The following is a 57,671-nucleotide window of genomic DNA, read 5'->3' as shown; positions in this document are numbered from 1 at the left end:
CACCTGTTAATTTTACGATACCAAGTGCATTACCGAATGGCATAACTGTCATAACTTCGCCAACAGTGATATCTCCTGCGTCAATACCAGCGCGAATACCACCACCATTTTGGAAGGCAAATTGTACTTCTGGATCGATTTTTTTAGCACCAGCAAGCATACCATCAGTAATTAAGTTACCAAGGTTTGTTTCTCCAGCACGTACGCCCCAAAGACCACGACCGCCATTTAGTGGTGACACAGCTGTATTGCCTGTTGATTGATTTAACATTTTTGAAATTTTCTCTTTATATGGAGCTAAAAGTGCTTCAGCCTCAGCGTCAGCTTTGACATCCTTTAAAGGATGTAATTGACCAAGGTAGTCAACAATGGCACCGTTATCGTCGAATGTTAGGTCTAATTCACCTAAATTTTCGCTATATTGACCTGTTTGAACAATAATTGTTGGGTTCTTAAATGGTGTTTCAGCTTTCACAGGTTTGTTTAATGGTGTATGTGTGTGGCCACCAACGATCACATCAATACCCTCTACAGCTTTCGCTAGTAATTGGTCATTATCCCAATCTGCTGAGTCATCGAAGCCTATATGAGTAACTGCGATAATTTTGTTCACACCTTGCTTTTCAAATTCTGCTACTGCTTTTTTCGCAGAATCGATATAGTTAGCAAATTGAACGTTAACAACGCTTGAAATCGTAGGTGTTTCTTCTGTTGTTAAGCCGAAAATACCTACTTGTTCTCCGTCAATTTCTTTAATAATACCGTTATAAATTTTACCGTCTTCAAAGTCTTTTGTGATTGTTTTAAATTGTAAGCCATCAAATAAAGAATCTTTTGAAAAATCTAGGTTGGCCCCTAGTAATGGGAACTCTGCGCCCTTAACGAATTTTGCAAGTGCAGCATGTCCTTCTGGACTAGCCCCTAAATCGAACTCATGATTACCAAATGCCATTGCATCGTAACCCATTAAGTTCATTAACTTCATATCAGCTTCTCCAGCAAATTCGTTAAAGTATAAAGTACCAGAGAAAACATCACCAGCATCTAAAAGAAGTGAATTTGCATTTGCAGCACGAAGTTCTTTTACTTTTGTTGCGCGCTTTGGAGCATCCTCAACGTGTGCATGCGTGTCATTTGAGTGTAGAATTGTTAAATTAAAACCATCTTTCTTAGCTGTTGGTGTTGTTTCCGCTGCATGTGCGGCAAAACCTGGTGTAGCTAGTAAACTCGCAACTAGAGTTGTTGCTGCAATACTTTTAACCCATTTCATCAATGAATTCCTCCTCATAATATGTCAGATGACTGACAATTTACTCTATTCTATCATGAAAAAAAACCTCCGTCATTACCAATAATGGAAATGTATAATAAATTTACTGTAAATAATAGATGAAAGAAATGTAAAATAATATATTTATACTTTTTTAGAATTATAAGGATCATAACCAAAAATTGGGTATGACATTTATTGAAACGTATACTATGTATATAAGTTGATTGGAGTGGAGACTGAGCGACTCCTTGGGGATCAGCGATAGGGGAACGAAGGCTAAAACCATCACGTCCTGTGATAACATTCGTGACCAACATCCTGTTGCCCCGACGCCCCCAGGAGGCTCTGCTCTGTGCGAAAGCGAAGCGACAGCAACAATGTTTTATCTGTGCGAAAGCGAAGCGACAGCAACAAAGCGCCCAGTCGGAACGGAAATCAACCCCACGTTATGGTGAGAACCAATTATAAGTAAAAGAAACTACTTTTCTCGATAGATACAATGTCTTCAATGTAAATTTGAGCATAAAAAAACTACACCTCGAATTGTTAGCTTATGCGCAACAATTCAAGGTGCAGTACGATAATTATTGCTGATCTTTTACAACGATTTGTTTATTTAAAAATGGATGCTCGAATTCTAATTGAATAGCATGGAGCTCATAATCATCACTTGCTGTTTCTCTTGCGCCATACATTGTATCTCCAATAATCGGATGACCGATATGTGCTAAATGTACGCGAATTTGATGTGTTCTTCCTGTTTCAAGAATTAGGTGGACAACACAAGAGCTTTTATAGCGCGCTACAACTTCATAGTGTGTAACTGCGTGCTGTCCAGTTTTTGAAACGACACGTCTTGTTGCATGATGTCGGTCTTTTCCGATTCCTTCAGAAATCGTGCCAGATGTAGAGCGTAAATTCCCTTGCACTTCTGCAGCGTATGTTCGAATAATAGATTTTTCCTCAATCATACGGTCAAAGATTGACTTTGCTAAAGGATGCTTTGCTACAAGTAACAAACCTTGTGTCCCTTTATCTAAACGATGGACATGCTCCGCATAAATGCCACCTTGCTCTTTAATATGAGCCATAACATGATTCATACAAGTGTGGGTATCACGTGCATCATTTGGATGTGTCGACATGCCTTTTGGTTTAGAAACGATCAAACAATGGTCATCCTCATAGACGACATCAATTGCACAAACTGGTGTCGGTTGATAATTAGATGCCGGAATAGGGAATGTAAATTTTATTGTTGTGCCTACTTGGAGTGGATCATTCCACTGAATAGGCTCTCCGTCCATTGATGTGATAGCCTTCGCCATTCGTAATTCATGGACTAGCTTTTTACCGAGTCTCCAATGATTGCGTAATAGATCCTCGACTGTCAAATTATTCGTATTTATTTCATATTGAAACATAAATCTTCCTCCGTAGAAAAGACCGTATTCCCAAATGTAGAACACGGTCTCATAATTATTTTGCTGTTTTAGCAGCCTTCATTACATAAAAGCTTGCCCCTGCAATTAAAATAAATGCAGTTAGCGCTAAAAATGGGATTGTGATAAAACCTAACCAGTTAATATATTGACCAGTACATGAAACAAGACCACAAGATGGTGCAGTATCAGCTAAAAAACTAAGCTTTTGAATACCATAATGGTAAAGTGATATACTGCCTCCCATAATGGCAAAAACAGCAGTTGTTACAGCAATACGTGCGTTTTTTTGAATAAAGGCAATAGTCGTCATAATGACAATTGGATACATGAAAATTCGTTGGTACCAACACATTTTACAAGGTTCATAATGACGAATTTCAGAAAAGTATAAGGAACCCAGTGTTGCAACGACAGAGACAATCCAAATAAATAATAAGCCATTTTCCACTTTTTTAGACATATAAATTCTCTCCTTAGTATAACCATGTACTTGTTCGATTATAGTTGTTCTAGTTTTATATGTAAATTAACTTACCCAAAATAAGGTATATTTTTATCAATTATGCCGAGGCCTAATTGCGTCCGTAAAGAAGCTAAAAAATTTCAGTCTAAAGTATGAACGGCTGAGGCAGACGTTCCAGACTTTGAAATGTTATCATTAAAATTAGTAATGCCAAAGAAGAGGTGTTTTTGTGAGGGACAATGATCATTCCAATATTGGTATTTTAAAAGAGATTGCAGAGTTATTAAACGAAGAAACTGAAATTGTGTCGATGTTAAAAGGAGCACTTGTGAAATTTTTAAATGGCACTAATTTTGAAACAGGCTGGATTTTTTTTATCGATGAAAAAGGACGGTCAGAGCTAGTGGTTCATGTCAATTTACCAGAAGCATTGGAGTATAAAAATTGCCATTATTTAGAAAAGGGAGGCTGTTGGTGTGTTTCCCGCTATCGTAATGAGGAATTAAAAAAAGCCTCAAATATTATTGAATGTCAACGTATTGAAAGTGCAATTGCAGCAAATGTTGGCGATCACGAAGGCATTACACATCATGCAACAGTGCCTCTTCAATCTGGACAAGAGCGTTTTGGTGTCTTAAATGTTGCATCGAAGGATACCGTGCGGTTTTCAGAGGAAGAGCTAGCATTACTTGAATCGGTTGCATTTCAGATGGGATCAGCCATTAAGCGTATTTTACTGACAAAGCAGGAGCAGGAAATGGCGCTTGTGAAGGAGCGCAATCGTCTAGCCCGAGATTTACACGATTCCGTGAATCAGCTACTTTTTTCAGTTACATTAACGGCGAGAGCTGGTATTGAAATGACAAACGATAGTGATGTGAAGGAAACGTTTAAGGAGATTCAACACTTAACACAGGATGCCTTAACAGAAATGCGTGCTCTCATTTGGCAGCTCCGTCCAAAAGGATTAGAAAATGGTTTACTTGAAGCGATAAAAGTGTATGCTGAAATGCTTGGCTTAAAGCTTCATGTAACGGTCTCAGGTGTACTGCAATTCCCTTCACGTATCGAAGAAACATTATTTCGGGTAGCCCAGGAAGCACTTAATAATGTTCGTCGTCATGCTGGTGTGCTAGAGGCTGCACTTTATATTACGGTCACTTCTACAGATATTTTACTTGTTATTCGTGATGAGGGACGAGGCTTCGTCATCGATCATAACACGAAGCTACTTTCGATAGGCTTGCAGTCCATAAAGGATCGTGCAAAATCAGTTGGTGGCAAAGCTGACTGGGTTAGTGAAATGGGCAAAGGAACAGAGCTATTAATCCGCTTGCCATATTAGGGGGGAAGAGTATGATACGTGTTTTAATTGCAGATGATCATCATGTCGTGCGTCGTGGATTATTATTTTTCTTAAAAACACAGAAAGATATTGAAGTTGTTGGAGAAGCGAAAAATGGATTAGAGGCAGTAGCTTTAGCAGAAAGTATACAGCCAGATATTATACTCATGGACTTGGTCATGCCTGAGATGGATGGGATTCAGGCAACGAAGCGCATTAAAGCAAAGTTTCCGCAAATAGAAATTTTAATGCTGACAAGCTTTTCAGACCGTGATCATGTGGTGCCAGCTATGGAGGCAGGGGCTGCAGGCTATCAGTTGAAAGATATTGAACCTGATGAGTTGGTATTGTCCATTCACCGTATTATGCGAGGCGAAAATACATTACATCCAGAAGCAACAACGACTCTTGAAATGGACCGTCAAGAATCTAAAAATGCACCTCATGTTTTAAACCCACTAACACCTCGTGAACAGGATGTGCTTGCAGAGCTTACAAAAGGGAAAAGTAATCGAGAAATTGCGTCCTCTTTATTCGTTACAGAAAAAACAGTGAAAACTCATATTTCTAATATTTTCACGAAGCTACAAGTGCAGGATCGTACGCAGGCGGCTCTTTATGCTGTGAAGCACGGACTGACAGAGGGTAGTGGTGTATAAAAGTTAATTGATTTCTCATCGGACGCCCCCAGGAGTCGGAACGGAAATCAACCTCACGTTATGATGAGACTGGATTATTAAAAAAAGACGAGTTCCTATGAACTCGTCTTTTTTGAAACCTTTATTTATTTTTGAACAAAATATTTGTTAGAAATAGCTATTAATGTAGAGCTTGGCGAAATCGATAGGTCATCTTTTAGCTTCTGTTCATAAGCGAGAAATACTTTGTATGCCTGTTCATGAAACCCCGCATTTATTAAAATGTGTAAATAGTGCTCAATTTTTTGTTCATTATATGGATCAAACTCTACTAGACTGTTTAAAAAATTTAATGCCTTATTAATATCCGTTAGTACGGTTGCTTGAAAACCTTTTTCTAATAAATCTATGTATGATTTCGTCAGCTTATCTTTAGAGGCAGTAGCCCACTCATAATCATCATAAATGAGTAGTCCATTTTTATAAATTGAGAGACATTGATTGATCAATGAAATTGGTGGGAATTCTAACTTCGATAAATCCTCATAATATCTTTGAAAGTCATATAAATCACAATGGATGTTCGGTTTTTCGAAGATATAGTATTTGTTTGAAAAGATAATACAGTTTGCATAACCTATATTATTTAAGGTTTTTCTTAAATAAGAAAGAGCGGTATGTAGATTCGATTTTGCTCGTACATAATCTAAATCAGGCCATAGAAATTCAATTAAATAATCACGATGAATAGGAATGTTTGGATGTAATATGAAATATACAAATAACTCCTTTGTTTTCTCGGTTTTGAAGGCAATTAAGCTGTTGTTGCTATATGCGGCAAATTGATTAAAGCATTGAACGTTTAACATAGTTTTCGAAGCTTTTTTAATCATTTGCTGAATGGAATATTCATGCTCGATACGAGAAATAGTTTTTTCTAAGCGAGCATGACTAATTGGTTTAAGTACGTAGTCAAGACCTCCGATTTCATAGGCTTGTAAAGCAAATTCTTTATATGAAGTGATAAAAATAACACTAACATGTGGACGATCAGTTTTGATAATATCAGCTAATTCAAGTCCAGTTAGTTCATTCAGCCTTGCCTCTAAAAAAATGACGTCAAATTCTATTATTGGCAGCTCATTTAAAAATACTTCTACACTTGTAAACGTTTGAATTACCTGTATTTGCTGAAATGCTTGTAGTTTATTTTGAAAATAGTGTAAAGCTAAAGGTTCATTGTCTATTAAAACTGCTCGAATCACATCAAAATCTCCTTTTTACAATTAAATTGTGAAAACCATTAAACTCTAGTTCGTTGTCTTTGAAAATGCTTTTCGAATATAGGGTTGGCATTAAAAAGTAAATTCTACATAAAATTAAAAATTTGACACCAAAATTTAGCTCTTTGTATTCCGTTTTCCATCAGTTATTGTCGGGTTTCCTCATACGCTATCTTTTCGTACAGGATTTATCTGTTTAGCTTTTTCCCGATGATGGCTCGTGCTCCATGCTAAACTTTTTTACATAGAAACTTGGACTTCCACAAATAGTTACTATAAAATTTTTCTACTTCATAGTTTTCAGCGTCCTTATATAGAGGATAGAAGTTTTATAAGTTGTGTTAAGAGAATTGAAATAATTAAGCGTTTATTGTTAAAAATAACGTAGTTATAGTAGAGATTATAAGTATCTAAGTTGTTTTTTCTTATATTGTAAATAAAGTATAATGAATGTAATAATTTGTTAGGCGCTATTATAGTACATTTGACTTAAATAAAACTCAAAAAGTACTTAAAAAATACTTAAATTAAATAGGGGATTAGTAAGTAAAACGACGTAATTAGCAAAGGGGAAAATAAGGTTTAAAGGAAAGGAGTCCAAATATGAAATTAGAGCGTCTTTTAACGATGACAATGATTTTAATAAATCGTAAAAAGGTGACAGCCCAAGAGCTTGCTGATTTATTTAATGTGTCAGTTCGTACTATTTATCGAGATATTGAAACATTGAGCTGTGCGGGGGTTCCTGTTATTAGCCAGCAGGGGGTTAATGGTGGGATTAGTTTAATTGAAGGCTATCGTGTGGATAAACAGGTGTTGACGAAGGAAGAGCTTACCTCACTTTCTATTGCCATTAAAAGTGCACTAACAACGTACGAGGATTCACATGCTGAAGCAGTACTTGAAAAATTAACAGGTGTTGCGGATGAGAAAGTAAAACGATTTATCGATCAACTATTTATTGACCTTAGTCCTTGGGGGCCAAATGTTATTTTTAAGGAACAAATTACTCTATTAAAAAAGTCAATTGAACACGAGCATTGTATAAGCTTTACGTATTCTACTACACATGGTCGTATAACAAGACGATTATTAGAGCCACACACTTTAGTACAAAAGGGAAAAGTTTGGTATGTTTATGGCTATTGTACATTGAGAGAAGATTTTCGCTTATTTAAAATTTCAAGAATGAAGGATATAAAAGAAGAGAAGTCGACATTCCAGCGCAAAGAAGTCAACTTATCTGAACTCCCATGGGATAAAGAATGGCATCACCCTCAAAATATAGTAAACCTTACGTTATCTTTCGATTCTGCAATAACGACATTAGTAGAAGAATCATTTGGAGCTGAGCATGTAGATAATGAGAGTTCAACTATTAAAATTCCTTTGCCAGAGGATGAATGGCTATATGGCTTTCTTCTTAGCTTTGGTCATCGCCTAAAAGTTTTAGAACCACCTCATATAAGTGAGATTGTGCTAAAACGAGCACAGGAAATTGTTGAGTTGTATAAAGAAATTTAATTGATGACATACAGATGTCAGGTTTCCTTTGTTATAGTCATAACAAATAGAACGAAGGGTGGATTAAATGATGCAAAGTTATTGTCAAAGCTGTGGAATGCCATTAGTGGATGAGGCATTACTTGCTACAGAAAAAGAAGGACACAAAAGTCAGGATTATTGCACATATTGTTATGAATTAGGAGAGTTCAAGCAGCCAAATCTAACAGTTCAAGAAATGATTGAAATTTGTGTACCGCACTTAAAAGAAGATGGTATGGCGGAAGAGGAAGCACGCCAAATGATGACCTCTTTTTTACCAAGCTTAAAGAGATGGAGAAAACATGACATAAAAGAACCGGTCGAGATGAATAAAGAATCATTTCAAATCATAGGAATTTCAGCACGAACGAGCAATGCGAATGAAATTACCACTCAAGCAAAAATCCCGCAATTATGGTCGGATTTTTATCAGCAAGATGTTGTAGGACAAATAGTTAATGCAATAAATCAAGTAACATATGGGCTGTATTCTGATTACGAAACGGATGTTAATGGAGAGTATTCAATTACACTTGGGGTGGAAGTAGTAGCTACCGATGAAATTCCTGAAGGTATGGTCGTAAAAACAGTACCAGCTGCAAAATATTTAGTTTTTACTTCTGACAAAGGTCCATTTGTAGAAGTTGTCGTAAAAGCTTGGCAGGATGTCTGGGCGTGGTTCGCAAGTTCAGGTGTAGAGCGAACATATACAGGTGACTTTGAAATATACGATGAACGATGTGCCAACCCACAAGAAGCTCAGGTCGATATTTATATTGCAATCAAATAATATAAACAAATTAAGCCCCTTATCTATGATTGATAGGGGGCTTATTTGGTCACAAACAAGCAAAAAGCATGAGAAGAAGCATTATGACAATATGGTGATAGGTCGTTTGTTGCTGTAAGAATGGGATAAAGTTAATTGAGGGATGTTTTAGAAAGTACACCATTTTGTTTCCTCCTAGCAAAACTTTCGGGCATTATAAAACGACCCCCTTCTCGTGTAAGGGAGTCGTTTTTGCGTATATATTCATTTTTTCATTAGAAGCTCTTGCCATTATAGGTTATGAGCAAAATACTATTTTTATCGCCCGGATCGTACAAGCGCGATGTTTAACTTACGTAGCAAATACGATAAGGCAATTTATCTTCTTTCATTGCTTGTCCAAATATCCGCTGAAATAGTGCATGTATAAAGCCGAAATCGGACGCAATGCAATTATGCCGAGGCATAATTGATTTTTAGTCGTTTACTTCATCGTTATCATTTGATAAATCACGTTCAGGTATTTTCAGAACTTCTAAGTATAAAATATGGTGACCATCTAATTCTTTTGCGATAAATTCATAACCTTGTTCTTCAATACTGTCTCCTTCGACCGCATCAAAGCGCTTCGTCATGAACCAACCACCGATTGTATCAATATCATCATCTTCTATGTCAGTACCTAGCATATCATTAACGCTTTCAACTAGCATCTTCGCATCTAAAATAAAGTGATCTTCTGCAATTTCCTGAACCTCTGGAATTTCATCTTCATCGAATTCATCTTGAATGTCGCCGACAATTTCTTCAATAATATCCTCAATCGTAACTAGACCAGATGTTCCGCCGTATTCATCCATTAAAATGGCCATATGAATGCGTTCACGCTGTATTTTTAGTAATAAATCGTTAATTTGCGTTGTTTCCATTACGCGAATAATTGGCTGCATATAGTCAATCACTAGCTTATCGCCATTTGCTGGGTCTTTAATGTAAGCAGTTAATAAGTGCTTCATATTGACTAAGCCGATAATATGGTCTTTGTCACCATCGATAATTGGGTAACGGGTATATTGCTCAACGCCCATTAAATCGAAAACTTCTCTAATCGTTAGTTCTTTTTCAATACCGACGATTTCAGTACGTGGGACCATGATTTCTTTTGCAAGACGATCAGAGAACTCAAAAATACTGTTCACATATTCATATTCTGAAGTATTAATTTCTCCACCTTTTAAACTATCCGACAAAATCATACGTAACTCTTCTTCGGTATGGGCTACTTCTGATTCTGACATCATTTTTAAGCCGAAAAGACCAGTTAAGCCACGTGCAGATCCATTCAACAGCTTAATGATTGGATAAGTAACATTGTGGAATAAAATTAATGGGCCAGAAAGATTTAATGTGACAAGTTCTGCTTTTTGGATGGCTAATGTTTTTGGCGCCAATTCTCCCATAACTACATGCATAAACGTTACAATTGAGAATGCAAGTATAAATGAAAGGACAGTAGTAAAATTCTCACTCAAATTTAGAAATTCAAACACTGGATTCAAGATAATCTTAAATGTAGGCTCACCAAGCCAACCTAGACCTAAGGCAGTGATTGTAATACCTAACTGACATGCAGATAAGTATTCATCTAAATCTGAAAGAACACGTTTTGCATTTTTTGCTTTTTTATTTCCTTCCGCAAGCAATTGATCAATGCGTGTAGATCTTACTTTAACGATTGCAAATTCGGTTGCAACGAAAAATCCTGTCATTATTATTAGTAGGGCGAATGCCGCCAACCTTATGGTTATTTCCAATATGTCTCCGTCCAAATAATTCCTTTGTCCCCGCCCGAATGAGGGAGGTAAACAAAGTGTACACCTCCTATGATTTAAAAAAATTGTTGAATGATTTAATCATAAAATATTTACATGCAAAACACAAATATTGACAACAATTTTTTTAACTTCTTTCAGCGGATGTCCAAACAATATCCGCTGAAAGAATTGAAGAAATTAAATAATTTCAAACACCAAAAGATTGAAAATAAAAATCTGATATGCTAACTTTAAATGTAGCAAAGAAGATAGTTTGTTTGAAGAAAGAAGCATTTACATCTCATATAAAACGACACGTCAAAAATCTCAAGAGAGCTTTACGTGCAGATTTTTTTAAATGAATTATTTTAATAGCACAACAAAGGAGCCGTCTCATTCATATGAGGTGGCTCCTTTGTTTTGTAGAAAAATAAAAATAGATGGTGTCATAGTATCGCTCTTCGGCAAATCAACCATTCTACATAAAATATATTTTCTGCCATGTCGCTCTTATTTATAGTGATAAAACGAAACTTCAGCAACAGATGTTTTATGCGTGAAAGCGAAGCGTCAGCAACAGATGTTTTTAAAGCGACTGCTAATTTCAAAATAGTTTTTAACAAAAAAAGGAGCCGATTTCATTCGTATGAGACGGCTCCTTCTGCATTAATTATTATTGTTGAAAACGTAATTTCAAGCACGCTTTTTCCACATCGTGTAGCGTTTCTTTTAACGGTATTTCACCTGAGTAAAGTGAAATCGTAACGGGTGCTTTTTCTGTAATACCTTGTTGTGTAAAAATATAATTTTTGCCGTTATACGTTAAATACATATTTTTTACAGATCTTTTTCCGAAGGCACTAGTAGATGAATCGAAAAATCCTTTTAATTGACTGCAGTATTCATTGTAGAAATCACTTTTAAAGCCAGAAAGAGCTTCAAATTTTTTACTATCAATAGCTTCAGCCTCATTCGCTAACTCAAAAATTTTAGCCGAAAATTCGGAAAAAACTTCTTTTACTTTAGCACGAATTAATGCTTTTGAATTATAACTGTTTAAGTCATCAGAAAGAGTGACTTTACTCATTGAAATAGCCTCCTGCATAAAAAACCTTTAGTACTTAATAACATAAATGTATAAGAAAAATAAGGGAATTTCAATATACTTAAACACTTTTAAGATAATAGCAGTGCTAGAATCAGAAAAAAATAGGTGTTTTTATGCAGTTGAGAACGGGAAAATACTACTTGTATTTTCATTCAGCAATTTTCTGTGCGACAGCAACAATGTTTTATCTGTGCGAAAGCGAAGCGACAGCAACAATGTTTTATCTGTGCGAAAGCGAAGCGACAGCAACAACAATTACGCCAAGGTGCAATTAATCAGTCGTAAACATGGTACAACATAAGCTCATGAATCATTTTTTTAACTTCCTCTTCGTTTGGAGGGATAGATCCCTTCCATTGTATAACGCCATCTTTTAAGTACTCCGCTGTATAACGTTCACGTTGATAAAAGAACGAAATAGACCAACCTGGAAGCTGTGAATTTTCAAATAAAGGCTTAAAGCTAAAATGCTGAATCATAACCAAACCCCATTTCTTATATATGTAGTTAATATTATTCAAGGATAGTGGTAATTTTGCAACTACAAATGTCAATCCTATCGTAATGAGCTGAAAAAGGATTTTTTGTTGATATTACTTATGTACATCCATTTTTACTCGACTCCCGTGGGAAAGCGAGTAGCCCGTAGCGGAAATCAGTATTTTAAAATTAATAAAGATGGATAAAAATAGTTAAACTAATAGGAGGTATTTCTTTCGTAGAAAATCATTGCTCTGCTATAATAAGTGCATCAGGCGACAAATTACGCCAATAGTGAATACAATTGAAATGAGAGGATACTAATGGATAATTTTCTAGTAACATTACTATTTATGGCAATTATCGGTGCTGCAATTGGTGGTGTAACGAATCACCTAGCAATTAAAATGCTTTTCCGACCACATAATGCTATATATATTAAAAATTGGCGAGTGCCTTTTACACCAGGTCTTATTCCGAAACGACGTGACGAATTAGCAAAGCAACTGGGGCTAACGGTTGTGAATTATTTATTAACACCTGAAACTTTTAGAAAGAAATTTTTCTCAAAGGATATTCAGGAAAAGGTAGAACAGTTTGTACAAGCAAAGGTAGAAGAAACGATTTTTACGAATGATAAAACAATTCAGGATTGGCTATCATTAGCCGGATTTTCCAATATGCCAGCAACAATTGAACAGAAGGTAGAAGCAATTGTTGAGGGACAATTTGAATCAGTTAAGAATACACTATCAACGAAATCAATTCGTACACTTTTATCAGCAGATATTCAAAATGCAATTGATGCAAAGATACCAGTAGCGGTTGATCATATTTTAGAAAAGGGTGAGGATTATTTTTTATCACCTGAGGGCGAACTGACAATAAAGGCGATGATTGATGACTTCTTATCGTCAAAAGGATCACTTGGCGGAATGATTAATATGTTTTTAGGAGATTCTTCGTCGCTCGTGGCAAAGGTTCAGCGTGAGCTTGTGAAATTTTTACAGACACCAGGTACATCAACATTACTAACGAAAATTTTTACTCAGGAATTGGAAAAATTAAAAGATCGCCCAGCAATGGATTTCTTAAAGGATATTCGTTTTGAACAAATATTATCGAAATTGCAAACTTACGTAAAAGAACAATTAGCAGTTGAAGAGCGCTTGAATTATCCTATTTCGCATTACTGGCCAGAAGGTAATTCATGGATGAAGGAAACAGTAATCCCACAAGCCATTGAAAAAGCTTTTGTAAAAGCTGAAGATAAATTAGAAGATGTGTTGAAACGCTTAAATTTACAAGAAGTAGTACGTGAGCAGGTTGATTCTTTCCCTGTATCGAAATTAGAGGAGCTTGTACTCGGTATTTCAAAGCGTGAGTTTAAAATGATTACAGTACTTGGTGCAGTTCTTGGTGGATTGATTGGGATTGTGCAAGGGTTAATTGTTTACTTTATTTAAAAAGGAGAATTATGTTTATGATTAATATTTACAATGACATTAATGCGTTAGAGGCAACTTTTCGTAAAACACCTGAATTTGAAGCGTTAAATAAAGCTGTGACAGTGGTTAAGGAAGATGAAGAGGCATTAAATCTATTCAAAAATTTCCGTAAGGTTCAAATTGACTTACAGAAAAAGCAATTAAATGGCGAAGATATATTGGAAGATGAGCTCGTATACGCACAAAAAGCGGCACAGCTTGCACAGCAAAATGCAAAAATTTCTGCAATGCTTGAGGCAGAAATGAATGTAAGTAAGATCATTGAAGAAGTAAACCGCATTTTAATAAAACCTATTCAAGCATTGTATGAAGAATTTTAACAGCGAAAAAAACAACTAAGCGGAAGAAAAACATGATTTAGCGGCGAAGTTCAATATCCAAGCAGCAAAACAACAGGTTCTAGCGTCACAAACGAGAGTCCTGAAAAAACGGATGCTATCGTCGATCTGATCAAAAGGCTTTCTTAGGCATAAAAATACTAATAGTTGCACATATAACAAGTAAGAAGAAAAACGTGTTTCCGCAAGCCGGAGCACGTTTTCAATTTATGGCTCAATATCTATTGGAGGTTATATTATGCATGTAATCATTGAATGGACCTATAAAGCGAAAAAGGGTGCGGAAACTGTTTTACGTTCAGAAGAAATGCCAGCAGCTCAAGCATTACTACTTGCAGAGGACATGGAGCGAACAGGGAGAGTAAAATCACTGCATTGTATCGATCGACAAGATACAAGTTGGTCTTTAAAGGAACTCAAGGCATATTTAAAGGAAATTGACACTGAGCCACACAATATTACAGTCTATTTCGATGGTGGATTTGATCTTGCAACAAAACAATCGGGGCTAGGCTGTGCGATTTATTATGAGCAAAATGGCAAACCATATCGATTAAGACAAAATTCTTTTTCGGCAGAGCTAAAATCTAACAATGAGGCAGAATACGCAGCGCTTTATTTGGGGTTAGTTGAGCTTGAGCTATTGAACGTTCACCATTTGCCAGTTTGTTTCACTGGCGATTCCCAAGTCGTTATTAATCAATTGAGTGGGGAATGGCCAGCACTTGAAAAGAATTTATCTAGCTGGGCAGATAAAATTGATGCAAAGCTAGAGGAGCTCAGTATCCAGCCAGAGTACAAGCTTATAACACGTAAAGAAAATTCAGAAGCCGATCGACTTGCAACTCAAGCATTAAACGGTATCGATATTACAGGATTAAGGGAAATGGTAAAGGAGTAGGGATTAGACGCTCCAAAAGAATAGAGGCTAGGACAAAACTAGTCAAAACTTAAAAAAGTGCGAGAAATCAATTTTAAAAACATTGATTTCTCGCACTTTTCTTATGTGAAATTTCATGACCAAGGATCTACCGCTTCGCAAAAAGACATTTGTTGCCTCGACACCCCAGAAAGGCGCCCAGCCGGTACGAAAATCACCCCTACGCTCTGGTGTTGGTCCTATTATAAACTTATCGATAAAATAATTTTTCCGTTTGTGATTGCTAATCATAAGAAATATTTACTGGTAAATGGCTTTTATCACAAATTTTCCTGTTTTTAATGAAACTTTTACCATTTCTAAACTACTACTACTATGAACCTAACAATAAGGAGAGATTTTATGAACATGAAAAAATTTGCGCCTGCAGCAATGACAGCATTATTAGTTGGAAGTTTAGCAATACCAGTCGCTTCAGCAAATGAAAAACAGACAGAGGCAGAACAACAAGTACCGCAAATTCAAATTGACCCTGTTCACATTTTCAATACTACTTATGGAACAGTTGAAAAAGTCAATTCTAGTGAAAAAATTACATATTTCACAGTAAAAGATGGCGATCAAACAAACATTTTAGAGATAACAAAGGATACACTTGTTTTCGATAATACAGGTAAAAAAGTGGACCTTAAAGAAGGGGATAAAATAGTAGCTTATACATTTGCGAACAAGCCACAAAAATTAATTTATCCACCACAATTTGGTCCCGATGTTGTTATTGTTGAAACTAAAGAAGCTGGATTTGTTGAAGTTGATTACTTCTTTGAAAATCTAACAAATACTTATGATATGTTAAAATTAAGCATTGGTGAAAACACGGAGCTTCTAAATACGAAGGGAGAAAAAGTTGCAGCTAAAGATTTAACAGAGAAGAACTTAGTTGTTTTCTATACAGCTTCAACAAAAAGTATCCCAGCTCAAACAACCCCTTCGAAAGTAATTGTTCTTGATGACGAGTCTGAAAATACAACAGAAAATACTGTAGAAGCGGAAATAGCAAAAATAATCGCGACAGATTATTATGAAGTCGATGGAACAAAAATGGTTCCGTTGCGTTTGATTGGCGAAAAGCTGGGCTATAAAGTAGAGTCGACAGGTAATGGTGCAATTATATCTAAAGGTAATTTATCATACACAATTACTCGTGGAGAAAAAATGTTTGGTTATAACAAAGCATTACGCCCATTAAATGCAGCACCTGCTTTGTTAGAAGCAAATAAAACATATGTACCAGTTGAATTTGTAGAGGAATACTTAAAATAATTTTAAAAAATCCCTGTAAAGGTAGGTTTGCCTTTATAGGGATTTTTGCGCTTTTGGGAAGAATTCAAGACAAATTTTATTTCCAAATATAATCATTTCAGGAAACTTGATAGGACAATCATCGTCTTATTCAAGGAAGAGAATGACTTGACTTCAGGAATTCAAATAGAAGAGAGGATTTAATGTGGAAAGAAAATCAAGGAGCGCTAAAAAAGCGAAACCTAAGAATAAAGTTATGAAAATAACCTTACTAGTAATTATAATTTTATTGTTAAGTGTAACTAGTTATGGAACTTATGCGTTTGTTAAATTTAAAAATGCTTATGATAGTTCAAAGGTCGATTTAAATAGAGAAGGAAATAAATCAGATCTTAGGGAAGAGGATGTTTCATTTACAAAAGATCCAATCTCAATTCTATTATTAGGTATTGAAAATTATTCTAGTAAGACGAAGGATGGTCGAGCAGACACTCAAATGGTCATTACGTTGGATCCGGATACATCTGAAATTAACTTAATTACAGTACCTCGAGATGCAAGAGTTAAAATAGAAAATGCAGGGGAATATACAGGTATACATAAAATCAATGCCGCTTATAATTATGGGTCAATTACAGACTATGGGGCAATTAAACTTCAATTAGAGACAGTTGAAAAGTTCCTTAATATACCGATAGATAACTTTATTGCAGTGAACTTTGATGGCTTTAGAGATATTGTCGATGCTTTAGGTGGAGTAACAATAGATGTAAAAGAAGATTTCTGGGAAGATAATTTTTACGATAGAAAAAGGATAGAATTTCATAAAGGAGAAGCACATTTAAACGGGGAAGAGGCACTTGCATTTGTAAGAATGAGAAAAAGAGCTGTTAATGCTTCATACTCACGTGAAGAGAGACAAAGACAATTTTTGACTGCAACGATTAATCAAGCAAAATCGACGAATACAATATTTAAAATTGGTCAAATTGCAGATATTTTAGGAAAAAACGTAGAAACAGATTTAAACTCTAATGAAATCTACGCACTCCAAAAGCAATATTTGAGTTCCAAAAACATATCTACTAAAACGTTAGAAATACAAGGAGAAGATCAGTATATCAACGATGTTTCTTACTTTATGCCCGATATGGAAAACCTGGAGAAAGTAAGCATGGAATTAAGAAAAATTCTTAAAGTAAAAGAAGGAAATTTCAAAACAAACGCGGTTATTGAAAGATAAAAAAATAAGAATCCATTTTGATAAATTTTTCAAAATGGATTTTTTGTATCAATAAACTGAATATTCTGTTATTTCTTGCGGCTTTGCTTATCGTAATGAAAATTTGTTAAACTATTGGTGCTGTAATTTTTGAGAGAAAAGAGCGAAGAAAATGAAATTTATTCACATAGATCAAAAATATCCTGAGGATTGGATTCGCGTATTAAATCATATTGCGAATTTATTTTTTGAGGATTCCAAGCTAAAAGTAGAGTCTGAAGGAACAGATATGGCAGTTTCATTCGAATATAACGTTGGGGATGATTTCTCGATTTCTACAAAAGCTGCACTTGAGGTAGACGGTAAGTGTTATACGAATGACTATCGTATTCAATACGAATCTGAGGCTGAAGGACGTGAGCTAAATATTCGTATGAAGCGTGCTTTGTCTCACGTATTTTTAGATGTGTTAGAGCAACATACGGGAATGCATCAGCAATGGGGAATTTTAACGGGTGTGCGTCCAACTAAGCTTTACCATAAATTCCGTAAGGAGGGTAAGAGCGAGGAAGAAATTGCTGATATTCTTATTCGTGATTTCCGCTTGTCAGAGGAAAAGGTAGCGTTACTAAAAGAAATAGTTGCTCGTCAGTTAGTGACGATTCCTGATATAGATGAAATCGGTAAAGAAATAAGTATTTATATCGGTATTCCTTTTTGCCCGACTAAATGTGCTTATTGCACGTTCCCAGCGTATGCGATTGGCAGCAATCGAAAGCAAGGGCGTGTTGCTACATTTTTAGATGGGTTGCATATTGAATTACGTGAAATGGGGAAATGGCTGAAGGAAAATAATATGAAAATCACGTCCATTTATTGGGGTGGTGGTACACCGACATCTATTGAGGCACATGAAATGGATGCATTGTATGAGACGATGTATGATTCCTTCCCGCATCCTGAAACTATCCGTGAAGTAACTGTCGAAGCGGGCAGACCTGATACGATTACGCCTGAAAAACTAGAAGTGTTAAAAAAATGGGGCATTGACCGAATAAGTGTTAATCCACAATCGTATACAGACGAAACACTTAAAGCAATTGGTCGTCATCATACGGTACAGGAAACAATTGATAAGTTTTGGTTAGCACGTGAATCAGGCATGAATAATATTAATATGGATTTAATTATTGGTTTACCGAATGAAGGGATTGAAGAGTTCCAGCATTCATTAGATGAATCTGCAAAAATGCAGCCAGAATCGCTAACGGTACACACATTATCATTTAAGCGTGCATCGGAAATGACACGTAATAAAGATAAGTACAAGGTAGCAGACCGTGATACTGTTGCACAAATGATGCATATGGCACAAGTATGGACGAAGGAAAATAATTATGCACCATACTATTTATATCGTCAAAAAAATATTTTAGGCAATTTAGAAAATGTCGGCTACAGTAAAGCTGGAGAAGAAAGCATCTATAATATTGTCATAATGGAAGAAGTACAGACTATTTTAGGAATTGGCTGTGGAGCCTCCTCTAAATTTGTTCATCCTGAAACAGGGAAGATTACGCAGTTCCATAATCCAAAGGATCCGTCTGCCTACATCATGACGTTTGAAGAAGCAATCGGTAAAAAAATCGAGTTTTTAGATGAATTATATAAGGCATAAAAAGATGGCAATCTGACGTGATGTTCAGATTGCCTCTTTTATTCCGATAAATCTCGATAATGTTCCGATAAAGTTGGAAAACATTCCGATAAAACCACAAAATGTTCCGATAAAATTAAAAAACATTCAGATAAATTCTCAGGAATATTTTTAGTCTGAATTATAATAATTGTAAGCACCTAACTTAAATGAAAGGAGGTATAACATGAAAGTCGTTATTAGTCCAGACTCCTATAAGGGGACTCTGTCGGCCATCGAGGTGGCTAATGCAATGCAAGCAGGAATCTTGGATGCTGATCCATCAATTGAAACAGTCATTTTACCAGTTGCAGACGGTGGAGAAGGTACACTAGAATCACTTGTTGCCTCAACAGATGGTCAATATATTTCACAACATGTGCTGGACCCATTGGGGAGAGAAATTGAAGCGAGATATGGAGTGCTTGGTGATAATGACACATGCGTTATTGAAATGGCACAAGCATCCGGTATTATGCTGTTACAGGAGAAGGAAAAATATCCTGAGCTTGCATCGACGTATGGGACGGGACAGCTAATCAAGGCTGCTCTTGATGAAGGGTTTAGGAAATTTATTATCGGAATTGGCGGTAGTGCTACAAATGATGCTGGTATTGGCATGTTAAAGGCACTTGGATTGCAATTGAAAAAAGAAGACGGCACATTAATTGCTGATAGAGTTTCGGCACTATTAGATTTAGCTTCAATTGATGTTAGTCAGTTAGATCCCCGATTGGCTGAAGCAACATTTATTATTGCCTGTGATGTTGATAATCCATTGATTGGAGAGTGTGGGGCAACAGCTATTTTTGGACCTCAAAAAGGTGTGAAAGAGCATCAAATTGCGTATTTTGATAGCTGCTTAAAACAGTTTGCAGACATTGTTGAAAAGCAAATTGGCATTCGACTGCACGACTACAAAGGGGCCGGCGCTGCAGGTGGAATGGGAGGCGCATTAATAGCATTTTTAAATAGCAGTTTTAATGCAGGTATTGAGATTGTGATGAATGCAGTACAGTTAAAAAAGCATTTAGAAGGTGCCGAGTTTGTTATGACAGGTGAAGGACAATCGGATCGTCAAACATTACACGGGAAGGCACCATTAGGGGTGGCGAGGGCTGCAACAGTAGCGAATGTACACGCTGTCTTATTGTCAGGGACAATAGATGAAAATGATAAACCTAAATTACTAGAATATTTTACAGTTGTTGAATCATTAGTAGATGAAAATATTAGTATCCAGCAGGCAATGCAAGAACCTTATTATTTTATTCGTATGAAAACAAAGAGGATCTTTGAGTCTTACGTACAAATGGAGAAGGATTAATGCCGGAACAATGACAGGTAACGATAGAGAGCAGCCCATGGTGAGCTCTCTTTTTTGTATAATAGAAAAATAGAAAGGAAGTTAGTAAATGAAAAAATTAATAGTAGTGCTCCTTTGTATTTTTTTATTAGCAGGCTGTACGGAAACATTAAATACGGAGAAAGTATCCGTCACTGCGGGACATGAAATGCGCGTACATTTTATTGATGTAGGACAAGGAGATTCAATTTTTATTGAATCGCCAAATGGCAAGACAATGCTTGTTGATGGAGGCGTTAAAGGAGCTGGTCAAAAGGTTGTTTCGTATTTGAAGGAGCTTGGTGTGAATAAGCTCGATATAGTGGTCGCAACCCATCCTGATGCAGACCATATTGGTGGTTTAATTCCTGTGATAAATTCGATAAATATTGGACAATTTTATGATTCAGGGAAGGTACATACATCTCAAACCTTTGAAGAAATGCTGACACTTATTGATACGAAGAATATTCCTTATAATGTTCCGAAAACAGGAGATAGTATAGCGTTTGATGATGATATTAATGTGAAGGTGTTAAACGCCAATGAACATGCAAAAGATAATAATGATGCTTCCATTGTTTTAAAAATTGCATATGGTAATGTATCATTTTTATTAACAGCTGACGCGGGAATAGCGTTAGAAAAAGAGATGATGCAGCATGATGTGAAAGCAACGGTCTTAAAGGCAGGTCATCACGGCTCTAACACGAGTAGTTCGGCGGAGTTCATTCAGGCAGTGCATCCTGAGGTGGCCATTTTAAGCTATGGGGAGGGCAATAAGTATGGTCATCCTCATGCTGAAGTAGTTGAGCGTTTACAAGCAATTGGTAGTAAAATTTACTCAACGGCAGAAGTAGGGACGGTGATCGTATCAACCGATGGAGTAAACTATGACGTGAATTCAAAAGAATGGCCAGGAGCAAATGTCTCAGCACCAAAAGCGACTAGTGCAAATGCCTCGGCACCACAAACAACTAGTACAAGTGTCTCAGCTCCAAAAACAACTAGTGCAAGTGTTGAGATTGTTAGTAAGGACTTAATAGAAGAAATTGTAGGCATTAAAAATAATGGTAAGGAAGCAGTATCCTTAAAAAATTGGCAGTTAATATCAATTGAAGGGTATCAAGTTTTTAACTTTCCGAATGTGACATTGCAGCCAGGGAAAACAATTTATGTCACAAGTGGCTCAAATGCACGAGAGGGTCAAAATTATTTAAAGTGGACAAAGAAACAGATTTGGTTGAATGATGGGGATGCTGCACAATTACGTAATGCGAAAGGGGAACTCGTTAGTGAGCTCGACTAAATACACCTTAGACCGTATTGAAGAAGGATATGCAGTTTTTTTGAAGTACCCAGAGGAAGAGGAACAGCTAATCATTTTACAATCTGCCATGAATAAACCAGTGCAGGTTGGCGATCGCGTGCTAATTGAAGAAATTGATGGCATCTATCAAATTGAAATTTTAAAAGAAGAAACTGAGCAGAAAAAGGCCGAAATACAAAGCTTAATGGATAGATTGCGTAGGAAAAATCAATAGTTTCAAAATGAAGAAGAGACTGGGATTAGGCTCATCACTAGAAGATGATGATGAGCCTATATTTTACTGGCCACTCGAGCACGAAAATGCCTAAAACGCTATGCTAAATATTTTGAATATATGCTAAAATAATTATACTAATAGGAAGCTAGGAGCTGACACAATGTCAATTAACACAATTATTTTTGATTTAGATGATACGCTATTATGGGATAAAAAGTCCGTCAAAACAGCATTTGAGAAAACATGTGAATATGCAGCAACAATACATAATGTAAATCCAGCTGAGCTAGAGGAAGCTGTACGTAAAGAAGCACGTGCACTTTACGAAGGCTATGAAACATATGATTATACTGTGTTAATCGGTATTAACCCATTCGAAGGGCTTTGGGGCACATTCGATGATCCAACAGATTCTTTCCAAAAAATGAAAAATATCGTACCAGGCTATCGTACAGAAGCATGGACAAAAGGCTTAGCAGCTCTTGGCATTGATGATGCACAGCTAGGGGCGGAGCTAGGGGAGCGCTTTGTGGCAGAGCGTAAAGTGTCTCCATTCTTATATGAAGATACTTTTGATGTGCTAGATAAGCTGAAAGGAAAGTATCAACTCGTATTACTGACAAATGGAGCACCAAGTTTACAAAATTTAAAGCTTGAAATTACACCAGAAATCGCGCCATATTTTGACCATATTATTATCTCTGGGGACTTTGGTAAAGGGAAACCAGATGCCTCTATTTTCGAGTATGTAATGGAGAAAGCAGGTATTACAGCAGATGATGCGGTAATGGTTGGAGATAACTTAAATACTGATATTTTAGGCTCATCTCGTGTTGGTATGCGCAACGTTTGGATCAATCGTGAAAACAATGCACCAAATGGCATTGTCACTCCAACATATGAGGTTGATTCTTTAACGGCATTATTAGAACTTGTAAATAAGCTATAAGCCCGAAAATGTACTGATTCTCAAAGGATCAGTACATTTTTGCTTGTAAATTAAATATAAATTAATGCATATCAATAGACAAAGATTGTTCACTCCGAAGTGGGGCTTTCAGCGCAAACTCATCCCGCAGGAGTCGCCATTCTCCGTAAAAAATCAACGGTTCCATATCATTAGTATGAGAAGACAAGCTGAAACAAAATAGTATAACAGCTTTGATCAAAATACTATACAAGACAGGCCTCACATAGGGCGTGAAGGTGGTCGCCATAGCTTGGAATTCTTCACGGAAATCCAAAATATTTATAGCTTTGAAGTGAGGCTATACACTTCAAAGCTGTTCAATAAGTTATTGGACAGCTTTTTTTACACCTCAAAAATAAAAAAAAGTATCTCAGAAACACTTCTGAGATACCCCAATTCCGAATGAGGTCAGTGTATATAATATGCAAAGTATAACAATGAACAAGCTATTGTAATACATAGTTGAACAACGGCACTTGCTACTAGGTAACCTCGGGGCTCACCTGCTTTTTTACGATAATAAATTTGCATAATAGAGTAGAGCGTAAATAAGCCGTATATAATCGTAGCGTGTATGGAATGCATCAGTAAATAGATAGCAAATAAAATACCTGCAAACAAAACTAGCATAATAGCGTTGGCGATTGCATGTTCAACTGTAGCCGCAACAAAACGTCGTTCAATAGGAGGCATTCTTTTTTTTGCAAGCAATAGTGTTAAGTGTGTAAGTAATAAAAAGATATTTCCATTAACAATCTTAATTGAACGTTTATCATCATAGTAGTACTCTAGTGAATCAAATGAATTGTCGAGTTTTATGGCCTGCTCCGTTTGGACATTAAAGAGGGTATCGTTATTTAGTACCTTCCATTTTTCTTGAGTACCATTAGAATAGACAATCAACACGTCTTGAGGTGTAAAGTAACCATTAGCTTCCCATTGTTGAGCAGTTACTGAAACTGAAGATGCCTTTTCGATTTGTTCTTGTAGCTGAGTTAATAATTGTTTATTTGTATAGCATTGCTGAGGTACATAAAGGCATGAAGCTTTTGCGATAAACGTTTCCTTGTTTTCATTATTGTGTACATAGACTGTTGCAATTGTTTTGTTTGTATCTGTTGTCAGTGGAGAGGTGGCTGGCCCTTGGATAAAGGACAACATTAAAATAGTAAGAACTGTGACAAATAGCAAAGACACTGCTGGCATTTTCCAAGACTTTTTGATTGGTGTTTTTTCTATTGTAGTAGGTGTAGTAATATTGTGCAGTATTTTTTCCTGCTGCTGCTTAGTTAATTTGAGGTCGCGTAAATGTTGCCAGGATTCCTCATTGTTCTTCATCAAATTCACCTCCAAGTTGCTTTTTTAATGCAACAAGTGCACGTTTTAATGTGTTTTTGACCTTGCCTTCATTCCAACCAAGTACATCACAAATTTCCTGAATGGATAAACCCTCGATTTTACGTAAAATAAGGACATCTCGATAAGGGAGCTTAAGTCTACTAATGGCAAGATAAAGCATCTTTGCATTTTCTTGCTGGATGAGCCATTGGTGTGGTGAAGTTGGCTCAAGCTCTTCATGACTGTTTAAAAACGGTACAAATTGAATAAGTCTTTTCCGGCGGTAATGATCGTAGGCTAGATTACGTGCAGTACTCCTAAGCCAAGCGAGTTCTGCACCTTCCTTGATTGTCTGCTGATATTTTAAATAGCGGGCAAATGTCTCCTGTGTGAAATCCTCCGCTATTTCTCATCATTGAGTAAGTAATATAAGTATTTAACTTCTTTCAGCAGGTGTCAAAACACCTGCTGAAAGAAGTTAAAGCCTCCGGCGGATGTCACGGAATCGGTAAGGAGTTCACATAGGATGTTAGCCTAAAATCATCGCATCCATGCGATAACGGCTAACTGACCTGCATCACGCAGGCCTAAGCACAAAGCCGATTCCGGACGCAATTATGCCGAGGCATAATTGATTAATTGGTTTGATTATGTAAGTAAAACAGCTCTTCAATCGTCAAAATGTGCACCTCCTTTCTCTTAAAGACGAGGGACTTTCTGAAAAGTATCATTTTACCAAAAAAAACGTACTTGCCGTAAATGGCAAAGTACGTTTTTTTTATTTTGCATTAAAATTCAGCAGAAGCAAAGTAGCAAGGTTTATACGATATCTTTACGTGATTCACGTCGCCAAGCATAAAATGTAAGTATTATTGTAAGGCCGATAAGCAAAATATATCCAGTTGGTGATAGCCATTTCGGATGCCAAATCGAAATGATGTCTGAAATCATATAATTCGTGACACCAGCAATCATGCCGAACATAACAATAATCTGAATACCAATCAATGCAATTGTATTACGAGCAAATGTTGAAATTGCCATCGATAATATACCTAAGAGTAAAGTTGCAATAAAGATTGCCACGATTGATAAAATGATATATTGGAAAAACGTCATATCGTACCAGTAATAGTCCCAGCAAAATGAAGACAATGGTAAGTCGAAATGGGAAGAAGTGTTATTTGTTGCATACATAGTTAAATAAATAATCATTAATACAATTGTTATAAACACTGCACTGACGAGCCCTGCAAGCCATTTTATCCAAAATATTCTTCGTCCTTTTTTCGATGTATATTGCAATGGAATAATAGATGTTACCTTGTCCCTAAGATAAATAGGAGATAGCAGAATTGAGATGCTGAATAAGATAATAATAGATAAATTTTGTGCAATACGCTGGAAATTGTCTAATACAATGTTAGAGTATATCGTATGCTTTCTGTCATTCAATAACTGCTTAAAGCGCTGCTGCTGTGCCCCAGATGTGCGTTCCATTTCTGTTTGAAGTGATATTTCATGGTGTTGGTAACGTTCAATTAAACTTACCCATGCTTGCAGTACCCATGGAAAATCCTCTTCGCTGTGAAAAGTAATAGCATTAAAATACTCTGACTGCTGTTCATTCTCCGGATCACTAAATGCTTCGTATGTTGTAATACCTAACGCCACAGCTTTCGGATCATGTTCTAAAAATGTATCTGCCTTCTTTTTCTCCTGCTCGTACATGGCTACTATTTCTTTATATTCTTTTTCGTCTATTTCTGCCCCATACTTTGGAATCAGTTGCTGCTCAATCGCAAATGTATCTCCCGCAGGACGACCATTGGGAAAGTAGGTTATATTAAACTCAAACAATAACCAATAGAGAAGTACATTCACAAATACAATTAACGCTACAATCTTCCACGAAAATATTTTCCTCATTTCCATCCAAAATAGCTGCATATTACACAATATCCTTTCTATTAAATCGTCTGAATACGTATGTTACACAAAGTAAACTAATGAGACCCCATAAAACTAAAGTCCAAACCTCGTGATATTCAAACATCATCAAATTGGACACACCTGAAAAATACATATGGGGATTGAGTAAAAGTAGTGTTAAATTAAAATGCATAAGTAGCAATAACGTAGGCATACCACTGAAGAACATAGGTACAACAAACATACTTACAAGAATTAATATACAGAGTATCCAAGAGAGATAACTATTTCTTAAAAATGTACTTATGCAAAATGTAAGGAGCGAGATAATAAGTAAAGTGATAACAAGTATAGTAATTGTTAATAATAAATACTTCCAGAGCTCAATTGGCCACCATGTTATATGTGGCCACGTATATTCCCAGTTCAAGCCACTGGTAATAGGTGCTGTCCAAACGCCAGAATAATCATATACCGTGAAAAAGGTTATTAATGATATTCCGAACAGCGGCAATAAGATAAGGAGAGTCGTTAAAAGGCTTGCTATTAGTTTATGCCGCATCAATAGACGTCCTTTTTTCGTTGCATAGGTTATAAGCTGTGTCTGATGTTCAAATTCATAATTTGTAATAAGAGCTGTGAGAAGTACGACTAGTATTACACCTTCCATAGCGATTGTCTTTATAAGATCTTTAAATAATTCACTATGCATTCGATAGTCACTTGCAAAAAACCACTTATTATATTCTTTAGTTTCCTTCATTTCTGTGAAGCGATTATTTAATTTATCGAATTCCCTCGATACAAAGTCAGCCGCCCAGTTTGTTAAGCCGAAATCAGCAATTGTTCCTTCCTTTAGTGTCTCAATATTAAGCTTAGCGTAACGTTCATCTAAACCCTTTCCAAGATTAATATATAATTGCATCAAATGTATTCGATCAATTTCATGTTGCTCAGCTAAAGTAGAATTTTGATATTTTTCATCATTCATGGAATTGATAAATATATTGGCATCTTGAAACTGTGGATTACGTTTTTTAACATCTGCATTCAAGTCTTTCTGCATCTTACTCAAGATTTCATCATTAAAGGTTTCACCGTACTTTTTAATAATGTCATTTGCTATTTTTAATTCGTCTCTTACATAGGAATTACTAATAATCGTGAAAATATTAAAAATAGAAAACAACACGAGTAGTATTAAAATGGTTGGTGAAAATAATGCTTTTTTCATTTCAAGCCAAGTAATATTCATGTGTTACCACCACTTGTATATTCATGTGCATATTCCACTAGAAATACATCCTCGAGCTGTGGTTCAACTGACTTCCAGAATGACTCTGCTTTTTCATCAGCGACAAAGCGTACAATCATCTTTCCTTGCTCTTGCTTTTCTGCCAGTGTCACATAACTTTTACGGAATTCGGTAAAGTCCTCATACGTCATTGTTGTTTCAAACACTTTTCCTGAGAGTGTTGCGCAAATATTAGCAACAGAATCTTTATAAGAAATGACGTTGTTTTTTATCATGATAATTTCATTCGCAATAGATTCGATGTCTGATACAATATGGGTCGAAATGATAATAATTCGGTTACGCGAAAGCTCTGACAACAAATGTCTAAAGCGAGCACGTTCCTTTGGGTCAAGCCCTGCTGTTGGTTCATCAAGCACTATTATTTTGGGATCACTTAAAAGTGCCTGTGCAATGCCAACCCGTTGAATCATCCCACCTGAAAATTTTCGCATTTTTTTATTCTTCACATCACTAAGTGCTACCATATCGAGTACTTCATCAATTCGACTGGCTACGGTTTGCTTGTCCATCCCTTTTAATGCTGCCAAATAACTTAAATATTGCTTTGGTGTAGAATGTTTGTAATAACCAAAATGCTGAGGTAAATAGCCAACATGCTCACGATATGATTGACCAAGCATTTTAATAGGCTGTCCTTGATAAAAAATGACGCCAGTTGTTGGACTAATCAATGTTACGAGCATTTTGATAAGAGTTGTCTTACCAGCCCCATTTGGAGCGAGTAAACCGTATATACCATTGCCAAACTGTAAATTTATATTATGCAATGCTGTAAAATCCCCGTACTTTTTTCCTACATCTTGTACGACTAACATTCAAAAACTCCCTCCTGATTTTTTGTCATTAAACGTTTAAATGAATAAAGGTATAGTGCTAGTACTCCAATAAGTAAGACACTGTACACTGCAATCGGTAAGTTGTCTAAAATTCGTGCATACTGTTGACCTACTGTTAAAAGTAAAAGTGTATTTCCTAATATCCAAGCTATGATAAATAACATGCTTCGATTGAAGACCTGTCCATTGTAAAGTGATAATAGTAAGCCTGTTGAGAATAGAAATAACCCTGTTAAAGATAGAAGTAATAGTCGGAATATATCAATCTCCACCTTAAATGATAAGATTAAGATAAATGACATATTAACTAAAATAGCTATTCCACTAAAGAAAAGCATGCGGCATACAAGTAACTGAAAGACCGTATACTTCATCGTCATTTCTAATTCAAACGTATTATTCGACCGTTTTTGATAATATGCATATGCTGTTAAGCTTAGGAAAACAAGTGGTGAGAGCATAAAGAACATACCATTCAACATAAAAGACTCCGTTGCTATGTCATCAGCTATTAGCCATATATAGCCGAAGATAATTAACGTTATAAGTCCACTAAACAATGCCTCACTATAGCTAAGGAAAACATATTTCCAGCCAATTTGACGCTTTAAGTCAAGCAGTAAATGTATGAAGCTTTGTTTTACTGGTAGCCCCTGCTTGATAATAAAAGCAACTTGCTGTTCAATCTCTTCATCTGTTGGATACGGAATTGCCCATTTTTTGTTTTCCATTTAAGTTAGCCTCCATTTCCTCTCTAAGTTTTTTTAACACTACATAATATCTTGTCTTGACCGTCGATTCTGATAAATTCAAAAGCCCTGCAATCTCTTGAAAAGTCAGCTCTAAAAACAGTTTGTAACGAAGAATTTGCTGGGTCTGTACTTCATATTTATAAAGTAAAAGATTTACTTCCTCTAAATCTTCCTTTTTAATAAGGTAATTTACTATATCTACTGCATCGATAAGTTCAAGATCTTCTACATAGTTTGTTAGCTGGCCAGCTTGATACGATTTCGAGCGAAAATAATCGATGCAATGATTGGAAGCTATACGATAAAGCCATGTGCGAAAAGCGGCTTTCTTCTTATTAAAATTAGTAATAGCCTGCAGCATGCGTATGAAAATTTCCTGTGTCAAATCTAAAGCTAATTGTTCGTCCAAAACTTGCTTATAAACAAATGAGAAAATTTCTTTATAATATTTTTTAACAAGTAAATTAGCACTTTCTTCATGAGCTGATTGCTGCACACGCCTTATCCATCGGCTTTCAAAATCCATCCATTATCACATCACTTTCATCGCCTCATTTATATATTCGTAAAGCTCTTTTAAATAGTTTTGATTTTTATAAAATTTTTTTGCGAGGTGAATAAAAAATGACCTGAGCTGTTGAACTCAGGTCATGTAAATACAATATATTAAATTATCAATATTATAGGTTAATCGCTCTTACTTCATCAATATTTTCAAGCTGTGCAACGAATGTTAGATCTTCTTCAGTTACAGCATTGTCGATTGTTAGCATCATGACAGCTGTACCACCAACTTGTGCACGACCAACTTGCATTGTTGCGATGTTGATATCTTTTTCTGCTAGCTTTGTTGCTACGCGGCCGATTGCACCTGGCTTGTCAGTATTTTTAATGTAAAGAAGGTGACCTTGTGGAATAACGTCAACAACATAGTCTTCTACTTTAACAATGCGTGCACCTAAACCGTTTAATAATGTACCAGCAACTGTGTGTGTTTCGTTTACTGTTTTAATTTCAATCGTAATTAAGCTAGTGAAACCTTTAGCAGTTGTTGTTTTATGTTCATTAATTTTCATGCCGATACGTTCAGATAGGTAGCGAGCATTTACGTCATTCACATGATTACCGTGGTTTTTAGATAATAAGCCTTTTAACGCGTTTGACGTTAATGGACGAACATCATAATTTGCTACTTCACCAGCATAAGATAAGTTGATTTCTTTTACAGGCTCAGTTGTAAGTTGAGATAAGAATGAACCTAGTTTTTCAGCTAATTCAAAGAAAGGCTCTACTTGCGCAAGCAACTCTTTTGGAATAGATGGCATGTTCACTGGATTAGTTACAGTACCTGTTTTATAGAATTTAATGATGTCGTTTGAAACGTCTACAGCTACAGACTCTTGTGCTTCAATTGTAGATGCACCTAAGTGAGGTGTTGCGATTACTTGTGGTAAAGTAAGTAGCTTGTGGTCAGTTGCTGGCTCAGTTACGAATACGTCAAGAGCAGCACCCGCTACTTTACCTTCTACGATTGCATCGTATAAATCATCCTCATTGATAATACCGCCACGTGCACAGTTAATGATACGCACGCCATCTTTCATCATAGCGAATTTTTCTTTGTTAATAAGGTTGCGTGTTTCAGGAAGAAGTGGTGTGTGTACTGTAATGAAATCTGCAGCTGCACAAATTTCTTCAACTGTTGATTTTGTTACCCCTAACTCTTTAGCACGTTCATCTGTTAGGAATGGATCGTATGCCATAACGTTCATGCGTTGACCTTTTGCACGATAAGCAACTTCAACACCGATACGGCCGAAGCCTACAACACCTAGAGTTTTATTTTTAAGCTCAACGCCAACATAAGATTTACGATCCCATTTACCATTTTTAAGTGTATTGAATGCTTGTGGGATGTGACGAGCAAGTGAAGTCATCATGGCAATAGTGTGCTCAGCAGCAGAGTTCGTGTTACCGTCTGGTGCATTTACAACGATAATACCATGTTCAGTTGCAGCAGTTAGATCAATGTTGTCTACACCTACTCCAGCACGTCCGATAAGTTTTAAGTTTTTAGCTGCTTGAATTACTTCGCGTGTTACCGTTGTTTGAGAACGTACTAGTAAAACATCTACATCCGCAATTTTTGCGATTAATTCTTCTGGTGCAAGACCAGTGTCAACAATGATATTTAAATCTAAATCTTGTTCTTGTCGTAGTGGGAAAATACCATCTTCACTTAGTGGGTCAGCGATAAATACGTTAATTGTTTTTGTTGCAGTAGTCATTTGTAATTAGCTCCTTTTAATAAAAAATTGTTAGTGTTCTTTATATACGAAACAGTCTGAATTTTGTAAAACCAAACATCTTACAGCATGCAAACAATCTCCTTTCTAGAATAAAAAACAATAAAAAAACCTTCCGCGCCTTACAAACACAAAGATTGTGTTGTAAGGGGCGAAAGGCTGAATAGACATTGGTTCGCGGTACCACCCTTAATCACTGCTTGAAAGATTTCTAGCAGTCTTAGCAATATGCGTAACGTGCATGTAACGGATAAGCTTACTTTGGAGATGTTCGGCTTATCTATTCAGGAGTGGAACTATTATCGTAGAAATCACTGATTTACACCAACCATCAGCTCTCTTTGGATTTTCTTGCGACTAGCATGTCTCCGTCGTTATATTTTCGTGTGATTAAATTTGTTAACATCATAATCCTTATTGTTCACCTTTGTCAACAATATTTCTGAAAAAGATTAAAAATCGTGACTTCAAAAGTCAGAAAAATACCTAAATACGAATATTATCGTGTTTTATATTTTGTATCGTTCGTCTTTTCGGAAAGGATAATGAAAGCGCTACCGATATATGTTAAGTCAGATTACATGGGCTTTTAACAAATATTTGAGGTCGAAAATTATACGGGAATGAATTGGTATTAAATGGATTGCGTGATTGGAAACTTTCGTTGTTTAGAGGAGGGAAGCGAACATTTTTTATTGTCACATTTTCGTCAAAAATTTAATGTGTAGAAGGTAAACAATCAATTAGAGAAGAATGTAAGTAATGAAGATTGATTTTTAGGGGGCGTAGAATGATGTATGATGTAGCAATTGTCGGTGCAGGACTGGCAGGATTAGTAGCTGCTTGTGAGTTAGCGGATGCAAAGAAAAAAATTGTTTTAGTAGATCAAGAACCTGAAAATTCAATGGGGGGACAGGCATTTTGGTCCTTTGGTGGTATATTTTTAGTGAATTCACCTGAGCAAAGAAGGCTTGGTATTAAGGATAGTAAAGAGCTTGCCTGGCAGGATTGGCAAGGGACGGCTGGCTTCGATCGCTTGGAGGATGAAGATTCGTGGGCGTATAAATGGGCGAGGGCTTATGTAGATTTTGCAGCTGGTGAAAAATATAGTTGGTTAAAGTCTATGGGTATTAAGTTTTTTCCTGTCGTCGGTTGGGCAGAACGTGGAGGATCATTAGCAGGCGGACACGGTAATTCGGTACCTAGATTTCATGTTGTTTGGGGAACTGGGCCAGGCATTGTAAAGCCGTTTGCTGAAAAAGTGAAAAAGGCCATAAATGATGGTTATATAGATTTTAAACCAAGACATCGTGTAGATGAGTTTATTCTACACGATGGAAGAATAACAGGGATTAGTGGAACAGTTTTGGCTCAAAGCTATGCAATTCGTGGTGAAAAAAGCTCAAGGCTGGGCATTGGCGAATTTTCTTATGAAGCTGAAGCGGTTATTGTGGCCAGCGGTGGAATAGGTGCAAATTTTGATTTAATCAGAAAAAATTGGCCAGAGCGACTAGGAACACCACCTAAAAATATGATCAGTGGTGTACCTGCTTATGTAGATGGCAGAATGTTAGAAATTACTGAGCATGCGGGAGGACGTATCGTTAATCGAGACCGCATGTGGCATTATACAGAAGGCTTGAAAAATTGGGATCCTATATGGCCAAATCACGGCATTCGAATTTTGCCTGGCCCTTCATCATTATGGTTTGATGCAGAAGGCAATCGATTTGGAGCACCTAATTTTCCGGGCTTTGATACGTTAAGCACATTAGAGGCAATTCAAAAAACAGGCTATGATTACTCGTGGTTTATTTTAACTGAAAAAATTATTGAGAAGGAATTTGCATTATCAGGCTCTGAACAAAATCCTGATTTAACAAATAAAAGTATTAGTGATGTTCTGAAACGTGTTTTGCCAGGTGCACCAGGTCCAATTCAGGCATTTAAAAATCATGGTGAGGATTTTGTGATTGCTAATGATTTAAAGGAGTTAGTCGAAGGAATGAACAAGTTGGCTGGTAATGACCTTCTTGATTTTATCAAAATAAAAGAGCAAATTTTAGCAAGGGATCGTGAAATGGACAATAAATTTACAAAGGACTTACAGGTTAATGCTATTCATGGGGCAAGAAACTATGTTGGTGATAAATTTGTGCGCGTTGCGAAGCCCCATAAAATATTAGATCCAAAAAATTGGCCACTTATTGCGGTACGCTTAAATATTTTAACGCGTAAAACATTAGGAGGCTTACAGACCAATTTGAATGGTGCTGTGTTAGGAATAGATGGTCAGCCTGTACCGGGTTTATTTGCAGCTGGGGAAGTTAGTGGTTTTGGTGGTGGCGGTGTACATGGTTACCGTGCTTTAGAAGGGACATTTGTTGGTGGGTGTTTATTTAGTGGTAGACAGGTAGGGCGTTACTTGGCAAAAAGAGAATGAAGGAAAATTTAAGTGAGTTTTAAAAAGCCCTAGTAAGAGGGAGATTGCTCGGGTAAGGCGAGAAAATGATCGGGTGCCGGGGGAAAATCGCTCGGCTACCAAAAAAATATGAAAGAGCATCACCACAAATGGATGATGCTCTTTTTTCTTATAAAGAAGAGTTTTGAACTTCGGAGATTTTAGCGATTTGTCCCTCAATCTGCTCTTTTGTCCAACCATTCTCTTCAACAAAGAAGTTGCGTTCTGCGCGGCGGCATTCGTCTGAACAGCTACGCATATAAAAGGCCTCATGCTTTTCCTCGCAAAGCATTAATTTATGGCAATCAGGATTTGCGCAGTTTGTATAACGTTCTGTCGGTTCACCAGTGAAGAAATCCTTGCCGACAATAACATGCTCAACCTGATTAATCGGTACACTACGACGTCGATCAAAGACAAACATTTGTCCATCCCATAGTTGACCTTTTACCTCTGGGTCTTTAGCATACGTGGCAATTCCACCGTGTAACTGACCAACACTTTCTCCATAGCCTTCACGTTTTAACCAGCCAGAGAATTTTTCACAGCGAATACCACCTGTGCAGTAAGTTAAGATTTTCTTATCAGCAAAATCTTCTTTATGAGCTTCCATCCAATCAGGTAGGTCACGGAAGTTTTCAATATCTGGACGCACGGCACCACGGAAATGTCCGAGGTCATATTCATAATCATTACGTGCATCAATAATTACCGTATTATCCTCCTGCATACGTTCCATAAATTCCTTTGGTGATAAATAATCTCCTGTTATTTCTAAAGGATTAATATCATCGTTCAAACCAAGGTGTACAATCTCTCTACGAGGGCGCACATGCATTTTTTTAAAGGCATGCCCTTCAACTTCATCAATTTTCCACATAATATCGCTAAAATGAGGGTCTGCCTTCATCTGATTCATGTATGCATCAGTTTGCTCGACTGTACCTGAAACCGTTCCATTAATCCCCTCATAGCCAACTAAAATACGACCAAGAAGTCCGATTTCTTGACAAACTGCTAAATGTTCCTCTGCGAATGCTAGAGGGTCTTCAATAGCTATATATTTATAATAAAGTAATACACGATAGTCTTTCTGTGTCACAATCATTAACCACCTTTAAATCAATATTCGTCCTTAAATATAGCATATCAAGTGCTATTTTGCGCAGGATAGAAGGAGTTTTCTAAAAAAACACGAATACTACATAGTGAATGACTATTCATATTTGGGGGTGTATTGGGATGGAATTTTCAACGATTACATTAGAAAAATTAGAACGCCGTGCAACATTAACTTTAAATCGACCACATGCCATGAATGCCATGGACGATGTGATGATGCGTGAACTAGCAGAATGCTTTGAAGCACTACAGCAAGAACAAGAAATACAAATTCTCGTTATTCGTGGGGAGGGAAAAGTCTTTTCTGCAGGTGGCGATATTAAAGCAATGCTAAATCCAAATAAGCCACTTAATATTAATGAGGCCATGGTTTATTTAACACGTATCGTCAAGGCATATTATCAGCTACCGATGATCGTCATCGCAGCAGTTCATGGAGCATCAGCTGGATTAGGCTTTAGTCTAGCGCTAGGGGCCGACATAGTTGTGGCATGTGAAAATAGTAAGCTCGCTATGAATTTCATAGGCATAGGGCTCATCCCTGATGGTGGCGGTCATTTCTTTATGAAGGAACGTGTGGGTACTGTCAAAGCTAAACAAATGATTTGGGAGGGGAAAGTATTAACTGCATCGGAAGCACAGGATGAAGGGTTAATTGACTACGTTGCACCAGATGGAACTGTTTTTGCAATTACTGACCAACTAGTTGGAAAAATGCTTGCTTCTCCAATTGCATCGATGATTACGACTAAAAAAATTCTACATGCTCAAAATTTACCGCAATTAGAGAGTATTTTATCAATGGAAGCAGAGGGGCAAGCAGCGATGCGTAAAACGGCCGATCATTTAGAGGGAATCCATGCGTTTGTAGAGAAAAGAGCACCTGCCTTTGTAGGAAAATAGAGGAACTCAGTCTAAGAACGCCACGTCCTGTGGCAATTTATCTGTGCGAAAGCGAAGCGACAGCAACACACGACTGAGTGACCAACATCATGCCGCTGACGCTACGCTTTCGCGCAAAAAACATCTGTTGGCCTAAAAGGCGCGTAGTAAAGTTTACTACGCGCCTTTTACTAGCCATTTTTAGACATGGAATAAAATTAATTTACCTGAAGAGTTAACTAGGCGATGAGTTTTGTTGGCAACACCTTTTTCTTCGATTTGTTGTAGACCGTTGATTTTTGCAGCCTCATCGTTTTCGAATTTCCATGTTTCATCAAACAATGTTTCCCCAGTTTTTTCAAAAGCTGTAAAACGATAATTCTCCATACAAACCCCACCCTTTACTTAAATATATTTCTATTATACATAGAAGGTTTATAAACTTCACGGTAAAACTAGCGAATATTTTGATAAATTACAAAAGTTGTGGAAAATTTAAGGCAATACGATTCATGAATATTCTTTGAATACATTTCTCATCTTGTGTGAAGTATGATAAAATAGAACAAATATTCGGTTTCGGCGTGATTCACGAATGTCTTATCATAAAGATGAGACAAATAGCTGTTGGTAAATTATTGAAGTGGCAATTTCGATGTACTGAATTATTTACTGCATTGCGAGTGAAAAAAGAATGACGTCAAGATATAAATTATTTATTACTTGAGGTGATTGGATGTCAACAATTCGTTTTTTCCATATGGCGGATTTACATTTAGATAGTCCATTTAAGGGCTTATTTGGTTTGCCTGAACAAAATTTCAAAAAGATTCGAACAAGTACTTTTGAAGCTTTTGACAAAATTATTGAGAAGGCTATTCAGGAGAAACCTGATTTTTTACTGATTGTCGGTGATATATATGATGGTGAAAATCGTAGCTTACAGGCACAAAGACGCTTTCAAGAGGCTATGGAAAAACTCTTTCAGCATAATATCCCTGTCATTTTAAGCTATGGTAATCATGATCACTTAAATGGTGCTTGGACACGCTTTTCCTTACCGAGCAATGTTTATGAGTTACCAGCTGAAACTAGTGTTGTGCAATTAAAAATACGTGGTCAGCAAATCAATATTTATGGCTTTAGTTATAGCGACCGTCATATAACGAAATCAATGATTGATAGTTATCCTGTTGCACAGGACCAGCATGTTATTCATATTGGTATGCTTCATGGTAGTGAGGCTAGCGATACCTCGCATGCTGTTTATGCCCCTTTCACAAAAGATCAACTTCTTGAAAAAAACTATCATTACTGGGCTTTAGGACATATTCATAAACGTCAACTTTTACATCAAAATCCACCGATTGTTTATCCAGGCAATATTCAAAGCCGACATCGGAAAGAGCAGGGAATAAAGGGCTTCTATGACGTAACCTTGTCACAAACCTCTACTGACCTGGAATTTGTGCCGACATCTACTGTTGTTTATAACACGGTAGAGGTGGATTGTACGAATGTGTTTCATGCAAATGAACTACTAAAAAAATGTGAGGAAGCATTGATCCTCAATCGTCAACAGTATGGGGCATCTGTTATTGAACTCCATTTAAAAAATATAGATGAACAATCACAATCTTTATTTGAACATGCTACTGTTGATGCATGGCTAGAAACTATTCGAGAAGCCGAGGATGGGATTGAACCGATGTGCTGGGTACAAAAGCTCGTGTTACATCAATCAGCAACATCGTATGAGCATACTGCTGTGACTGAATCGGTGATGAATTTAATGGAACAATGGGATAGTTCAGAATGGAAGGATATTTTAAAGGAACTGTACCAACATGCTGGTGGTGCAAGACTGATCGAACCTTTAACAGAACAGGACATTAAAAATTTAATGCACAACGCGCAAGAATTATTAGCAGAAGAAATTCAAAGGGCGTGAATAACATGCTAACGATACAAAAAATCCAAATTTATGGCTTTGGCAAGCATGAAAATATCACCATTACTTTACATGAAGGTGTTACCATTTTTTATGGTATGAATGAAGCGGGTAAAACGACCATTCAACAGTTTATTTTACAAATGCTTTTTGGATTTCCTACGAGGCAGCAGACACAACGTAAATATGAGCCGAAAGTATCGACTAAATTCGGTGGTCAGCTTACAATTTGGCATCCAACGTATGGGCAATGCACGATCGAACGTATTAAAGGAAAGGCAGCTGGAGATGTCACAGTTTATCTAGAAGACGGAACAATGGGGCATGAGGAGCTTTTAGCAAAACTATTAAATGGTTATTCAAAAGCCTCCTTTGAGTCCATTTTCTCCTTTTCATTACATGAGCTACAGGACATTGAGAAAATGTCAGAGGAAGAGCTAACACATTTGTTGCTTGCCTCAGGGACAACAGGGATTCAACAGCTATCATCTCTAGAAAAGAAATTAGACAAAGATGCTAGTGAGCTTTTTAAAAAAACAGGCAAAGTGCCACTTATTAATCAAAAATTGGAGCATTTAAAAAAGCTAGAGCGTACCATTAAACAAGAACAAGGTAATATTCAGACCTTTGAGGACAAATTATTACAATTACAGCAGCTCGATCAAAGGCTAGAGGGGTTATATAGTCAGCAAAAAACACAGCAGCAAAATTGGCAGCAGCTCACAATTCTTCAGCAAGCTATGCCGCTTATCAAACAGCAAAAAGCTTTCGAACAGACGCAAAAAAGCTATGAACATGTGCAGTTTCCGCCAGAAGGGATTCGTCGTTATGAGCAATTAAAGGATCGGCTTATGCATGAAACACTACAAATGGAGCAGCTGAAGGAGCAGTATCGGGGACTACAACAAAAGCTACAATTAACAATGGACGAGCAGGCTATTACTGAAATGTCTCGTCTTGTGAATAAGGAAGCAGCATGGAATCAGTTAGTTGTTAAGGAACAGAACTTAATGGATGAGCTGTATTTAATCGAGCAAGAAATAGAAGCGCAGTTTCGTTTATTAGGTGTTCAGGAAAAAACAGCGCAGGATATTTTGCTTATAGAAACTGTATCATTACAGCAAGAGGAACAATTCCAACAACAGTTAAGCCTATTAGAAGAAGCAGAAGCAGAGCTGAAATTTCAATTGCGTTCGGTGGAGCAACTACATGCAGAACTAGATACAATCGCTCAACTGAAACAACAGCTTCAACAGGAGTCATTATCTACAGAGGAAGAACATATTTTAGCAGAGTGGCCTCAGCGTAAGCGAAAGCTTGAACAATTGCGTTTTGGAAGGTCACAACGCTCGAAACAACAACAACCAAGTATTTTTATATTTATTGTGTTAGCCCTAAGTGTACTTTCGTTTATCTATGGTGTTATGGAAAAAAATATAGCTGTAATCGTTGTAGGAGCGGTTATGTCACTGATCATAATTTTATATTTAAAATTTGCTAGACAAGCACATGAAGCGCCGAGTAAACAGCAGAGTCAGCAAATACGTGAGTTAGAGCAGGAGGAAAATATGGCTCAAACCATCCTGCTAAAAAAACAAAAACTTGAAGATCGTTGGTTACATGTAAATGAGCAACAGCAAGAAAAAGAACGTCAATATGTGAAACTTGAATATAAAATTCAGCGGGCTGAGCAGGTGAATGAAGAGACCACTCAGTCGCTTCAGCATTTTTTAGGACGCTATCGGCTAGAGGGGAATATACCGAAAACATTATTACCAGAGCTGTTTATGCGCATTCGTGGTGCTCAAGAATTGGCAGCCAAAAAGAACAGTACATTTACTCTTCTACAAACGGTACAAGCGGAGAAAATCGGGCTCCTAGAACAAGCACAGCGAGTCTTAAAGGCAGAGTATAGTGAGCAAGAAATCTTTATGCATTTACGTAATACATTTCTTACTTTACAGCAGGAGCAACAGATATCCCAACAAGCAAAAGAGCAGTTGACTAGCCTTCAGACCAAAATTCAAGGAGTGCAATCATATATAGACAGCTATGAGTCTGAAATTACTCAGTTATTTAATGTCGCGAATGTTCAATCAGAGAAGGTTTATTATGAAACTCATGAACAATTTGAACAACAACAAAAAATAAAAACAGAACTTCAATCCATTCAAAGTCAGCTAGCCTCGCTGAATGTAGACAACGAACAGTCATTGATAGATGAGGAACAGCTTAATGAAAAACTACTTACTTTAGAAGATGAGCGGGGCGTAATGCAAGTAGCAATAGATCATTGCTTAGAACAACGCGCGACACTACAAATCCAAAAGGAGAATCTTCTAAATGACGAGAAATATGGTCAGTTGCTTCAACAGTTTGAAGAAGAGAAATCAGTGTTGCAACAGCTCATAGGGCAATGGGCTACAAAAAAGGCATTGGCTACTGCGATTCATGAAACATTGTTCCGCCTAAGAGAAGAAAAACTACCATATGTTTTGACAGAGGTTAATGCAATATTTAATTTGTTAACAGGTGGACGTTACGATAAGCTTTTCATTAATGATGAAGGCTATTTTGTTACACAGGATGTTTCTGGAATACGTTATCAAATGGCGGAATTATCACAGGCAACGAAGGAGCAAGCTTATATTTCGTTGCGCATGGCATTAGCAAAAACGCTTACAACTTCTGCTCCATTTCCATTTATTATGGACGATCCTTTTGTCCATTTTGATCGAAACCGTACAGACAAAATGGTACAATTAATGAAAGAAGTAGGATATGAACGTCAAATTTTATATTTTACTTGCCATGACACGATGCTCGAACATTGGCAGAAAGACCAAATTGTCGATGTTGGAGCACTAGCAAATGAAAGGGGAGTGGCGTCAACATGAAGGGTATTACGACGCTCCAGGCTGGAGAATCAGTTGATCAATTTTTATTAATTAAACAGGCGGCAAAAGGGGTTACTACAGTTGGAAAGCCATTTATGTCACTGTTATTACAAGATAAAAGTGGAGATATTGAGGCAAAGCTATGGGATACAAATGAAGAGCATGAAAAAATGTATCACGCTGAGGCGATTGTCCGTGTAGGTGGAGAAATTCATGACTACCGCGGTAAGAATCAATTGCGCATAAAATCAATCCGTGTAGCAAAACCAGAGGAGGGAATTGCTATTAATGATTTAGTTCCTTCCTCAGCTACTCCAAAAGAAGAATTATATGAAGAATTGACGCAATTTTTCTTTGATATTAAAAATCCGAATATATCACGAATTACACGTGCAGCTATTAAAAAACATCAGGATGCTATTTTAGTATATCCAGCTGCAACGAAAAATCATCATGATTATGCATCTGGTCTATTGGATCATATGGTGTCAATGTTGAGACTCGGAAAAGCAATTGCTGATTTATATCCTACTTTAAATCGGGATTTGTTATATGCGGGGATAATTTTGCATGATATTGGCAAGGTTGTAGAGCTATCAGGACCTGTTGCAACAATGTATACCGTTGAAGGGAATTTACTTGGCCATATTACAATTATGGTCAATGAAATTGCCAAGATTGCTAGTGAACTAGAAATCGAGGGCGAGGAAGTCATGCTATTGCAACATATGGTGCTATCTCACCACGGTAAAGAAGAATGGGGCAGTCCGAAAAAACCGATGATTCAAGAAGCAGAAATCTTACATTATATTGATAATATTGATGCTAAGATGAACATGCTAACTCGAGCATTAGGTAAAACAGCACCAGGCGAATTTACTGAGCGACTATTTCCGCTTGATAATCGCTCGTTTTATAAACCGACTATTTAGAATGCATAGGGCTGCTGAGAGAAACTTCTCAGCAGCCCTATTTTTTAAGTTGAAAACATTTATGAATATCTCTGTTGCTGAAATTCTACCTTCCTCTGCGCGATGAGATGTCTTATACCGACTCTTCAGAATTTAATCATCCATAAATATTTTTTTACTGTCACATTAGATGCTATCAATAAAATCACTGCTATTAAATTGAAGAATAGGTATCAGGTTCCGATTTAGTTCCTTCAAAGGATTACTTGATTTGGGAAAGCAAATTCACGTATAGACTGATTTTAAACAGGACAAAAAATGACAACCTTACTTTAAAATAATTTTATTCAAGTATATTATCATTTAACTTGATCAATCAAAAGTGGACAAATTTTTGCCAAACAAATAAGAGAAATAGTGAAGAATGGATATTAGTAACTCTATTTGGATGTCTTTGTGTTTTTTCGTAAAAGGAAAACAGTAAGTACAAATGGGATTTATCCTATGTTATTGAAAAGAGTTGTATCTGATAAAATCTAAAATTTACATTTATTCATAATAAGTATTGAATGGTTACATTGTTTTTTAGAATTTGGGAGTATTGAAAAATAAACTAAGGTTATAAAAATAATTTATATGAAATAAAAGGAAGTGATGGGGTATGAAACTAAAAAAAGAGAGTGCTTTATATTTAAAGCACTCATCAATAAAAAATAAATTTTTACAAAATAGAGGGAAGAAACACCTCTATATTTGACAAAGAACTATTATAGTGGGTTTTGCAAATAAGTTCTTCCTTCATACCAATATTTATCGTCTCTGACTTTTTCTTTATTATAGAGTAGATTACCCGAGTAAATAGCTTGCGCGTAAGGTGGATCTCGATCAATTGTGAAAGTATACTTAAATACTGGTCCATGATATTCATCGAAGAAATTACCGTAATCTCTATACGGCTTATCTTGTGCAAACGCACTGATAGTTAATGATTCTGTTTTTTCTTTTGCAAAATAATTTAATGCTTCTGGAGAAGCAGAAGCATTAATTTCTTTTGCTGAAGAGTTTACTGCTCCTGGAAAAAATAGAGCTCCACAAACAACTAAACCAGCAAATATTTTTGATATTTTCATAGTAAAAAATCCCTCTTTTTTCACTTAATAATTTGTATATAATGCTATAGCATATGTATCTTTCCCTCGAGTTATTTTTATATTACCATAATTTGAAATGGAAAATCAAATAATATTTAACATTAATTAACTTAAATGGTTTTGGGTGTTATTTTTATCTAAGTTAAACGACACGTTCAGCTCCATTGTTGACCATGATATTAAATTTATTGCAGTTGACACTATTGTTTATATTATTCACAGCTAGATAAGAGTAGAAAGTGTCTATTGTATCTGCATCTAAAATGTGGGACTTTAAATTAAGAAGTTATTACTTATTTGGAAGACAAAGAAAGGGTCTACCAATAATTTGATTGTAGTTTGCATTATCAGTATCATGGTGTAGTAGGCAATATTCATCCTAGTCTGTCTACAAATTACGAAGACTCTTTTAACTTAAAGGTTATTTTAACGTCTGTTGTATTCAGGGGATCTTCTTCTTCAAATCACAGCCAAAAATTCCTTTATTTCAAGTAGCGAACCCAAAAGAAGTTATGTATTATTTTCAAAAAAATGGATTATTCCAGGTAAACATCAAGAAGTGAATGAATGTATACAAGCACCTTTATTACTATCCTAAAGGGTGTAATGCCTACTGTCGCATCCATCTAGCTTTTCAACGCTTTTGCATTATATAAGTTGGCTTGAAAAAAACATATGGGAGACAGTTTATTTTTTTTGTACCTTTGTCTTCTTCCTTCTCAGCCTCTTTAGCTTTTGTCTCTTCCTCAGCCAATTCAAAAGAAGCATTACATGAAGAATTGACGCAATTTTTCTTTGATATTAAAAATCCGAATATATCACGAATTACACGTACAGCTATTAAGAAACATTAGGATGCTATTTTAGTCTATCCAGCTGCTAAGAAAAACCATCATGATTATGCGCTGGGTCTACTAGATCATCTGGTGTCCGTGTTGAGACTAGGAAAAGCAATTGCTGATTTTTATATTGATAATATTGATGCAAAGATGAATATGCTAACACGAGCATTAGGCAAAACTGCGCCAGGTGAATTTACTGAGCGACTATTCCCGCTTGATAATCGATCGTTTTATAAGCCGACTATTTAGTAAATGTGAAAAGATGTAAGCTTTATCGCTTAAATCAAAAAATGAAATAGCATTTAAAAAGAAAGAGGATTGATTTACATTACAAACTTGTTTGTAAGATACTTTTGATCAATTTTATTTCAAAGTGATAGTATAAAAAGGGTTACGCCTGTATAAGCGTAACCCTTTTTCATATAGTAAAATAACAACTAGTTAGATTATTTTTTGTCAGTATCTTTAGCGTTGTCGTCTTTACTTTCTTTATTAGCTTTTTCTTCAGCTTTTTTAGCTGCTTCTTCTGCAGCTTTAGCTTGCTCTTCACTTGTTGTTGTAAGGGCCTTGATAGCCGGTTCTAATTCTTTATCAGATGTTTTTACATCTGCATCTTTAGCCAATTTTGCAACGATATCTTTAATAACTTGTTGATCTTGACCTGTCTGCACTAATTTTTGTAGCATTTGTGCACGGATGTTTGTTTCTTCGTCTTTGAATGAGCCAACACCTTTTACATCACGCTTGTCCGTAACTTCAATAACGTGGTAACCAAAGCTTGTTTTAACTGGTTCACTTAATGTTTTTACAGGAAGGGCATAAGCAGCATCATTAAATTCTTCTACCATTGCACCAACAGAGAACCAACCAAGCTCTCCACCTTTTTGAGCAGAGCCAGTATCAGTTGAGTATTCTTTTGCTACATCTGCAAATTTAGCGCCGCCTTTAATTTTGGCAATAACTTCTTTAGCTGTTTTCTCATCTGCTACTAAAATATGACGAGTATTTAACTCAGTTTTCATTTGCTCATAATGTTTTTTTACATCTGCTTCTTTAAAAGCTTTATCTTTTAAAGCTTTTTCAGAAAGAAGCTGAACACGTAAAGCATCTTTATAGCCTTCCTCAGTTAAGCCGTTCTCAGCAAGTGCTTGAGCAAAGTTATCACCGAATTGTGAAGCAGTTGCGTCATATGCTTCCTTGATTTCTTTATCTGATACTTTATATTTGTCTGCTAATACTTTTTCAGTCAACATTTGTTCAAGTATCTTAGAACCTGCTAAAGATTTTGATGTTTTGTTAAAGTCAGCAACTGTAATGTCGCCCGCTTTTGAAGTTGCAATCGTTTTGTTGTCCCCTCCGCTACAAGCACCAAGCGCTAATACCGAAGCAGCTAATGTTAAAGATAAAACTGTCTTTTTCATAGTGGATATTCTCTCCTTACAATGGTTTCGTCCATTTTTTACTATAACATAAACGATTTAAAAACAAAATGGTTCCCCCTTGAGTATAGCCTATATTTCAGATTTTCAAGCGCATAGGATATAGAAAAGAAAGGGGGTGAAGTTATGAGCAGCGGAGGATATGGTGGTGGCGGTGGCTACGGCTCAGGCTTTGCTTTATTAGTTGTGTTATTTATTTTATTAATTATCGTTGGTGCAGCGTTCCTATACTAATTAATAAAAATGACGAAAAGCTAAGGGGTTAAGTCCTTAGCTTTTTTTACAATGTAGGCATCCGCACAAGCGCGGATGCACCTATTCTTTTTAACTATACTGCATATAAAACTTCAATATAAAATGAGACAAGTAATATTGTAATAAGTATATTTATAGTTCGGAATACTTTTGGTTGCTTTTCTTCGGGAATTTCACGTCGCATGCACAGCGCATAAGTCATGCGGTTTATTTGAAATAAATAGAATACCGAGAATAGAACTACAATCATTAATAGCAAGTCTATTCCTCCCCTCTTTCAGTATTAATAGCATAACAAAAAACGTCAATAAAACACAAGTACAAGCAATTTAGTGAACAGTAGGCGGCACTAAAATTTCATAGCCTTTAGGCGTCTCCTCAATCTGGGAGTCTTTAGGTGAATTCAATAAATATTTCACATATAGAATATCAATGACACAAAGACTACAATGGTAAGCTAAAAGTAATGTGCCATAATGTGTATACGCAGGGAATAGCAGTGTACCTAATAAAATGCTTGTATTTAAAACAATAAATGGTGTGAGTAAAGCTAAAATATAACGATTTTTCGATAAAGGTTCACGGATACGCATGTGTAGAACTGGAATAACATAAAATTGAGTACGCACACGCAATTTTAAATGTTGACGTAAATCATACAATGCTAGAAAGTGTAAGCATTTATGGATTGGATAGATTGCAAATATAGCAATAACAAATAGCCAAAACAACTGATCTGTATAGTGCTCGTCATTAAATAAATTAAATGTCACATAGGAAAGAGAAAATACAGTAAAAAAAACAAATATAGACATGATCATAATACGCGTTGTTCCGTAATGATGTTCAAGATTTAATATTTTCCAACAATGCATGATTATCAACTCCGTAATATGAATGGTCCTATTTAATGTAAATTGATTTATGTTAGAATGCAAGAAAAAGGAGGTATCTCAGAAAAATTTTCTGAAGTACCTCTTTTAGCATGATTTTATAAGTTACTACGGCCATTAAGTTATAGTTTACGAACAACTGTAAAAGCCAAATAGTTTCACTTTCATCCTTTTACAGTTGGACGTTCTTCTATCGTGTCAAAGGAATCACGGAAGTGCTGGAAGGAACGCTCGAAAATGTCGATGAAGTCCTCTCCATAAATATTGCGAATAACAGCCATAACATCTAAAAATTCTGGGAAGCGACCGTATAGGTCTTTTAAGGCTAGTGATCCTTCTAGCACAGAATGATACGTATTATGATAATTACTATTCATTTCTACAATAAGTTCTGTACCTGCTTCTGTTAACTCAACGTACGTATTACGCTTGTCGTCATCTCGCTTTGAAAACTTCAGGAATCCACGCTCTTCTAATTTCTTTGAAAAATTAAATGCTGTGGAAACGTGCATAACCCCGAATTTTGCCACATCAGAAATGGAAGCCCCTTTTAAATGATACGAAATCCATAAAATATGATGTTCATTAATATTTAAATCGTAGGGTTTAATCCATTGCTGCCAATCTTTTTCAACTGCTTTCCATAAGGCTTTTGATAATTGCGCAATTCTTTGACTATAAAGCATCGCTTCTTTTTGAGTGTATAAGTCCTCTGACAAAGCCATCACCTACTGCTTTCTTTAACATTTTAAAAATATTATAGCAATAAAGGAAAAAAGTTTAAAGTTAGAAAAATTAAAAAATTGAAAAGTGGCTAAAAAATAATATTATCGAGATTAAATTTAATAAAAATATAGATTTTTTGTTAGTGAATAAGGACTTTAGTCGCTAATTTTTTCTTGCGGTTTTTTCTTATTTTCTGTAAATTGTGCAACGTTTTTCTCGATTTCGTTTATTGAATTCTGTAATGCTTCTATTTCTTGTTGTAAGTTGTTTTTTGACGGCTCGATTTCTTCAGTGAATGTAGTAATAGTTTCTTTTAAATCATTTATTATTAGTGGTATATTATTTTTTATTTCATTTGTAAGTGAATTAACGGATTGTTTAACTGTGCCTACTTGCTGCTTTACATCTAATAGTTTGTCCTTTGTGCTTTCAGCATTTGATCGCAAATTGGCACGTAATTGTTGTCCTGATTGAGGAGTTGAAAAAAGTACAGCGATTGTACCGCCTACGATCCCAGCTGTCAGTCCAAATAAAAATGGTTTTGTTTTCATATCGAATACCTCATTTCTGTAATTATCATGTATTACCTACTATTAAACCATGAAATGCACAAATACCAAAAGAAAAAGGAAACTAAACGAGTGATTTTGAATCACGGTTTAGTTTCCTTTGTAGATGAACGTGCATGTTCTAGATTTATGCACCGTTTATTAAATTGATATAGCTGTTTGGAATTTAGAACGCTTCACTAATTTTGCAACTATCGGATAAATAATTGCAAAAGCAATAACATTAAATACTACAGCAGGTAATACAACGCCTACAAACAGAACAGCGAATGTTGCACCAACATTTGCATTGAATACAAAAAGTGCCACTGCTAAAAAGACAGTTCCAGATAAAATTGTTCCTAAACCAACTAAGCCAGTAGAAACTATAAAATTGCTTGTCAATTTTTTTAGCACAATTAATACAGCTAAAAATACAAAGCCTGTTACTGCTTTATCGATAATATTTGGAACAAGACCAGCTGGGAACGTTGTAAATAATCCTGAAAGTACACCGGTTGCTAAAGAAAGTAAGAACGTTTCTTTAACAGTAGGGAACAATAAAATGCCTATAAACATCATTGTTAGCATGAAATCTGGCTTCATGCCGTTTACCATCCCTGGTGTGACTACATAAAGGGTAGCGCCAACACCAACTAAAAGGGCCATTAATACTAAATTCTTTGTATTCATTTCTAATCTCTCCTCGACTATGCTAATCTTTTCGTCTCCTAACGTGTCCTCATGACCGTTAGCGAAACTTATTTGTGATTGTACGCTATAAATATGAAAATTGCAATAGACAATTCTGACAATTCAGGTGGTCAAAACATCATTTAAGGTTAGCTTTAATGCTTTCCGCAACTTCAGTTAATTGCTCTGGTGTATATTTTTGTGTTTGCCAAATTAAGCCCAAGCCTTCTTTTTCATCGTAACGAGGAATAAAATGTAAGTGATAGTGGAAAACAGTTTGTCCAGCTGCAGCACCATTATTATTAATTGTATTCAGTCCAATTGGATTAAAAGCAGCTTTTAAAGCATTCGCGATTTTTGGAGCTACTGCATATAAATTACGAGCCACATCCTCAGGCATTTCGAATAGATCCTTACAGTGATGTTTTGGAATTAATAGGGTATGCCCCTTTGCTACAGGTGAAATGTCAGTGAATGCAAAGACATGTTCGTCTTCATAAATTTTTGTACTTGGAATTGATCCATCAATGATTTTGCAAAATAGGCAATCGCTCATTCGAAAATTCCTCCTTATTTTATATGTAAGTACATTCTATCATACTCATAACTGTATCATTTGCTAATTTTTGATAAAATATAAACGAGAAGAGGAGTGAGGGCATGGCGGTATTAGAGGTACAACATGTGACAGGTGGTTATACAAGAAAGCCTGTTATTAAAGATTTATCATTTACGATTGAAAAAGGGGAGCTTGTAGGCTTAATCGGCTTAAATGGAGCTGGTAAAAGTACAACGATTAAGCATATTATCGGAACAATGCTTCCAAAAGAAGGAGACATTCGTTTAAATGGTGTGACATTAAAGGAAAATACGGACAAGTATCGTACAGCATTTTCCTATATTCCTGAAACACCTGTATTATACGATGAGCTAACATTACGTGAACATTTAGAATTAACAGCGATGGCTTACGGCCTAGATGAAGCAACACTTGCAGCTCGTTCACAAATATTATTAAAGGAATTTCGAATGGAAAAGCGACTTAATTGGTTCCCTTCGCATTTCTCTAAGGGAATGCGTCAAAAGGTTATGATTATGTGTGCCTTTTTAGTCAACCCAAGTCTTTACATTATTGATGAACCTTTTGTGGGGCTCGATCCACTTGGAATTCAATCATTGCTTGATCAGATGGATGAAAAGAAAAAAGAGGGCGCTTCTATATTAATGTCTACGCACATTTTATCGACCGCTGAAAAGCATTGTGACCGCATCATTTTATTGCATGAAGGACGTGTGCGAGCACAAGGAACAATGGAGGATTTACGCAACGCATTTGCGATGCCACATGCGACATTGGATGATTTATATATTGCAATGACAAAGGAGCACGACCATGAAGAACTTGCGTGATGTATGGTCCTCTCGCTTCATGCACTATATAGGTGAAGTACAAAAATATATGCGATTTATTTTTACAGGGCATCTAGCGATTGTACTAGTATTTCTTATCGGAGCAGGGGGCTATCAATATAGTGAATGGCTGAAAATTGTACAGCCTGATTTTCCAGCAGAAGTATTAATCGCAGTGTTTGTGGGGATTTTACTTGCATTTAGTCGCCCAACTTCACTTTTGAGAGAGCCAGACCAAGTGTATTTATTACCTTTAGAATCAAAAATGTCACAGTATTTTAAAAAGGCGTTAGCGTGGACGTTTTGGTCACAAGTTTGGATTGTGGCAATTGTTTATATCGTTAGCATCCCTTTACTAAAGGCTGTTACTGAATTAACAACATTTGAAATTTGGTCAGTGTTTTTACTTATTATTATATTGAAGTATTTGAGCGTTCAGGGTGAATTTAGCTATCGTTATAGTGAACGTGGTCAAATGATCTGGGTGGACAAGCTAATTCGAGCTGTTATCTTTAGTGTTGCTGTGTACATGGGGCTTCATATGCAGCTTATTTTAGCGATTGTTGCTGCTGCAATTGGATGTGTGTATATTGTAATATTTAGAAAAAAATGTGCAGGTGAGCCTGTCCCTTACGAGCATTTTGTGAAACTGGAACAAAATCGTATGATGAGCTTCTATCGATTTGCTAATTATTTTACAGACGTTCCGCATTTACGTGGTAGCATCCGTCGTCGTGGTTGGCTTGACTGGCTCTACAAATTTGTGCCATACAAAAAGGACAAAGCTCAAAAGTACTTGGTGTTCCGTACATTCGTCCGAACAGATGATCATTTTTATTTATGGCTCCGATTAACAGTGATTTCAGCTGTTATTGCTGCCTTTGTAGATATCCCAGTCGTTACATGGATTGTTGCAGGTGCATTAAGCTTTGCGACAACCATTCAATTAAAGCAGGCTTTATTATCAAGTGGTGAATTCCGTATGGACATGCTGTATCCTTTACCTGATGAAGCACGCAAGGTAGCGGTCAATCAAATTGTGCGTCTTGCGATGATCACTCAAGCTATTATAGTTAGTCTATGTGGTATCACACAGCCAATGTTCTATGTAACCTTTATCATCGTACTGGTTGTAAGTGAATTGACTGCTAAGGTCTCAAAATCTTGATAATGAAATCAAAAGCTCATTTTTCCAATAAAAGAATTGGAGAAATGAGCTTTATTTTTTATTCAACAAATTGATAGTCTAGTGCTGCTGTTAATAATACCTTTGCAGCAATGAGCATGCCTTTTTCATCTATATCGAATTTTGGATGATGATGTGGTGCATATTCAGCTGGTTCGGCTCCAGTAAAGAAGAATGTACCTGGCTTTTCTTCTAAGTAGTAAGAGAAATCTTCAGCCCCCATAGTAGCTTCAACCTCAGCAACATCACAAATATCCTGTGCGATATTACGCACAAATAGTGTTTCCTTCTCATGATTGACAACTGCAGGGTAGCCACGACGATAATCAAGCTCAATTGTACAATCATGTGCAATTTCTGTACCTTGGATAACCCGTTTAAACTCACGCTCCATCGCTTCACGAACATCCTTATCAAATGTTCGAATTGTGCCATTTAAATAGGCTGTATCGGCAATAATATTGTCAGCATTAGATGCTACGAATGAACCAACTGATAAAACAGCCGATTCGATTGGATCAACACGGCGTGCGACAAGTTGTTGTAAATTCATAACGAGCTGAGAGCCAATAACGATTGCATCCTTTGTTTGATGCGGATGAGCACCGTGCCCACCCTGACCTTGGATTTTCATTTCAAAACTATCAACAGCGGCCATCATCGGCCCTACGCGGTAGCCAATCATGCCTGTCGGATGGTTGGAAGATAGATGTGTACCAAAAATAGCATCAACGCCATTCAAAGCTCCAGCCTGTACCATCCCAATTGCTCCACCTGGATCGACTTCTTCAGCATGCTGATGAATTAGTACATATTCCCCTGCTAATTCATCGCGCATTTCCCACAATAGCTTACCGATAATTAACAAAGTAGCTGTATGACCATCATGCCCGCAAGCATGCATAACGCCAGACACAGTTGATTTGTATGGTACGTCTTTTTCATCTTGTATAGGCAGTGCATCAAAGTCTGCTCGTAAGGCAATCGTTTTGCCAGGCTTGCTTCCTTTAATGCGCGCAATTAAACCGTAGCCACTGACATTCGCTTCAAGCGGTACGCCCAGATTTTCATAAAATTGAATAATATAGTTAGTAGTTTCTTGCTCCTGAAAGCTCAGCTCCGGATGCATATGTAGATGACGACGAGTCGCCACCATTTCATCAAAATGGGCATCAATCTTTTCAAGTAGACGTTGGTTCACAGTAAAACCTCCTTAAACAGATTATCCTAGATTTTTATTAGGAGCATAATAGTTTCGCTAACTGGATAAACAGGGTCAGCACTACTTATAAAAGAATATTCTTGGCAAGAGTAATGAATTCCGCGCGTTCCGGAAAATGCCCTCCGGAAGAGCATTGGGATCCGCGTACCCGGGGGGATACTCGCGGAAGGGCAGCGAATACCCGCGGAAAGCAGTGAATCCTTGCCCGCCCTAACTAATCTTCGTTTTCTTCTTTTGGAGCAGCACTATAGGTTGTGACATAGGAAGCTGCTGAGAAAATGTTTTGCTGGTTCACACCTGTTGGTTCTTTACGTTCGGCATGTGCTGATGCAAAGGCCTTTGAGCTCTTCCATACTTCGAACGAATGAGGACCATTCCATTGTGTCATGACGATGTATGTTTCACTATTTAATGGACGAAGTAGTCGGAATGCTACGAAGCCTGGTTCATCTTCAATAGCACGTGCTCGATTTAAAAAGCGATGTTCAAATACTGGTCGACCTTCATCTGTAACGGGAATATTGTTGAATACAAAGAAGCCACGTTCTTCTAAATCATTTACTGAATCTAGCACTTCAAACTTACGTGGTGTGGCAAAGGCAGATTTTCCTTCGGTCTCATGTATAAGCACAGAGTTTCCTTCTCCGTGTATTAAAATCATTACCTCGTTTTGATATTTATTCTTTAGCTGTTCTAAAAAATCACCTGTACCAGAAGTTAAATAAATATACATAAAATTGACCTCCTTATGAATTTTCGTAATATAGCGTGATTATCTCCATTTAAGTGGAAGTCTAAAGCTTTGTCAAAAAGAAATCCCTTAGAAAGAACAATTTTATGACATTTCCCTATGAAAACTATACAATAACAGAGGAAGCGTTTACTATTGAAAACGGATATCAACAATAACGGAATAAACAAGAGAAATTTACGATATGAATTTTATTGAGGGGAAGGAACTATTCATGACAACTTTTAATGATACACTTCTACGTGCTGCACGAGGAGAAAGAACGGAACATACACCAGTATGGTATATGCGACAAGCAGGACGCTCTCAGCCTGAATATCGTGCGATTAAAGAAAAGTATTCTTTAGAGGAAATTACACTTCAACCTGAGCTTTGTGCATATGTAACGCGATTACCAGTAGAAAATTACAATGTTGATGCGGCAATTTTATACAAAGATATAGTAACTCCACTCCCTGGTATTGGGGTAGATGTAAAAATCAAAGCAGGCGTAGGTCCTGTAATTTCGAATCCTATTCGCTCAGTCGCTGATATAGAAAAACTAGGCGAATTCAATGCGAAAGAACATACACCGTACGTTCTAGAAACGATAAAAATGTTAACAGCGGAACAACTAAATGTACCTCTAATCTGTTTTGCAGGTGCGCCATTCACTCTCGCAAGCTATATGATTGAAGGTGGTCCTTCAAGAAACTATAATAAAACAAAGTCATTTATGGTATCAGAGCCTCAAGCTTGGTTTGCCTTAATGGACAAATTAGCTGACATGATTATTTCTGATGTATCTGCCCAAGTCGAAGCGGGAGCAAAAGCTATCCAAATATTTGACTCTTGGGTTGGTGCTTTAAATGTTGAAGACTATCGTGTTTTCATTAAACCGATTATGACACGTATTTTTGCTGAGCTGAGAAAAGAAAATGTGCCACTTATTCAGTTTGGCGTCGGTGCAAGTCATTTAGCGAAAGAGTGGAATGATTTACCGATTGATGTTGTTGGCTTAGATTGGCGTTTACCAATTAAAGAAGCACGTGCAAACGGTATAACTAAACCAGTACAAGGTAATTTAGATCCATCACTATTACTTGCAGATTGGTCAATTATTGAAAAACGCACGAAGGATATTATCGATCAAGGCTTAGAAATGCCAGGACATATCTTTAACTTAGGTCATGGTGTATTCCCAGAGGTAGATCCAGAAGTGTTAAAACGTTTAACAGCTCTTATTCATGAGTATAGTGCTCAACAGCTCCAAGCACGTTCTTAATATAGAAGTGAACAAGATATAAAATCTCATATTCTTTTCTAGGATGATATCTCGATTTCATCCTAGAAAGGGTGCTGTCCAACCTAATGAATTGGACAGCTTCTTTTTGTCACATACTGTACGATTAAAGATAAATTTAACTATTATTTAGAGGTGAAAAGGTTAATGAAAGAAGTTAAAGGCTTATTAGTTATGGCATACGGAACACCCTATAAAGAAGAAGACATCGAACCTTACTATACGCATATTCGCCACGGCCGCAAACCATCAGAAGAGCATTTAGAAGATTTACGCAGTCGTTATGAAGCAATCGGTGGTTTATCGCCACTTGCTGCTGCTACGAAAGCGCAGGCTGAGGCTTTATGTGCACGTTTAAATGAAGTACAAGATAAAGTGGAATACAAATTATTTATCGGATTAAAGCATATTCACCCGTTCATTGAAGATGCTGTAGAAGGAATGGTAGCAGCAGGTATTAAAGAAGCGGTTTCTATCGTGTTAGCTCCTCACTTCTCAACGTTCTCCATTAAATCATATAATGGTCGTGCAGCAGAAACAGCTGGAAATCGCTTAACAATTACTTCTGTAGAATCATGGTATGATGAACCGAAGTTCATTGAGTATTGGAAATTGAAAGTGAATGAAACGTTTAATGCAATGTCTGGTGAAGAACGTGAAAAAGCATGTTTAATCGTGTCTGCACATTCACTTCCAGAGAAAATTAAAGAACTAGGCGATCCATATGAAGATCAATTAATTGAGACGGCTCGACTAATCAAAGAAGCGACAGGTGTAAAGAATGTAGAAGTTGGCTGGCAATCAGCAGGGCAAACACCTGAGCCATGGATCGGTCCAGATGTTCAGGACTTAACGCGTGAACTTTACGAGCAAAAAGGCTTCCGTTCATTCGTTTATACACCAGTTGGCTTTGTAACAGAACATTTAGAAGTTTTATATGACAACGATTATGAATGTAAAGTTGTTTGTGATGAACTTGGCGCGAAATATTATCGTCCAGCAATGCCAAATACACACCCGTTATTTATTGATGCAATGGTTGATGCCATTCATAAAAAATTAAGCTAAGCGAAAAGAAAGTGATGATGTTGGTGACTCAGAAAAGACGAAAGGTAGTTGTTGTAGGCGGTGGTATTACCGGCCTCACAGCTGCGTTCTATTTGCAAAAAGAAGCAAGCGCAAAAGAATTGCCGTTAGATATCGTACTTGTCGAGTCGTCATTACGTCTTGGCGGAAAAATACAAACACTGAGAAAAGATGGCTTAATTATCGAGCGCGGGCCAGAATCTTTTTTTGATCGTGAAAACTATGTATATGCTTTGGCAAAGGATTTAGGCATTGAACAGGAAATGATTACAAGCAATACAGGACCGACTTACGTTGCCGTTGGTAGTCAATTGTATCCAATCCCGAGCAATCTTTTGTCTGGGGCAACACCACATGTTTCGTCATTTATTACATCAGGTTTGTTTTCACTTAGCGGGAAAGTTCGTGCAGCGGGGGATTTTTTCATTCCTCGCTCTGCACAGAATGATGACCAACCATTAGGGAAGTTTTTTAGAAGAAGATTCGGTGCTGAAATTGTAGAAAATCTAGTAGAGCCATTACTTGCAGGAACATTTGCTGGTGATATTGAGCAGTTAAGCATGCGCTCAACATTCCCACAGCTCTATGGATTAGAACAAAAATATCGGAGCCTACTGATTGGGATGAAAAAGTCTGGTACGAATTTTTTAAGTAACAAACTCAATACGAAAGATAAGGGGATTTTTCAAACATTTAATAATGGTCTTGAGACACTTATCGAAAAACTTGAAGAATCACTACTTCCTGGGACAGTTATGAAGGGTGTTAAAGTTGAGGAAATTGAGCATGGTAAGGATGGGACTGTCCAAGTTGTGTTAAACAATTTTACACAATTAAAAGCAGATGCTGTTATTATTGCTACACCATTTAATGTGGCAAGAAAAATGTTCAGTAAACACCAGTTATTATCGGAATTGAGTACGATGAAGGCAGCAACTATTGCTACTGTGACAATGGCATTTAAAAAAGACCAGTTAGGTGATCTAGATGCGTTATCATTTTTTGTCTCTCGAAATAGTGATTTTTCAATAACCTCTTGCACGTGGATGAATCGAAAGTGGCCAGGCACAACACCAGATGATTACGTGCTGTTACGCAGTTATATTGGTCGAGTGGGCGACGAGGCAATTGTAGCGTTATCTGATACAGAAATTGAAAAGACCGTATTGCAGGATTTAATGAAAACAATTGGTGTAGATGGAGAACCGTTAATGACTGTCGTTTCCCGCTGGAAAAATGCCATGCCACAGTATACGGTAGGACATGAGGCGAAGGTAGAGCGTGTAAAACAAGAATTACGTGAACATTTTCCGACTGTCAAGCTCTCGGGGAGTTCCTTCGAAGGAATATCAATACCTGAGTGCGTGGAGCAAGGCAAAAATGTTGCTGACGAAATAGTAAAGGAAATGTTTACGGATTTGTAAGGCATAAATGGTTACTAAAAAAGTAGTACAAACATGAAAAATTATGTTTGTACTACTTTTTATTGTTTGTTAGCAATTAGAGTTTTTAGGGAATTTGGTGATAAAAAATTTGTAAAGAGCTTTGATAGGGGAAAGTACAAATTGTACAAGTTAGATGTCAAATTAAAGACTGGGAAAGTAGCTTCCACTTTCCCAGTAAGATCTTAATGCTATGAAATTCGGTGACATGACCATACAATACCGCCGGAGTTAGCTCCTCCAAGAGTAAGTCCTAATGTTAAACCGTTAGCATTGTAAAATAAATCAATGACATCACCTGCATTTAAATCGGCTTCTCCAGCTAATGTTACTGTCCCATTACCAAGGACAGCACGTAAGGTTAACAGGGTTACAGCTATATTTAATACAGGGAATAAACCGCTTATTAAATTTGTTGTAGTGTTTTGGCGAATAGCAAATGATGGATTGATACCAGCACCTAAGCTTATGGTAATTGCTGCAGTTGTAGAGTAGTTGATTGTAGCTTCAAAAGCATATCTTCCAGTCGTTGGAACAGTGAAAATTCCGGTCGTTGGATTGAATGCTGGTGTTGTGAAATATGGAGCTGCAACACTCCAGTTAGTGATTGTAGTAGAAGCGCTTACAGATAAAGCATTAGCAAATGCTGAGAAACCTTCTGTAAATGCTGGTCCAGTAGCGCCAGTAGCCCCAGTAGCGCCAGTAGCGCCAGTAGCGCCAGTAGCGCCAGTAGCGCCAGTAGCGCCAGTAGCGCCAGTAGCGCCAGTAGCGCCAGTAGGCCCAGTGTCCCCGGTAGAACCAGTAACGCCAGTAGCGCCAGTAGCGCCAGTAGCCCCGGTAACGCCAGTAGGCCCAGTGTCTCCAGTAATGCCAGTAGCTCCGGTAACGCCAGTAGGTCCAGTGTCCCCAGTAGCGCCAGTAGGCCCGGTAACGCCAGTAGGTCCAGTGTCCCCGGTAGAACCAGTAACGCCAGTAGCGCCAGTAGCCCCGGTAACGCCAGTAGGCCCAGTGTCTCCAGTAATGCCAGTAGCTCCGGTAACGCCAGTAGGTCCAGTGTCCCCAGTAGGT

Annotated in this window: 52 protein-coding genes, 2 pseudogenes and 1 other annotated feature (1 of these 55 cut by a window edge); of the genes and pseudogenes, 26 read left to right on the top strand and 28 right to left on the bottom strand. The window is 36.8% G+C overall.

Translation table 11 applies throughout. The annotated features are described in order from the left end of the window. The 3 genes from ACIQLB_RS14810 to ACIQLB_RS14800 all read right to left on the bottom strand — a co-directional run. On the bottom strand, positions 1-1,270 hold the 5' portion of the coding sequence (locus tag ACIQLB_RS14810) for a 5'-nucleotidase C-terminal domain-containing protein (RefSeq protein WP_400727062.1). 893 nt of this gene lie to the left of the window's left edge; the window shows 1,270 of its 2,163 coding nt (coding positions 1-1,270); it begins with the start codon at positions 1,268-1,270; the stop codon falls past the left edge of the window. 587 nt (positions 1,271-1,857) lie between these two features. Then, positions 1,858-2,697, bottom strand: a complete 840-nt coding sequence (locus ACIQLB_RS14805; RefSeq protein WP_400727059.1) for an RluA family pseudouridine synthase — start codon at positions 2,695-2,697, stop codon at positions 1,858-1,860. Positions 2,698-2,752: 55 nt separating this feature from the next. Then, positions 2,753-3,178, bottom strand: coding sequence for a disulfide oxidoreductase (locus ACIQLB_RS14800; protein ID WP_370080976.1), 426 nt, complete (start codon positions 3,176-3,178; stop codon positions 2,753-2,755). A gap of 232 nt (positions 3,179-3,410) precedes the next feature. Between ACIQLB_RS14800 and ACIQLB_RS14795 the strand changes: the two genes are divergently transcribed. Both ACIQLB_RS14795 and ACIQLB_RS14790 read left to right on the top strand, forming a co-directional pair. After that, complete coding sequence (locus ACIQLB_RS14795) at positions 3,411-4,526, top strand: GAF domain-containing sensor histidine kinase (RefSeq protein WP_400727056.1); 1,116 nt, start codon at positions 3,411-3,413, stop codon at positions 4,524-4,526. A gap of 11 nt (positions 4,527-4,537) precedes the next feature. Next, the gene (locus ACIQLB_RS14790; RefSeq protein WP_400727053.1) at positions 4,538-5,185 is read left to right on the top strand and encodes a response regulator; all 648 of its coding nucleotides are present in this window, start codon (positions 4,538-4,540) and stop codon (positions 5,183-5,185) included. 125 nt (positions 5,186-5,310) lie between these two features. Here ACIQLB_RS14790 and ACIQLB_RS14785 read toward each other — a convergent pair whose 3' ends face one another. Next, complete coding sequence (locus ACIQLB_RS14785; protein ID WP_400727051.1) at positions 5,311-6,429, bottom strand: response regulator; 1,119 nt, start codon at positions 6,427-6,429, stop codon at positions 5,311-5,313. Between the two features lie 621 nt (positions 6,430-7,050). On the opposite strand from ACIQLB_RS14785, the gene ACIQLB_RS14780 reads away from it, so the two are divergent. Together ACIQLB_RS14780 and ACIQLB_RS14775 are read left to right on the top strand one after the other, a co-directional pair. Then, complete coding sequence (locus tag ACIQLB_RS14780; protein WP_400727048.1) at positions 7,051-7,971, top strand: helix-turn-helix transcriptional regulator; 921 nt, start codon at positions 7,051-7,053, stop codon at positions 7,969-7,971. 67 nt (positions 7,972-8,038) lie between these two features. Continuing rightward, positions 8,039-8,782 carry an effector binding domain-containing protein gene (locus tag ACIQLB_RS14775; protein WP_400727045.1) on the top strand — a complete coding sequence of 248 codons (744 nt, stop codon included), beginning with the start codon at positions 8,039-8,041 and terminating at the stop codon, positions 8,780-8,782. 455 nt (positions 8,783-9,237) lie between these two features. On the opposite strand, the gene ACIQLB_RS14770 is transcribed toward ACIQLB_RS14775, so the two are convergent. The 3 genes from ACIQLB_RS14770 to ACIQLB_RS14760 form a co-directional block, all read right to left on the bottom strand. Next, positions 9,238-10,575, bottom strand: coding sequence for a hemolysin family protein (locus ACIQLB_RS14770; RefSeq protein ID WP_400727043.1), 1,338 nt, complete (start codon positions 10,573-10,575; stop codon positions 9,238-9,240). Between the two features lie 673 nt (positions 10,576-11,248). Further along, positions 11,249-11,662 (bottom strand): hypothetical protein, encoded by a 414-nt coding sequence (locus ACIQLB_RS14765; RefSeq protein ID WP_400727040.1) that lies wholly within the window; start codon positions 11,660-11,662, stop codon positions 11,249-11,251. A gap of 296 nt (positions 11,663-11,958) precedes the next feature. After that, positions 11,959-12,162, bottom strand: coding sequence for a YheE family protein (locus ACIQLB_RS14760; protein ID WP_387083439.1), 204 nt, complete (start codon positions 12,160-12,162; stop codon positions 11,959-11,961). Positions 12,163-12,486: 324 nt separating this feature from the next. Between ACIQLB_RS14760 and ACIQLB_RS14755 the strand changes: the two genes are divergently transcribed. From ACIQLB_RS14755 to ACIQLB_RS14710, 10 genes are all read left to right on the top strand, one after another. Continuing rightward, positions 12,487-13,629 (top strand): DUF445 domain-containing protein, encoded by a 1,143-nt coding sequence (locus ACIQLB_RS14755; RefSeq protein WP_400727035.1) that lies wholly within the window; start codon positions 12,487-12,489, stop codon positions 13,627-13,629. 17 nt (positions 13,630-13,646) lie between these two features. Beyond that, a complete protein-coding gene (locus ACIQLB_RS14750; RefSeq protein WP_400727032.1) occupies positions 13,647-13,991 on the top strand; it encodes a YlbF family regulator in 345 nt (114 codons plus the stop codon). 256 nt (positions 13,992-14,247) lie between these two features. Next, positions 14,248-14,910, top strand: a complete 663-nt coding sequence (locus ACIQLB_RS14745; RefSeq protein WP_400727028.1) for a ribonuclease H family protein — start codon at positions 14,248-14,250, stop codon at positions 14,908-14,910. Between the two features lie 381 nt (positions 14,911-15,291). Continuing rightward, positions 15,292-16,212, top strand: coding sequence for a stalk domain-containing protein (locus ACIQLB_RS14740; RefSeq protein WP_400727025.1), 921 nt, complete (start codon positions 15,292-15,294; stop codon positions 16,210-16,212). 184 nt (positions 16,213-16,396) lie between these two features. Continuing rightward, positions 16,397-17,434, top strand: a complete 1,038-nt coding sequence (locus tag ACIQLB_RS14735; RefSeq protein WP_400727023.1) for an LCP family protein — start codon at positions 16,397-16,399, stop codon at positions 17,432-17,434. A gap of 151 nt (positions 17,435-17,585) precedes the next feature. Next, on the top strand, positions 17,586-19,091 hold the full coding sequence (locus ACIQLB_RS14730) for a coproporphyrinogen III oxidase (RefSeq protein ID WP_400727020.1): 1,506 nt from the start codon (positions 17,586-17,588) through the stop codon (positions 19,089-19,091). A 205-nt stretch (positions 19,092-19,296) separates the two neighbouring features. Beyond that, complete coding sequence (locus tag ACIQLB_RS14725; protein ID WP_400727018.1) at positions 19,297-20,436, top strand: glycerate kinase; 1,140 nt, start codon at positions 19,297-19,299, stop codon at positions 20,434-20,436. A gap of 88 nt (positions 20,437-20,524) precedes the next feature. After that, a complete protein-coding gene (locus ACIQLB_RS14720) occupies positions 20,525-21,763 on the top strand; it encodes an MBL fold metallo-hydrolase (RefSeq protein WP_400727015.1) in 1,239 nt (412 codons plus the stop codon). Next, positions 21,750-21,998, top strand: coding sequence for a DUF3006 domain-containing protein (locus ACIQLB_RS14715; protein WP_400727012.1), 249 nt, complete (start codon positions 21,750-21,752; stop codon positions 21,996-21,998). Before ACIQLB_RS14720 ends, ACIQLB_RS14715 begins: the two co-directional genes overlap by 14 nt. Before the next feature lie 163 nt (positions 21,999-22,161). Beyond that, positions 22,162-22,950: an HAD family hydrolase gene (locus ACIQLB_RS14710; RefSeq protein WP_400727009.1), complete on the top strand. Its 789-nt coding sequence runs from the start codon at positions 22,162-22,164 to the stop codon at positions 22,948-22,950. Between the two features lie 429 nt (positions 22,951-23,379). On the opposite strand, the gene ACIQLB_RS14705 is transcribed toward ACIQLB_RS14710, so the two are convergent. From ACIQLB_RS14705 to serA, 8 genes are all read right to left on the bottom strand, one after another. Further along, a complete protein-coding gene (locus ACIQLB_RS14705; RefSeq protein ID WP_400727006.1) occupies positions 23,380-24,309 on the bottom strand; it encodes a hypothetical protein in 930 nt (309 codons plus the stop codon). Continuing rightward, on the bottom strand, positions 24,296-24,658 hold the full coding sequence (locus ACIQLB_RS14700; RefSeq protein WP_400727111.1) for an RNA polymerase sigma factor: 363 nt from the start codon (positions 24,656-24,658) through the stop codon (positions 24,296-24,298). The genes ACIQLB_RS14705 and ACIQLB_RS14700 overlap by 14 nt, the downstream gene beginning before the upstream one ends. Positions 24,659-25,128: 470 nt before the next feature. Further along, on the bottom strand, positions 25,129-26,259 hold the full coding sequence (locus ACIQLB_RS14695; protein ID WP_400727004.1) for an ABC transporter permease: 1,131 nt from the start codon (positions 26,257-26,259) through the stop codon (positions 25,129-25,131). Position 26,260: 1 nt separating this feature from the next. Then, positions 26,261-27,496: an ABC transporter permease subunit gene (locus tag ACIQLB_RS14690; RefSeq protein WP_400727001.1), complete on the bottom strand. Its 1,236-nt coding sequence runs from the start codon at positions 27,494-27,496 to the stop codon at positions 26,261-26,263. Beyond that, a complete protein-coding gene (locus ACIQLB_RS14685) occupies positions 27,493-28,374 on the bottom strand; it encodes an ABC transporter ATP-binding protein (protein ID WP_400726998.1) in 882 nt (293 codons plus the stop codon). Before ACIQLB_RS14685 ends, ACIQLB_RS14690 begins: the two co-directional genes overlap by 4 nt. Beyond that, complete coding sequence (locus ACIQLB_RS14680; protein ID WP_400726995.1) at positions 28,368-29,126, bottom strand: hypothetical protein; 759 nt, start codon at positions 29,124-29,126, stop codon at positions 28,368-28,370. Before ACIQLB_RS14680 ends, ACIQLB_RS14685 begins: the two co-directional genes overlap by 7 nt. Next, positions 29,086-29,673, bottom strand: a complete 588-nt coding sequence (locus ACIQLB_RS14675; protein WP_400726992.1) for an RNA polymerase sigma factor — start codon at positions 29,671-29,673, stop codon at positions 29,086-29,088. Before ACIQLB_RS14675 ends, ACIQLB_RS14680 begins: the two co-directional genes overlap by 41 nt. Before the next feature lie 154 nt (positions 29,674-29,827). Further along, positions 29,828-31,435, bottom strand: a complete 1,608-nt coding sequence (serA, locus tag ACIQLB_RS14670; protein WP_400726990.1) for a phosphoglycerate dehydrogenase — start codon at positions 31,433-31,435, stop codon at positions 29,828-29,830. A 162-nt stretch (positions 31,436-31,597) separates the two neighbouring features. Beyond that, positions 31,598-31,837, bottom strand: a binding site (T-box leader). 406 nt (positions 31,838-32,243) lie between these two features. Here serA and ACIQLB_RS14665 point away from each other — a divergent pair. After that, positions 32,244-33,896, top strand: coding sequence for an FAD-binding dehydrogenase (locus ACIQLB_RS14665; RefSeq protein ID WP_400726987.1), 1,653 nt, complete (start codon positions 32,244-32,246; stop codon positions 33,894-33,896). Between the two features lie 148 nt (positions 33,897-34,044). Here ACIQLB_RS14665 and trhO read toward each other — a convergent pair whose 3' ends face one another. After that, a complete protein-coding gene (trhO, locus tag ACIQLB_RS14660; RefSeq protein ID WP_400726985.1) occupies positions 34,045-35,016 on the bottom strand; it encodes an oxygen-dependent tRNA uridine(34) hydroxylase TrhO in 972 nt (323 codons plus the stop codon). Positions 35,017-35,156: 140 nt separating this feature from the next. On the opposite strand from trhO, the gene ACIQLB_RS14655 reads away from it, so the two are divergent. After that, the gene (locus tag ACIQLB_RS14655) at positions 35,157-35,939 is read left to right on the top strand and encodes an enoyl-CoA hydratase (protein ID WP_400726983.1); all 783 of its coding nucleotides are present in this window, start codon (positions 35,157-35,159) and stop codon (positions 35,937-35,939) included. A 180-nt stretch (positions 35,940-36,119) separates the two neighbouring features. Here ACIQLB_RS14655 and ACIQLB_RS14650 read toward each other — a convergent pair whose 3' ends face one another. Further along, positions 36,120-36,305, bottom strand: a complete 186-nt coding sequence (locus ACIQLB_RS14650; protein ID WP_053485764.1) for a YhzD family protein — start codon at positions 36,303-36,305, stop codon at positions 36,120-36,122. A gap of 349 nt (positions 36,306-36,654) precedes the next feature. Between ACIQLB_RS14650 and ACIQLB_RS14645 the strand changes: the two genes are divergently transcribed. From ACIQLB_RS14645 to yhaM, 3 genes are read left to right on the top strand one after another with little or no spacing between them, the layout of a single operon-like run. After that, positions 36,655-37,869, top strand: a complete 1,215-nt coding sequence (locus ACIQLB_RS14645; protein ID WP_400726980.1) for a metallophosphoesterase family protein — start codon at positions 36,655-36,657, stop codon at positions 37,867-37,869. Between the two features lie 5 nt (positions 37,870-37,874). Next, positions 37,875-40,766 (top strand): ATP-binding protein, encoded by a 2,892-nt coding sequence (locus ACIQLB_RS14640; protein WP_400726977.1) that lies wholly within the window; start codon positions 37,875-37,877, stop codon positions 40,764-40,766. After that, complete coding sequence (yhaM, locus tag ACIQLB_RS14635) at positions 40,763-41,698, top strand: 3'-5' exoribonuclease YhaM (RefSeq protein WP_400726974.1); 936 nt, start codon at positions 40,763-40,765, stop codon at positions 41,696-41,698. The genes ACIQLB_RS14640 and yhaM overlap by 4 nt, the downstream gene beginning before the upstream one ends. 746 nt (positions 41,699-42,444) lie before the next feature. Here yhaM and ACIQLB_RS14630 read toward each other — a convergent pair. Next, positions 42,445-42,807, bottom strand: a complete 363-nt coding sequence (locus ACIQLB_RS14630) for a hypothetical protein (RefSeq protein ID WP_400726971.1) — start codon at positions 42,805-42,807, stop codon at positions 42,445-42,447. A gap of 758 nt (positions 42,808-43,565) precedes the next feature. On the opposite strand from ACIQLB_RS14630, the pseudogene ACIQLB_RS14625 reads away from it, so the two are divergent. Beyond that, a pseudogene (locus ACIQLB_RS14625) lies at positions 43,566-43,919 on the top strand (hypothetical protein); the annotation flags it as partial. Positions 43,920-44,116: 197 nt separating this feature from the next. Here ACIQLB_RS14625 and ACIQLB_RS14620 read toward each other — a convergent pair. After that, complete coding sequence (locus ACIQLB_RS14620) at positions 44,117-45,091, bottom strand: peptidylprolyl isomerase (protein WP_400726968.1); 975 nt, start codon at positions 45,089-45,091, stop codon at positions 44,117-44,119. A gap of 144 nt (positions 45,092-45,235) precedes the next feature. On the opposite strand from ACIQLB_RS14620, the gene ACIQLB_RS14615 reads away from it, so the two are divergent. After that, the gene (locus ACIQLB_RS14615) at positions 45,236-45,343 is read left to right on the top strand and encodes a YjcZ family sporulation protein (RefSeq protein ID WP_082172877.1); all 108 of its coding nucleotides are present in this window, start codon (positions 45,236-45,238) and stop codon (positions 45,341-45,343) included. A gap of 94 nt (positions 45,344-45,437) precedes the next feature. Here ACIQLB_RS14615 and ACIQLB_RS14610 read toward each other — a convergent pair whose 3' ends face one another. From ACIQLB_RS14610 to ACIQLB_RS14585, 6 genes are all read right to left on the bottom strand, one after another. Continuing rightward, complete coding sequence (locus ACIQLB_RS14610; protein ID WP_049668928.1) at positions 45,438-45,623, bottom strand: hypothetical protein; 186 nt, start codon at positions 45,621-45,623, stop codon at positions 45,438-45,440. Positions 45,624-45,693: 70 nt separating this feature from the next. Beyond that, positions 45,694-46,239, bottom strand: coding sequence for a DUF3267 domain-containing protein (locus tag ACIQLB_RS14605; RefSeq protein ID WP_400726964.1), 546 nt, complete (start codon positions 46,237-46,239; stop codon positions 45,694-45,696). A 182-nt stretch (positions 46,240-46,421) separates the two neighbouring features. Beyond that, on the bottom strand, positions 46,422-46,982 hold the full coding sequence (locus ACIQLB_RS14600; protein WP_400727109.1) for an HTH-type transcriptional regulator Hpr: 561 nt from the start codon (positions 46,980-46,982) through the stop codon (positions 46,422-46,424). 156 nt (positions 46,983-47,138) lie between these two features. Further along, positions 47,139-47,534, bottom strand: coding sequence for a YtxH domain-containing protein (locus ACIQLB_RS14595; RefSeq protein WP_400726961.1), 396 nt, complete (start codon positions 47,532-47,534; stop codon positions 47,139-47,141). 159 nt (positions 47,535-47,693) lie between these two features. Continuing rightward, positions 47,694-48,224, bottom strand: a complete 531-nt coding sequence (locus ACIQLB_RS14590; protein ID WP_400726958.1) for a tryptophan transporter — start codon at positions 48,222-48,224, stop codon at positions 47,694-47,696. A 139-nt stretch (positions 48,225-48,363) separates the two neighbouring features. Beyond that, positions 48,364-48,780 (bottom strand): HIT family protein, encoded by a 417-nt coding sequence (locus ACIQLB_RS14585; RefSeq protein ID WP_400726956.1) that lies wholly within the window; start codon positions 48,778-48,780, stop codon positions 48,364-48,366. A gap of 104 nt (positions 48,781-48,884) precedes the next feature. Here ACIQLB_RS14585 and ACIQLB_RS14580 point away from each other — a divergent pair, with 104 nt between their 5' ends. Both ACIQLB_RS14580 and ACIQLB_RS14575 read left to right on the top strand, forming a co-directional pair. After that, positions 48,885-49,634 carry an ABC transporter ATP-binding protein gene (locus tag ACIQLB_RS14580; protein WP_400726953.1) on the top strand — a complete coding sequence of 250 codons (750 nt, stop codon included), beginning with the start codon at positions 48,885-48,887 and terminating at the stop codon, positions 49,632-49,634. Further along, complete coding sequence (locus ACIQLB_RS14575; protein WP_400726950.1) at positions 49,618-50,802, top strand: ABC transporter permease; 1,185 nt, start codon at positions 49,618-49,620, stop codon at positions 50,800-50,802. Before ACIQLB_RS14580 ends, ACIQLB_RS14575 begins: the two co-directional genes overlap by 17 nt. Positions 50,803-50,860: 58 nt before the next feature. Here ACIQLB_RS14575 and ACIQLB_RS14570 read toward each other — a convergent pair whose 3' ends face one another. Together ACIQLB_RS14570 and ACIQLB_RS14565 are read right to left on the bottom strand one after the other, a co-directional pair. Next, positions 50,861-52,021 (bottom strand): amidohydrolase, encoded by a 1,161-nt coding sequence (locus tag ACIQLB_RS14570; protein ID WP_400726947.1) that lies wholly within the window; start codon positions 52,019-52,021, stop codon positions 50,861-50,863. A 235-nt stretch (positions 52,022-52,256) separates the two neighbouring features. Further along, positions 52,257-52,775, bottom strand: coding sequence for an antibiotic biosynthesis monooxygenase family protein (locus ACIQLB_RS14565; protein ID WP_400726944.1), 519 nt, complete (start codon positions 52,773-52,775; stop codon positions 52,257-52,259). 232 nt (positions 52,776-53,007) lie between these two features. Here ACIQLB_RS14565 and hemE point away from each other — a divergent pair, with 232 nt between their 5' ends. The 3 genes from hemE to hemY all read left to right on the top strand — a co-directional run bounded on the left by hemE (position 53,008) and on the right by hemY (position 56,585). Continuing rightward, positions 53,008-54,057, top strand: coding sequence for a uroporphyrinogen decarboxylase (gene hemE / locus ACIQLB_RS14560; protein ID WP_400726941.1), 1,050 nt, complete (start codon positions 53,008-53,010; stop codon positions 54,055-54,057). 165 nt (positions 54,058-54,222) lie between these two features. Continuing rightward, the gene (gene hemH / locus ACIQLB_RS14555) at positions 54,223-55,143 is read left to right on the top strand and encodes a ferrochelatase (protein ID WP_400726937.1); all 921 of its coding nucleotides are present in this window, start codon (positions 54,223-54,225) and stop codon (positions 55,141-55,143) included. A 14-nt stretch (positions 55,144-55,157) separates the two neighbouring features. After that, a complete protein-coding gene (hemY, locus tag ACIQLB_RS14550) occupies positions 55,158-56,585 on the top strand; it encodes a protoporphyrinogen oxidase (RefSeq protein WP_400727107.1) in 1,428 nt (475 codons plus the stop codon). Between the two features lie 209 nt (positions 56,586-56,794). On the opposite strand, the pseudogene ACIQLB_RS14545 reads toward hemY, so the two are convergent. Then, positions 56,795-57,671 (bottom strand): annotated as a pseudogene (locus ACIQLB_RS14545) (collagen-like protein); the annotation flags it as partial.

This window comes from Lysinibacillus sp. NPDC092081, from assembly GCF_044755845.1.
Taxonomy (GTDB): domain Bacteria; phylum Bacillota; class Bacilli; order Bacillales_A; family Planococcaceae; genus Lysinibacillus.
This window is presented reverse-complemented; position numbering and strand designations above follow the sequence as displayed.

What these genes read in the sequence shown, in the direction of transcription:
- ACIQLB_RS14805 (WP_400727059.1), bottom strand. Translation starts at nt 2,697, where the DNA reads ATGTTTCAATATGAAATAAATACGAATAATTTGACAGTCGAGGATCTA.
- ACIQLB_RS14800 (WP_370080976.1), bottom strand. Translation starts at nt 3,178, where the DNA reads ATGTCTAAAAAAGTGGAAAATGGCTTATTATTTATTTGGATTGTCTCT.
- ACIQLB_RS14790 (WP_400727053.1), top strand. Translation starts at nt 4,538, where the DNA reads ATGATACGTGTTTTAATTGCAGATGATCATCATGTCGTGCGTCGTGGA.
- ACIQLB_RS14780 (WP_400727048.1), top strand. Translation starts at nt 7,051, where the DNA reads ATGAAATTAGAGCGTCTTTTAACGATGACAATGATTTTAATAAATCGT.
- ACIQLB_RS14775 (WP_400727045.1), top strand. Translation starts at nt 8,039, where the DNA reads ATGATGCAAAGTTATTGTCAAAGCTGTGGAATGCCATTAGTGGATGAG.
- ACIQLB_RS14765 (WP_400727040.1), bottom strand. Translation starts at nt 11,662, where the DNA reads ATGAGTAAAGTCACTCTTTCTGATGACTTAAACAGTTATAATTCAAAA.
- ACIQLB_RS14760 (WP_387083439.1), bottom strand. Translation starts at nt 12,162, where the DNA reads ATGATTCAGCATTTTAGCTTTAAGCCTTTATTTGAAAATTCACAGCTT.
- ACIQLB_RS14755 (WP_400727035.1), top strand. Translation starts at nt 12,487, where the DNA reads ATGGATAATTTTCTAGTAACATTACTATTTATGGCAATTATCGGTGCT.
- ACIQLB_RS14750 (WP_400727032.1), top strand. Translation starts at nt 13,647, where the DNA reads ATGATTAATATTTACAATGACATTAATGCGTTAGAGGCAACTTTTCGT.
- ACIQLB_RS14745 (WP_400727028.1), top strand. Translation starts at nt 14,248, where the DNA reads ATGCATGTAATCATTGAATGGACCTATAAAGCGAAAAAGGGTGCGGAA.
- ACIQLB_RS14740 (WP_400727025.1), top strand. Translation starts at nt 15,292, where the DNA reads ATGAACATGAAAAAATTTGCGCCTGCAGCAATGACAGCATTATTAGTT.
- ACIQLB_RS14730 (WP_400727020.1), top strand. Translation starts at nt 17,586, where the DNA reads ATGAAATTTATTCACATAGATCAAAAATATCCTGAGGATTGGATTCGC.
- ACIQLB_RS14725 (WP_400727018.1), top strand. Translation starts at nt 19,297, where the DNA reads ATGAAAGTCGTTATTAGTCCAGACTCCTATAAGGGGACTCTGTCGGCC.
- ACIQLB_RS14720 (WP_400727015.1), top strand. Translation starts at nt 20,525, where the DNA reads ATGAAAAAATTAATAGTAGTGCTCCTTTGTATTTTTTTATTAGCAGGC.
- ACIQLB_RS14710 (WP_400727009.1), top strand. Translation starts at nt 22,162, where the DNA reads ATGTCAATTAACACAATTATTTTTGATTTAGATGATACGCTATTATGG.
- ACIQLB_RS14705 (WP_400727006.1), bottom strand. Translation starts at nt 24,309, where the DNA reads ATGAAGAACAATGAGGAATCCTGGCAACATTTACGCGACCTCAAATTA.
- ACIQLB_RS14695 (WP_400727004.1), bottom strand. Translation starts at nt 26,259, where the DNA reads ATGCAGCTATTTTGGATGGAAATGAGGAAAATATTTTCGTGGAAGATT.
- ACIQLB_RS14690 (WP_400727001.1), bottom strand. Translation starts at nt 27,496, where the DNA reads ATGAATATTACTTGGCTTGAAATGAAAAAAGCATTATTTTCACCAACC.
- ACIQLB_RS14685 (WP_400726998.1), bottom strand. Translation starts at nt 28,374, where the DNA reads ATGTTAGTCGTACAAGATGTAGGAAAAAAGTACGGGGATTTTACAGCA.
- ACIQLB_RS14680 (WP_400726995.1), bottom strand. Translation starts at nt 29,126, where the DNA reads ATGGAAAACAAAAAATGGGCAATTCCGTATCCAACAGATGAAGAGATT.
- ACIQLB_RS14675 (WP_400726992.1), bottom strand. Translation starts at nt 29,673, where the DNA reads ATGGATTTTGAAAGCCGATGGATAAGGCGTGTGCAGCAATCAGCTCAT.
- serA (WP_400726990.1), bottom strand. Translation starts at nt 31,435, where the DNA reads ATGACTACTGCAACAAAAACAATTAACGTATTTATCGCTGACCCACTA.
- ACIQLB_RS14665 (WP_400726987.1), top strand. Translation starts at nt 32,244, where the DNA reads ATGATGTATGATGTAGCAATTGTCGGTGCAGGACTGGCAGGATTAGTA.
- ACIQLB_RS14655 (WP_400726983.1), top strand. Translation starts at nt 35,157, where the DNA reads ATGGAATTTTCAACGATTACATTAGAAAAATTAGAACGCCGTGCAACA.
- ACIQLB_RS14650 (WP_053485764.1), bottom strand. Translation starts at nt 36,305, where the DNA reads ATGGAGAATTATCGTTTTACAGCTTTTGAAAAAACTGGGGAAACATTG.
- ACIQLB_RS14645 (WP_400726980.1), top strand. Translation starts at nt 36,655, where the DNA reads ATGTCAACAATTCGTTTTTTCCATATGGCGGATTTACATTTAGATAGT.
- ACIQLB_RS14640 (WP_400726977.1), top strand. Translation starts at nt 37,875, where the DNA reads ATGCTAACGATACAAAAAATCCAAATTTATGGCTTTGGCAAGCATGAA.
- yhaM (WP_400726974.1), top strand. Translation starts at nt 40,763, where the DNA reads ATGAAGGGTATTACGACGCTCCAGGCTGGAGAATCAGTTGATCAATTT.
- ACIQLB_RS14630 (WP_400726971.1), bottom strand. Translation starts at nt 42,807, where the DNA reads ATGAAAATATCAAAAATATTTGCTGGTTTAGTTGTTTGTGGAGCTCTA.
- ACIQLB_RS14620 (WP_400726968.1), bottom strand. Translation starts at nt 45,091, where the DNA reads ATGAAAAAGACAGTTTTATCTTTAACATTAGCTGCTTCGGTATTAGCG.
- ACIQLB_RS14615 (WP_082172877.1), top strand. Translation starts at nt 45,236, where the DNA reads ATGAGCAGCGGAGGATATGGTGGTGGCGGTGGCTACGGCTCAGGCTTT.
- ACIQLB_RS14605 (WP_400726964.1), bottom strand. Translation starts at nt 46,239, where the DNA reads ATGCATTGTTGGAAAATATTAAATCTTGAACATCATTACGGAACAACG.
- ACIQLB_RS14600 (WP_400727109.1), bottom strand. Translation starts at nt 46,982, where the DNA reads ATGGCTTTGTCAGAGGACTTATACACTCAAAAAGAAGCGATGCTTTAT.
- ACIQLB_RS14595 (WP_400726961.1), bottom strand. Translation starts at nt 47,534, where the DNA reads ATGAAAACAAAACCATTTTTATTTGGACTGACAGCTGGGATCGTAGGC.
- ACIQLB_RS14590 (WP_400726958.1), bottom strand. Translation starts at nt 48,224, where the DNA reads ATGAATACAAAGAATTTAGTATTAATGGCCCTTTTAGTTGGTGTTGGC.
- ACIQLB_RS14585 (WP_400726956.1), bottom strand. Translation starts at nt 48,780, where the DNA reads ATGAGCGATTGCCTATTTTGCAAAATCATTGATGGATCAATTCCAAGT.
- ACIQLB_RS14580 (WP_400726953.1), top strand. Translation starts at nt 48,885, where the DNA reads ATGGCGGTATTAGAGGTACAACATGTGACAGGTGGTTATACAAGAAAG.
- ACIQLB_RS14575 (WP_400726950.1), top strand. Translation starts at nt 49,618, where the DNA reads ATGAAGAACTTGCGTGATGTATGGTCCTCTCGCTTCATGCACTATATA.
- ACIQLB_RS14565 (WP_400726944.1), bottom strand. Translation starts at nt 52,775, where the DNA reads ATGTATATTTATTTAACTTCTGGTACAGGTGATTTTTTAGAACAGCTA.
- hemE (WP_400726941.1), top strand. Translation starts at nt 53,008, where the DNA reads ATGACAACTTTTAATGATACACTTCTACGTGCTGCACGAGGAGAAAGA.
- hemH (WP_400726937.1), top strand. Translation starts at nt 54,223, where the DNA reads ATGAAAGAAGTTAAAGGCTTATTAGTTATGGCATACGGAACACCCTAT.
- hemY (WP_400727107.1), top strand. Translation starts at nt 55,158, where the DNA reads ATGATGTTGGTGACTCAGAAAAGACGAAAGGTAGTTGTTGTAGGCGGT.